Here is a 54,868-nt window from a genome sequence, read left to right as displayed (position 1 = left end):
GCTCACTGGATCTGGGGCGGCGGCTGGCTGGCAGGCCACGGCAAGCAGGACTTCGCAGGCTCTACCGTAGTTCACTTGACCGGTGCTACTGCAGCTCTCGTTGCAACCATTATGCTGAAGCCTCGTATCGGGAAATACAATAAGGATAAGACTCCGAACTTGATTCCAGGCCATAACCAAGTATTATCCGTACTCGGCGTGATCATTCTTTGGATCGGCTGGTTCGGCTTCAACCCGGGCTCCACACTGAGCGCTATGGGCGACGGCTTCTTCGGATACATCGCTATGACAACAAATATGGCTGCTGCCGCAGGCGGTATTGCAGCAATCATTATCGCATGGATTTATTTCGGCAAAGCGGATATCCCAAGCATGCTGAACGGTGTATTGGCAGCCTTGGTAGCCATTACAGCTTCTTGCGCCTTCGTTTCCGTTAGAGATGCAATCATCATCGGCGCCGTTGCCGGTATTCTTACCTTCTTTACAGCACAATGGTTTGAAAAGGCGGGAATTGACGATCCGATCTTCGCTTTCTCCGTACACGGTATTGCAGGGATCTGGGGAACTCTTGCCAACGGTTTGTTCGCTTCTCCGGAGCTCGTTGAAAAGGTAGGCGTAGGTCAGCCGGGCTTGTTCTACGGCGGCGGACTTCATCAGCTTGGCGTGCAAGCGCTTGGTATTGTGTCCTGCTTCGCCTTCGTTGTTGTCGCTTCCTTCATTATCCTGTATATTCTCAAAGTAACGATGGGTCTTCGCGTAACGGAGGAAGAGGAAATTATCGGTCTCGACTTGTCCGAGCACGGTACTTACGGATATCCGGAGCAAATGAAAAAAGCGGCTCAAGGTAACGCGAGCCACTCGATATAAAAGCAACAACATTTTTCGCAAAAGGGGATGCCGCTATGGAACTTCTCTCATTAGAACCCATTCGCCTTCTGCTGTCCGAGGCATCCGGCATAGGGGAGCTTAGGACAGAGCGCGATCGGTTGCATGAGGAGTTTCAGCGGCATCTCCTCTCTATGTCTCCGCTAACCTGGAACCGGCTTTTAAACGAAGTTCACGATTTGATCATTGGACGTGTAGTCGTTCTCGCGGAAGCTCAGATGAAAGAGGCCGGCCGGTCGGCTCCGCTGCCTTATGCTTTCCTGCTCTTTGGCAGCGGCGGTCGCGGGGAGCAAACCTTATGGAGCGATCAAGACAACGGGCTCATTTACGATGATCCTGTTGATGAAGCGCAAGCTTTCGAGGCTGAGCAATATTTTACCGAGCTGTCGATTCGGATCACGGAAGGCCTGGAGCAGGCAGGCTATCCTCCCTGCAGCGGAGGTGTCATATGCACGAACGATAAATGGCGAAAACCCCTTAGCGGCTATCGGGCGATGTTTCGCGAATGGCTGCAAGAGCCTAACTGGGAAAATATCCGGTATTTGCTGATCGGCGCCGATATGCGAACGCTGTACGGGGAGCCGATGCTGGGAAACAGCGTGCTGGATGATCTTTATCGTGAGGTTGCCGGTAAGCCTGCCTTGCTTGAGCATATGCTGCACAACACGCTGCATCACAAGGTGTCGCTTGGTTTATTCGGGCAGCTGATTAAAGAACGTTACGGGGAAGACGCCGGCGGAGTGGATATCAAGTATGGTGCTTACATTCCCATTGTGAACGGCATCCGGCTGCTCGGTATCGAAGCGGGTCTGCGGGCTTCGGGCACGGAGGAGCGGATCAAGGGATTGATGGCGAGCGGCTTCGTTGAGGAGGAGATCGGTCAAGACTGGCTGGAGGCTTGGTCGATCGCACTCCAGCTGAGATCGCTGACACCGTATCAGGTGGAGGACGGTCATTATACGACACGCGGCAAGCTGACGTCAGAGCAGCTGACCAAGGAGAGAGTAGCTGCTTTGAAGCTGTGTCTTCGCATCGGAGCGGAGCTGCAAAAGTATGTCAAAAAAAGCGTTCATAATGAGATAGACAAAGGTTAGGTGAGCGAAATGAAGGACATGAGGCCTGCAGGGAGAATGTGGCATTTGTATAAAATGGGAGGGATCACTCCTGCCATAACATCCATGTTTGATGTGCAAAGTGCTCAGCAAATGGCATTCATTCGTTCCGTAATGAAGGAGCAGCGGCGCAATTCTCTTTACGACATTTCATTGGATACGGTAGAACTGGTGGTTTTCGATCTGGAGACCACCGGTTTTTCGCCGTATAACGGCGATGAAATTATATCCTTCGGGGCTGTAGCCGTGGAGGGAGACACCATTCTGGAAGGGGAAGCCTTTTATAGTCTGGTGAATCCGAAGCGGGCCATACCGCGAGAGATTGAAGCGTTGACGGGGATAACGAACGAAATGGCCATGGATGCTCCGGATCTGTTGCAGGCACTGCGCGGCTTTCTGGAGTTTGTTCAAAAGAAGGTGTTGGTCGCCCACGGCTCCGGACACGATAAGCACTTTTTGAATTCCGCATTATGGCGCACATCCAAAACGAGCCTATCCCATCGATTGCTGGATACCATGATGGTTGCCAAGTGGCTTCATCCCAAGCTTCCAAGCTACGACCTGGATACTTTACTGAATATGTATGGTATTGAAATTTCCATGCGTCATCATGCATTGGAGGATTCCCGGATGACTGCCAAGCTCTGGGGCTGCTTCCTGAAGGAAATCAGAGAGAAAAATATTGCAACCTTGGGCGATCTGTACGCCCGCTTAAGCCATCACTAGAGTACCCCAAGCTATTACTTTGGAGGTGTTTTTTTTGTTTTATTTCACAGTAAAATCCAGTTCTTCATATTGGCCCCCCGATGTGTAGCGGTATCCCCGCATCGAGGGAGTGCCGGTTTCTTGGAGAGAAATAATCCAGTGGCTGGGCAAGGTATACCAGGGAGTACTGAGATCCATAGCAGAAGGGATTGGGGGTCCACTAGGATGCGAATGGACGATGCCTAGAAGCAATCGGTCGTCTCTTTGCTCTGACAGTGCAGCTATGACCTGAGCGGGCGCCATAACGAAGTGTGTCTCAGGGGTTCGGGCACAGTTGGTAACGGGCATGAATTCGTGAATCTTATACCGGATGTCCGAAGCCTCTCGCTTCGTACCAAAAACAAAGCCGCATGCTTCATGCGGCTTTTGCTGTATACAATAAGTCAAAATCCCGTTGATGACTTCGGGGCACATGCCCCATTTTTCGCGAATCGCCATTCGTTCACCTGTCCGAAATCATGTATATATCCACTATACAATAGCCGGAACGCTTTGACTAGGCTTCCTCCAAGGTGCCTTTCGGCCGGATCAGGAAGAAGACAAGTCCCAAGGTGATGACAGCCAGAACCGTAACCGTAATGAACACGATTCGATCGGAGATCTCCATCATCCAGCCGAACAGCGGAGGTCCGAACGCAACCCCGAGAAACCGTAAGCTGCTGTATAACGAGGTGATGATCCCGCGCTGATCTTTCTTGACGGATCCGGTGATCATGGTATTCAAGCAAGGGAGCAGCAATCCGGTTCCGATACTGCTTAAGGTAAGCAGCCCGATAAACAAATACAGATTATCGCGATTGATGAAAATACAAAGACCGAGCGATACGGACATTAAGAGCATCCCGATATTCATAAGCCAGCGCATCAACGTCCCATTCTTTTTGATGAGAGAACCGGTTGTGTAGGATGTGATGACCATACCGAGCAAGGGAATCGCGAGAACAAAGCCTTTTTTGACACCATCGATGTTAAAGGGAGGTGCCTCCAGAATATCGGACAAGTAGAATAGCACACCGAACAAAATAAACAAGGCAAGAGAACCGGCGAAAAAGGAGGTGATCAGCCAGCGGCCCTTTTCCTTCATCGTATTTCCAATCGTATGAATATACTCTTTAAGCTTCGGCGGAGCTTTCTCACGCTTCGGCTCCTTCAGTAAAAATATTACCGCCAGGATGGAAATGAGACAGAACACAGGGAAAGCAAAGAACGGCGCGTACCATACAATTAAAGCAAACAAGGAACCGAGGATCGGACTGATGACCTTACCCGTCCCGTTGGATGCTTCCGTAAGGCCGACCGCCTTACTTTCCGTTGCTCCCTTATACAAGTCGCCGGCCAGGGCCATAGCTATCGGGGCTGTCCCGGCAGCGCCGAAGCCCTGTATCGCTCTCGCGATAATAATGACTGTATACGAATTCCAGACGGCGCCGAAGCCTGCTAATACTCCCGCTGCGCCATAAATGATGAGCGAAGGAATGATGATAGCCTTGCGCGAGAACCGGTCCGATAAGTAGCCGGCAACGGGAATGACGAGCCCCGCTGTAACGGAAAATAGCGTAATCACGAGGCTGCTTTGAAATTGGCTGATGCCGAGCCGCTCCTGCATCTCGGGCAAAATCGGCACGAGCATCGAGTTCCCCAGCACAAGGACCAAAGGTACCGTCGCTATGGCGATAAACTCCCAGATCAGCCCTTTGGATTCGCCCTTTTTCTTAGACTCCCCTTGCTTCTTGGTTTTTGAAGGAGGGGATACTTCTTCTTCATCATCTGAGCGGTCGAAACCGATGATTAGCCGTTTTGCTTTTGTTTTTTCCATGCCGATCTCTTCTCCTCTACAGCTGGATGTAGTTCAGGTCAGTGATAATGTACCCATGTAGGAATGCTGTCATTCTTTCCGAGTTTTGGGAGACGCCGTGAAAGCTTTGGGCAAAAATCGGGGATACTGAGGGTAAAACGAACATCGGCGGGAGGAGCTAATGAAAAAGACAATACCCTTGATGTTGATTGCCGTTTTTCTGGCAACCATGGCCATCCTACAGACTGTAAAGCAGGATCACGCGCAAGTACAAATGACCGCGGCGAAGAAGCCGCCGGAAGTCGCGATTGCGAGACCTGTACCAAGCTTTGTATTGAAGGATTCACAAGGAAAGGAATTTCATGTAGGAGGACAACGCGATAAGCCCCTGATGGTAAACTTCTGGGCCTCCTGGTGCGGGCCGTGTCATGAAGAAGCTCCGAGTTTGCAGCAGATGTACGCCAAATATAGCGACCGGATCGATCTGTATGCGGTGAATGTGACCAAAGGGGATCGGGTGGAAAATGCGAAAAAATTCGCAAAGCAATATGGCTTTACGTTTCCGGTGCTGTTCGATATCCAGGGAAAAGCGGCCGACGATTATCGGCTGATGTTTGTTCCGACAAGCTTCCTTATTGATAAAAATGGCAACCTGGTAGAAGTCATTCACGTGCTCCCGCCGGAAGAGCTTGAAAAAAAAATTCAGCGTTTAATCGGAGCATAAGCTTCAAGCGGCATGCAAAAAAGCTCCGCATGGGCCATGGCCCATGCGGAGCTTCCATTTCTTAATGGTTTACCAGCCCGAGTCGCTCTCGGGCTTCTTCCTGCTGTTCGATTCGATGCTGCCCCATCAGAGCATATCGAAAACTGTCCGCCAGCGCATACCAGCTGGCCTCAATAATATTGTCCGAAACGCCAACCGTATTCCATGTGTACTTCTGGTCGGTGGATTCAATTAGTACGCGAACCTTCGCAGCTGTTGTATCCTTTTCATCCAAGACGCGCACCTTGTAGTCGGATAAGTACATATCCTGAATTCCCGGGTAATGCTGAATCAAGCACTTGCGCAGGGCATTGTCCAAAGCGTTGACCGGACCGTTCCCTTCGGCCGCGTTGTAGATGGTTTCGCCATGCACCTTAACCTTGACGATCGCTTCCGATACGACCGCTTGATTAGGGGAGGATTTACCGACCATAATCTTGAACGATTCGAGAGTGAAGACTTCTTCCAATTTGCCGTAGGCATCGCGGATGAGCAGCTCAAGGGAGGCGTCGGCGCCTTCGAATTGGTACCCTTGATGCTCCATGTCTTTGATCTGTTCGATCAGCTGCTTGGTTTGCGCATTGTTGATATCGAAGTCGAGCCCCAGCTCCTGTGCCTTGAAGACCAGGTTGCTTTGCCCTGCCAGCTCCGACACCAAGACGCGCTGCTTGTTCCCGACCAGCTCCGGAGTGATATGCTCATAAGTGCTGGAATGACGCAGGATAGCGGAAACATGAATGCCTCCCTTATGGGCGAATGCCGCAGCGCCGACGAAAGGCTGGTTTACCGGCATGTGCATGTTGGCCACCTCGCTAACGTAACGGGCTACGCTGGAGAGGCTTGCCAGCTGCTCCTCGGAAATGACATCGTATTTCAGCTTGAGTTGAAGGTTCGGGATAACGGAGCACAGATTGGCGTTGCCGCAGCGCTCGCCGTATCCGTTGATCGTTCCTTGTACCTGAGTAGCGCCGGCCATTACGGCAGCTAAACTGTTGGCTGCTCCGAGCTCGCAGTCGTTATGGGCGTGAATGCCGATTGGGGTTTTGACCGTCTGCTTCACTACGGTAACGATTTCCGTCACTTCGTGAGGGAGGGACCCTCCGTTTGTATCGCAAAGCACGATCCAGTCCGCACCGGCCTCCTCGGCTTTCTTAATCGTCTGCAGTGCATAGTCCGGGTTGTTCTTGTAGCCGTCAAAGAAATGCTCTCCGTCATAAATAACCTCAAGGCCTTTGCTCTTCAAGTATTTGACGGAGTCGTATATCATGGAAAGATTCTCTTCCAAGGTCGTTTGGATTGCCTTATGTACATGGAAATCCCACGACTTGCCGAAGATGGTGGCAACGGAAACGCCGACCTCGAGAATCCGGTTCAAATTCACATCGTCTTCGGGGAGTGTGTCCTTGCGGCGAGTGCTGCCGAAAGCCGTGATTTTCGCATGCTTTAAAGGTAAATCCTTCACGCGGTTGAAAAATTCAATGTCCTTGTTGTTGCTTCCGGGCCAGCCGCCTTCAATATAAGTAACGCCTAAAGCGTCCAGCTTCAGAGCGATTTTCAATTTATCTTCCACGGACAGGCTGATGCCTTCCCCTTGTGTGCCGTCACGCAAGGTTGTGTCAAAGATTTTAACCGTGCTTTTCATCTACCTTCCTCCTGACGTTTCCATTGCAAGCGCTAAGTATAATTTATAATTATAGCACAAAATTTACATGAAAGGGTATGTTTTTCGCAAAAATAGAAGAGGCGGTTTGCCTTGATTTCCTTACGGGGCCAAGTATAGACTAGATTTAGGAGGAAGGAAAGTCTCAATAGTAAGGTGCTGGTGTGACATGCATTTGAAAGGCTCCGATGTGGAGAGCAGCTATCCTGTCAAGGGTAGAGTAATCCTGCACATGGATATGAATGCGTTCTACTGCTCGGTGCATGAAGCCGTGGAGCCGGATAAATACCGCGGCAGGCCGATTGCCGTTTCGGGCAGTGTAGAGCAGCGCAGAGGCATTATAGTAACCTGTTCCTATGCCGCGAGAGCCGTTGGGGTAAAAACGGGCATGCAGGTAAGGGAAGCGTTGAAGCTTTGCCCCGAGCTGATGCTTATTGCTCCCGATTTCGAGCTGTACCGGCGGTTTTCCAAGCGCTTCATGCAAATAGCTTACGAATATACACCGATGATCGAAGCGATGTCCATCGATGAGTGCTACATGGATATAACGGGCTCCAAGCAATTCGGAACGCCGCTTGAGATTGCGGAACGGATTCAATCGCGCGTTCGAAATGAGCTTCAGCTGCCGTGCTCCATCGGCGTCGCGCCGAACAAGCTGCTGGCCAAGATGGCATCGGATATGAAGAAGCCGAACGGGCTTACGGTGCTCAGAAAGCGTGACGTCCCCGTACTGCTGTGGCCGCTGCCTTGCGCGCAGCTGTACGGGATCGGCAGGAAGACGGCCGAGAAGCTGAAGCGGCTGAACATTCATACATTGGGTCAGCTGGCGCAAACGGACGAGCGGCTTCTGTCGGAGCGCTTCGGGATCATGGGTCCTGTTTTGAAACGAGCTGCCAACGGAGAGGATGACTCCCCGGTTAACCCGGAGCAGGAGCAGAGCAAATCAATCGGCCATACGACCACATTGCCTACGAATTATACGCGGCGCGAGGACATTGCCCGTGTATTCCTCAATCTCGCCGATCAGGTCGGCCGGCGGCTCCGAAGGCAGGCACTCATGGCGAATACCGTGCAGATCACAATCCGCGATCCTGACATGAAGACGATCACACGCGCCGTGAAGCTGCCTAAGCCGTCGGAGAGCAGGGAGGATTTTTACCATACGGCTTGTAAGCTGTTCGAGCAGCATTGGCCCGATGGGAAGCCCGTACGTTTGCTGGGAGTGACGCTACAAAATTTATCGGCGAAGAAGGAGACGGCGCTTCAGCTCGATTTATTTGATTACGAGAAGGAGCCCGTGAAGGAAAAGCTAACCCAGGCGATGGACGCCATCCGCGATAAATTCGGGGAGGGAGCCATTCTAACGGCGGGGATGCTGGGAGACGATCCGTCGACCCTCATCCGCAATAAAAGGCTGAGAGGCACATCCCTGCAGATGGATCATTTGAAGGACAAGGGTTGGGAGGAAGAGCTATGACAACCGTCATCGGCTTCGGAGGCTATTCCGGCAGCGGGAAGACAACACTCATCACTCGTTTGGCGGAGTATTTCGAGCGAAATGGTCTTAGGGTGGCCGTAATTAAGCACGATGCACATGGGCATTATAAAGAAGTCGCGGGTACGGATTCGGCCGCATTTATTTCCTCCGGCGCATCAGCGGTGTTTGTTGTTTCCCCGGATCGGGTCGCTTCGTTTACGAAACCGGCCATTAGCCTGAAGAACGTATTGGAGCATGCGGAGCAGCATGCGGAATTGATCCTTGTCGAAGGCTTCAAGCAGGAGGGCCATCCGAAGCTGGCGATTTTCAGGGATGCGGAGCAAGCAAGCATCGTGCAGAAGCTGAGCCCGGGTCCGATCGCTTGGGTCACGCCTTGCCCCGGGGATGCCAAGACGGTACCGGAGGTTCCGGTATTTCATCCTGACGACATTACAGCCATCGCTAGATTTATTGAAAGTAGAATGCAGCTGAAAACCTAGCGGTTCAGCGGATTAAGTGTTGCTAATCAGCCCTATAACGATTGGTTATCAATAGCTTAGCTACTTTCTATTTGAACTTTGGAAGCTTTTATATTATATTTTAGGATGAGGTTAGACAATTAAGGGAGGATTTTTGAACATGGCGAAATATACTTGGGTAGAAAAAGAAACTTGCATCGCGTGCGGCGCTTGCGGCGCAACTGCACCTGATATCTACGATTACGACGATGAAGGTCTCGCTGAAGTAATCTATGACGGCGACGGCAACAAAGGTAACACAGAAATTCCTGAAGATCTTTACGATGATCTGCAAGATGCACAAGACGGCTGCCCTACTGATTCCATCAAGGTAGCAGACGCTCCTTTCAATAAGTAATAGTGACTAGTTCCATAGTCCCGATAAGGCTCGTTTCCGTGAAGGAAACGGGCTTTTTTCGTGTTGTTTTTACATTTTTTTTAACTTCTTTTCCTATTTCTATGGTAAGATATTAAGCAATAAGCACGAATGAGGGGGCTGTCATGAAGAAAGGGGTCAGCAAGTCTGGCGTCATTGTTTTAGGGAATGGATTCATTGTATTGATGTGTCTGGTAATGCTGCTGACGGGCTCCTTGAAGGTGCTATCGAATCAGGTATTCGATTTCAATATGTCGACGTCCATGAGTCAAGAGCCGCATGAGGATATCGTCGTTATAGGGATTGACTCCCAGTCGATCAAAGAAGTCGGGCCTTACCCATGGGACCGCTCGGTGTATGCCAAGCTGATCAGTCAGCTGGAGGCGGCGGGGGCGAAGGTGATCGCCTTCGATATCGAGCTGTACACCGAGAGCAAGCCGGAGAGCGATATGGCGCTTGCCGTCGAGCTGTCCAAGCACAGCAATATCGTTTTGCCGTCGCATGCCAATACGGAAGGGACATTCGACCGTTCCCTGAAGGTAAAGTCGGGAGAACTGTTATCGGTGGAAACGATTCAGCAGCCGATTCCCGCCTTCCGGCCTTATGTGAATAAAGCGCACATCAATGCGACATTTGATACCGATGGCGTGGTGCGCTCGAACTGGCTGCAGATCAATACGCCGGAAGGAGTATTTCCTTCAATGGCTCTTGCGGTCGCACAGCTGGCCGGCGCGGATGTCAGCAAATTTCTGGATTTGCCCTTGATCGACGAGCGGCCCAAATCGGAGATGATCATCCGATGGGATGCGAAGGAATTTGACTTCGAAACGATCCCCTTCGCCAAAGTATTGAACGGCAGCGTGCCTCCACAGACGTTCAAGGATCGGCTGGTGCTTGTGGGCTATACGGCTCCCGGCTCCGATGAAGGGATTACCCCGATCGAGAATCACATGCATCTGGTCTATGCTCACGCAAACATTTTGAATCAAATTCTCAAGAATCAAGTCATCACTCCGGTGAACGAGCTTCTTCCTCTTGGATTAGCGGCACTGATCATTCTTTTGTTCGGAATCTTCACCTGGCGGCTGAAGGCGATTGCCGGTGTGGTCCTGGTGTTCGTCGCAACCGTCATCTTGTTTGCCGGCCAATACGTCATCTTTGCTTACTCCGATCAATATGTGGATGTGATGTTCGCGGTTGTCAGCGGCATCGTCGCATACCTCGGCAATATCTCGATGAAAACATACTTCGAAACGAAGCAAAAAAATTACATAACGAAACAGTTCGGGCGGTACATCTCTCCTGATTTGGTTAAGGAAATTGCAACCAGCGAGCAAGAGATCCAGCTTGGCGGGATCAGCAAGGAGCTGACGGTGCTGTTCCTGGACGTACGGGGCTTTACGCCGCTTTCGGAGCGATTGAAGCCGGAGGAGGTCGTTGACTTTCTGAATATGATGTTCAACCTCATTACGGAGCGGGCGCTGGAGAACCACGGTACGATTGATAAGTTTATCGGGGATGCGGCGATGATTCTGTACAATGCGCCGCTGGATGTGCCGGATCATCCTTACTATGCGGTAAAGACCGCATATGAGATACAGAAGGGCATGGAAAAGGTACGTGCCGACGTTCAAGAGAAGTACGGCGTCACTATCAGCGTAGGGATCGGCATCAACACAGGGGATGTCGTTGTAGGCAACATCGGATCGTATCTGCGGGTAGACTATACGGCCATCGGCGATAACGTCAATACGGCAGCGCGGATCGAATCGAATACGCAGCCGAATCAGGTTCTCGTGTCGGAGGCCACATACGAGCTGACCAAAGAGTATTTCGAGTACAATTTCGCCGGCGAAAAGCTGATGAAGGGGAAAAGCGTGCCGTTGAAGCTGTTCGAGGTATTGGGTGTGAAAGGGGCCCCTGCTTCGGCCCAAACCAAAGGAGATCAAGCTTCCTGACATAGCCGGTTATTGACGTGAAATTATATTTCGAAATTGTGAAAAGTTTCATTGAATCTTGGAATGACAAAAATTAGAATAGAACTAGAATGTGCAAGTTTGTCGATTTTTTTGGAATATGGAATGGGAGAGGAGTATCATCGTGGGGAGAACGAAGCTTAGGTTACAAGATTTCAGAGCTTTTCTATCATTATTTACAGCAGCCACCCTGTTTTTATCTACATTAATCACTGTTTTTGCTCCGGCAGCTTATGCCAAGTCGGTACGCGCGGCGGTTGTCACTGAGGTTACCGGGGATGTGCAGGTGAAAAAGGCAGGGGGTTCTAAGTCCTATTCCGTCTATACGGATATGACCTTGAACCAAGGGGACATGATCATTACGGGATCATCCTCATCTGTGGCTCTCAAGGTCGTTGACATGGCGGATGAAGTAACGATCGGCGAAGATTCCGAAGTATACATATCGGAGCTGACTACAGATGGCGGAGGTAAGGTGTCCAAGCTGAAGGCTTGGTCCGGCTCGGTCTGGGCCAAGGTCAAATCGCTTGTCAGCTCTGAGGATGAATTCGAGGTTCAAACCCCGACAGCGGTCATGGGGGTTCGAGGCACGCACTTCCTCACCATTATTAATAAGAAAACCGGCGAAACGACAATGGTTGTAGCGGCGGGTGTAGTTCAGGCCAAAACCGTAACGGCGCAGGAGGGCGAAGAACTCAAAACGTCCCTTCAGGAGGCCAAGCAGGTGCTTGTCTATCCTGCTCAACAGATTAATCTTACGAAACGCGATGAGGTACAGGATTTAAAAACAAAGGTCGAATTCATCAATGTGGACCAGCTCGTTAAGCAAGCTCCGCCGAAGGTGCTGGAAGCGATCATCAAGAATAAGGCGGAGATCGACCAAGAGAACAAGGAGTTTCTCGAGAAGCAGAAGCAGCAGCTGCAGCAAGGTGCAATCAAGCCGGCTGACAGCACGCTGTTCATTAAGGATCTGGATGAATTGAACAAGGTGGCCAAAAACCTTGATAATATCGTCGGCAACATTGCGAAGGATGCCATTGATGCTAAGAAGATTGAACAGAAAACGATCGATGAAGCGAACAAGAAAATTGAAGATCCTTTGAAAAAAATTGATTTATCCAAGATAGAGAAGCTTGATAAAACGGCCGGACAAGACCCTGAGGCAGAAAGATTGAGAAAGGCCCAGGAGGCCGCAGCGGCGGAAGAACTATTGAAGCGCCAGCAGGAAGAAGAGCGTAAGCTTCTGGAAAACCAGCAGCGTCTGTCTGCGTTGTTGAAACAAATTGAAGAAGCGAAGCGAAAGCAGGACGAGGAGAACAAGAAGGCGCTTGAGGATCAGAAGAAGCAAGCGTTGCAAGATTATACTTCTGAGCAGTCCGGAGGAAAGACCGGGACACAAACGGGCGGACAGACAGGCGGCCAAACGGGAGGTCAGTCCGGAAGCGATTCAGGCGGCTCCGACGGCGGCACAAATTCCGGCGGCACAACACCCGCAGCTCCGACGGTAACTTCTACCCTCACAACAACGGCGAATCCGGTCGTTCTGAAGTTCAAAGCTGAGGCGGATGCAGTGGTACAGGTATACTACGGCACAAATCTTCTTGGTCAGGTGAATGGTTTAGGCGCGGCGACAGAGGTATCCCTGCAGTTGTCTCTCCAGGCGGGAATGTATAGCGGACTCACAGCTAAAGCGGTTCGCTCGGGCTTGTCCAGCAGCTCGGTGAACATTCCGACCTTCGAGGTGATACCGAACGTAAAGCTGACCAACAGCGGAAACAGCAAGGTTGCCATTACGCTGGAGAACTTTAACGGTTTGAAAAGCTTATATGCGGTAGAAGCACATCTGCTGTATGACAATAACGCCTTTACATATACGGGCACCGCGAATAATGAATGGTCCGATCAGCCGGATACGGTGTTCAACGGCGCACAAACAGCTGAAACGGTACGTCAGGTTAAAGGGAGCGCTCAGAGTGAGCTGATCTACGCGGGTACGCAATTCATGAGCTCTACCAGCACGGTGGAACCTCAGAACATCGCGGTGCCTAAGGAAGGCATGCTGCTTGCCGATATTACCTTGACCCCGGTTAGCGGTGCCAATAATTCTGGCATGGTGAAGCTGATCTATGTCAAGGTCGTAGATAAGGCCGGTAATGAAGTGTTTATTTATCAGCCTGCTGAGGGTAGCGAGCAATCCGTTACCGTAATGAAGTAAGGTGCAAGCAAGTGAAAGGAGAACATATGAAAAATTCAAAAAGATTGTTGGCGGTTCTCGTTGCTGCTTCCGCATTGTTCGGCAGCTCCTCGGCCTACGGGGCATCCCTGGAGAAAGATGCGGTCATCGGCAGCAACGATCAGATATTGACGAATGTTAACACTATGGCGGGACTTGGGGGCTTCGGCGATTATAACGGAGCGCGGCTTACAGCCACGTTCCGTTCCCCGGCCGGCTTGGGACTGCTTCCGGACGGTACTATTTTGTTTGCCGATTCCCGCAATCACAAGATCAAACAGCTGAAGGACGGGAAGGTTAGCGACTTCGCTGGAATTTACGTCCACAAGGATGCCAAAGGCTTCCCTGAAGGCGGCATGCTTGACGAGAAGAAGGATCTGTCGCTCTTCAACGAGCCCAAGGGAATCGCTGTAGATGCCAACGGGAATATCTATGTAGCGGATGCCGGCAATCATGCCGTTCGTAAAATCGACGCATCCGGCAAAGTGACGACGGTAGCGGGTACGGGTGTGCTTGGCCATAAGGATGGGGCAGGCAAGGAAGCTCAGCTTTACTATCCGACCGATGTGGCTGTTGCTGCGGACGGAACGATCTACGTGGCGGATTCCCTCAATCATGTCATTCGTAGCATCACGCCTGCAGGACAGGTCAAGACGCTGAATGCCTTATCCACTCGACTTATAGAAGTATCTCCGGGGCAGGTAGTTCCGGCCGGCGATTATTCGGATGGAAGTCTGGCAACCGCTAAGTTTAACGAACCGACCTCTTTGGTTTTGGATGCCAAAGGCAATCTCTATGTGAGTGACACAGGCAATCAAAGAATCCGTTACATTGATCTGGTGCAAGGCAAGGTTAGCACGGTAGCGGGAAGCAGCGTCAACGAAGCGAAATCAGGCCTTTATGAGAAAAAAGAGCTGTTTGCACCAGGCGACTATGCTGACGGTGAGGCGCTTAAAGCTTTGTTCAACGCTCCTCAAGGCCTAGCCCTGACGGCCGAAGGCGGATTGTTGATTGCCGATTCCGGCAACAATGCAGTTCGTTATCTGGCGAATGGTAAAGTCACTACACTTGCCGGTGCTTCCAATCTGCTGTCCGGGGAATTGGACGGCATTGACCGCGGCGCCGGGTTCCATAAGCCGACGGATGTGGCCGTACTGGCTGACGGAAGCGTTGTCGTGGCAGATTCATTTAACAATAAGCTTCGCAGCGTAAGCCTTTATCAGCTTCCTGCCGGGCTGCCGAAGGATGACAGCGTGAAGGTCGTTCTTGGCTCCCAATGGGTCCAGTTCGATGCGCAGCCGGAAATTTCGGAAGGACGTACCATGGTTCCTGTTCGCCTCATTACGGAAGCGCTCGGTTATAAGGTTACGTTCAATGATGATACCCGTGCAGTGCAGCTTTCCAAGGATGGCCAGACCATCGAGCTTTATGTAGGGAAAACCGGGATCAAGCGCATGGAAGAAGGAAAAGAGGCCGTGCAGAAGGCAACGGACGTAGAACCGTACATCAAAGAGGACCGTACCTATGTTCCGATTCGATTCTTTGCGGAAGAGATCGGCTTGGATGTACAGTGGCATAATGACACGCGAACGGCCATTATCCGCGAAAAAACAACGATCAAGCCATAAAGCAGCAATCGAAAAGGCCTGGCTGTAGGAGCTTATGTCTGCCGCTCTTCACAGATTAGGTCTTTTCGGCTATGATAAGAAAAACTATGCTGCAGGACGGGAGGTGAACACGTGACGGATATCGCACCTTATTTGAAACGAATAGAAGAGCTGGAACGAACGAATAGGGAGCTGCTATTGCTGTTGGAATCCGCGACTGAGCTGAACCGGGGAACCTCGGAAGAGGATCATCCTTTCTCCATGAGTGTGATTCACTCTTTGGTTCTGGCGCTAGACTCCAGGGATCCCTATACAGCTGGACACTCGTCACGTGTTGCCCTATACTCCTTATGGATCGCCCGTAAGCTCGGGGTATCCGAAGAGGAATGCAAGCATTTTCACAGAGCGGCGCTCATGCATGATATCGGCAAGATCGGTGTACCGGATCGCATTCTTCTGAAGTCAGACAGCTTAAACCAGGAGGAGTTTCAAGTCATGATCTCCCATACGACGATCGGTGCGAGAATTCTCTCTCGAGTGGAACCGGAGGAGCGGATGATCCAGGCTACACAGGTAGCCAAATACCATCACGAGAAGATGGATGGCTCGGGCTATCCCGAGGGGCTGAAAGGGACAGCAATCCCTTTCTACGCACGTATTGTAGCTGTCGCGGACGCTTTCGATGCGATGACGACCGATAGGCCGTATGCTAAAGGCAGAAGCTACAAGGAAGGCGTGGACGAGATTATCCGCTGTCGAGGCACTCATTTTGATCCCATGGTGGTGGATGCGTTCCAAAGTGTCATGCTGGAGAAAAATTACTTCATGAACGAGAAGGATCGGCACCTTCTGGATATGATTGAGGAGCAAAAGCATCTTTTGCCTTAGTGAGGTGCACCCCCTATAATAGACATTGGAAAAACCCCTGGTTAATCCGATGAATTATAGGGGGTGCATTTTTTCATGGCGATTAAAGGACAAAAGTTCAAATCATACTCAGATGAAATGAAAAAAGAGGCGGTTCGCCTACACGTTGAGGAGAAATGGAGCTACCGGCAGATCACCGAGCACTTCGGAATCCAAGACAAGGATAGAGTCAAGAGGTGGATGCGTAAATTTAGAGAGGCTGGAGAGTTTGGGCTGTTGGATCAACGAGGACGGCGAGAGGAATACATAGATCAGGATCGTCACATGAAGCAGCTTAAGCGGGAGAATGAAGTCCTAAAAAAGTGTTTGAAAATCTGGAAGCAGGAGGTGTGCAAGGAAAGTATCGCATCATTGAATCGGCCGCAGAGCAATATCCAATAACGGAACTCTGCAGCATATTGGGCGTATCCAGAAGTGGATATTATCGCTTTCTGAGCAAACAAGGTGTGGACAAAGACCAAGAGACGAAAGAACGAATCAAGGCCATTTATGAGCAGCGAAATGGAACCTATGGATACCGGAGGATTGTGATGGAGCTGGAACGACAATTTGATGAGAAGGCCAACCACAAGAGGGTGCTTCGGTTGATGCAAGTGCTAGGATTAAAGGCAGTCATCCGAAGAAGACGCAACTATCGTAGTACATACCAGGCGGCGGAAGCTGCCGGCCGGGTTGCAGAGAACTTGCTGCAGCGTGACTTTAAGGCAGACAAGCCAAATCAGAAGTGGGTAACGGATGTGACACAGTATCGTGTTGGGGATGAGAGGCTATACTTGTCGGCCATCAAGGACTTGTGCAGCAACGATATCGTTGCATATCACATAAGCAAGCGTAACGACAATGAATTGGTCCTAGAAACGTTTAAAGCCGCGTTCGAAACGCAAAAAGACGTGACTGATAAGATAGCCGGATTGATCGTTCACAGCGACCAAGGCTTCCAGTACACGTCTCATGCTTACCATGACATGCTGCCTACGGTTGGCGCCCAAATCAGCATGTCCCGACGCGGCAATTGTTTAGACAACGCCGCCATGGAGAGCTTCTTCTCGCATCTCAAAGCGGAAGCGCTCTATCCCTATGATATCCGTTCTTTGGACGAGGCACAACGGAGAATAGAGGAATTTATACATTTTTATAATCATGAGAGAATACAGAAAAAACTAAACAAGCTGACACCGTTGGAGTTCCGGCGCCAGCTTGCATCCTAGGGCTTTTTTTAATGTCTACAAAATTGGGGCTAGACCATTAGGGCAGAGGGTGCTTTTTTTTGTATGCCAGGCCCTAGCTGGAGGACGTTATATTGCCGAAACAGCCGAGGAACTGGCAGAATAGCGGACAGAGCTTGGCATTCACGAGGAATAACGACCTTGGGGGAGTTATATTATCGAAAAGGCCGGGAGTTGGCAGAATAGCGTCCTCCGAGGACGTTAATGGCCATGGAATGCGGACACAGCCGGGTATTTACAAGGAATAACGACCTTGGGGGACGTTATATTGTCGAAATAGCCGGGGAGCTGGCATAATAGCGTCCTCCAAGGACGTTAATGGCCATGGAATGACGGACAAAACCGGGCATTCACGAGGAATAACGACCCGATGTCATTATTAACTAAATGTGTAATTCATCCGATATTATATGGGAGAAGGTGGCAGAAAGGAAGGCTGCTGTGAAGACGAAAACTACGGACGAGAAACTCGAGCAATTTTTTCGGGAAGATCCGTTATACTTAAAAAAATACGTGAAAGAGCATCCCGAGAATAAAATGGCCTGGTATTTGCTCGGGCGTGAATATGAAGCCCAAGGGAAGCAAGGAAAGGCTTTGTACTGCTATTCCCAGGCTGGGGAAATTTATGAGGCGTTCGAGAATCAAAGGGTGGAGCTGCCGGCAGAGGAGCTGAAGCCACTGGAGCAATGGAGGGCAGAACAGAAGCGCCGGGCAAGGCGCTCTCGGCTGCGTCTGTGGATGACGGTACTGGCCTCACTCATGCTCGCCCTCTATATTCCGCCGATCAAGCCTGAGATTGCGGTCGAGTCGCTGCCGCTTCCTGCGAATGTGACGGTGCAGCAGGCTCAGCAAACCCAGGTTTATTATTTGACCGGCGACAAGTCCAAAATCAGGGTGGCAGCTGCCCTGCAAAACATGCTGCTGCAGGAACGAATACAACGACTAGGTATTCTGGTGCGGGGGGCCCCTTTAGGGAACAGTGATTGGATCAGCTGGTCTCAAAAGCCGGAACCGCTTCTTTCCGTAGAAGCCGGGGCAACCGGGGCGCAGCAGCAAATCAGCTACTACGACCAAGAAAGCTGTCAATGCGAGCCGGGGGACAGCAGCATGGCAGCCGGCATTCTTCCTGTATGGCAGTTACAGCAGGAGCAAGAGCTTGTTGTACGATCCGCCGTTATCGCCTATCAGGACCGGAACGGAAGCATTCCTGAGGAGCTTTCCCAAGTGAGTCAGCCCTATCCTAATAATATGCTGCCGGGGGTATCCGAGGCCATGCAGACATGGTATGCCCGGGAGAAGGAAAAGCTGTCGGCGGAAATCTTACAGCAGGGGAAGCCGGCAGTAAGCCCAAAGGAGTCTCAGGGAAATAACCCGTCACCGAGCGGCGAATTGACGAAGCCATTCACCGAACCGCTGCGAATCATAGTAGATAAGAAGACATACCGGCTCGCGGTAGTAAGCGGAAAGATCGTACTGCGCAGCTATCCCGTGGGACTTGGCGGAGCCCGCACACCGGAAGGGGAATTCACCATATCGGAGAAGGTGCGTAACCCGAACGGCAAATCGAATGGGGAATTCGGCAGCCGAGGGATGACCTTGTCGGATACGCTGTATGCGATCCACGGCACGAACAAACCTGCCAGCATCGGCAAGGATCAATCCCTTGGATGCGTGCGGATGCTGAAGGAGGACGTCGAGGAGCTTTTCGATATGGTGCCTCTTGGCACCAGTGTAACGATCGGAAGCGGACTCCTGCCGTCTGAGGTAAGCCGCAGCCCGCAGCCTTGGCGGCTCCCTCAGCTGACGGAGGAGTCGAATCCGGGGAAAGTATACAAGTGGCTGAACTAAGAGTTAAGAATGAGGAGAACGGTCATTAGTACAATGATACCGGCGAACACGGAACCGACCCAGATCGCTAATTTTTTGTTCGGTCCATCCTTCTGTCTGCGCTGCAGGACGGGAGGTTTCTTTTTTTGCATTGTAGTCAGCCCTTCCATTTCAGGAGTTTGTGCATATTTTATCATATTGTAAACGTTTTAGGCAGATGGGAAATCCAGCTTGTCCTCTTTATTTTTCGTTCATAAAACGCTAAACTGTCAAAGAGAGATGTTGACCGTTCGGTTATTTTGTTGAAACAAGGGAGAGGACGACGTAAATGCTGTATAAAACGCTTGGCAAACCGATATTTTTTCGAATGGATCCGGAAAAGGCACATCATATGGTGATTGACGGACTGCATACCGCGGGTAATATTCCTGGGGGGCGGAAGCTGCTCAGCCTGATGTACGGTGTTCCGGCTTATCCGGAGCTGGAATCGAAGCTGTGGGGGATTACATTCGCGAACCCCGTCGGCCTCGCAGCCGGGCTCGATAAGAATGCCAAAGCGGTGCCGGGCTTCTCCAATATCGGCTTCGGCTTCATGGAGGTCGGGACGGTAACGCCGAAGCCGCAAGTAGGTAATGAGCTTCCGAGGTTGTTCCGTTTGCCGGAGGATGAAGCGTTGATCAATCGAATGGGCTTCAATAATGTCGGGATTGAGGGAATGAAGCGGAACCTGCGTAATCAAGGCAGCCGAACGATCCCGCTGGCTATCAATATCGGCAAGAACAAAACGACCCCGAATGAGCAAGCGGAGGATGACTACCGTAAATGTATTCAGGGCTTGTATGGCTACGGCGATTTCTTCGTAGTGAACATAAGCTCTCCGAATACTCCGGACCTGCGAAGCCTGCAGCATGGCGACGACTTATCCCGTCTGCTGGCGGCCGTCAAGGACGAGATCGGCAAGCAGCATGCCATGTTCGGCGGCAAGGAGAAGCCGGTGCTGGTGAAGATCGCTCCGGACCTGGAGGCTCATGAAGTTGAGTACATGGTAGAAACGATCGTACGCAGCGGCGTATCCGGCGTTATTGCGTCCAATACAACCATCGCTCGCGACGGCTTGCGGCATGGAAACCGGAAGGAGACCGGAGGGCTTAGCGGAAGGCCGCTCACCAGCCGCTCAACGGAGCTGATTCGCACCATATACAAATCCACCGGAGGGAAGCTGCCGATTATCGGATCGGGCGGCATTTTCTCTGCGGAAGACGCATATGAAAAAATACGGGCCGGGGCCAGTCTGGTCGAGGTGTATACGGCGCTTATTTACGAGGGTCCGGGTCTGCTTCGTCAAATCAACCGAGGGCTTCGCGATTTGCTTCGAAAGGACGGCTTCAAGAACGTCTCCGAAGCAATCGGGTCAGGACATCAAGGGAAGTAAGATGGGAGGAAGACGGATGGACGGACGTGACTGGAAGAAGTTTTTACTGCCATATGAGCAGGCGGTAGAGGAATTGAAGGTCAAATTCAAGACATTGCGTCAGGAGCTTAAGAGCAGAGAAGAGTACTCGCCAATCGAATTCGTCACCGGTCGGGTGAAGCGCATCTCGAGTGTGCTGGATAAGGCTAAACGTTTGAATGTACCGATGGAGTGTCTGGAGACGGGAATTGAGGACATTGCCGGCATCCGCATCATGTGTCAGTTTGTCGAGGACATTGAGCGCATGCGGGATTTGATTGCCCGCCGTGAGGATATGACCGTTCAATACGAGAAGGATTACATTACGAATTTTAAGCCCAGCGGGTACCGCAGCTATCATATTATTGTCGAGTATCCCGTTCAAACGGCTCTTGGGGTGAAACGGGTGCTGGCGGAAATACAGCTTCGGACGCTGGCTATGAACTTTTGGGCGACCATTGAGCATTCGCTTAATTATAAATACCGGGAAAGCCTGCCTGAGCAGGTGGTGTCCCGGCTAAGCAAAGCCGCAGAGGCTGCGTATAAGCTGGATCAGGAAATGAGCAGCATCCGGGAAGAGATTATGGAAGCCCAGAAGCTGTTCGAGGATAAATCGAATATTGTTTCAAGAGTGCTGAACGGGATTCAGGAGCTTTATTTTTATCACCGGGTAAGAGAGGCGGCCCAGTATCAGCTGCGCTTTAACGAGCTGTGGGAGACCGACGATGTGTGGCATCTGAAGGAGCTTTCGCATCAGATCGATGAGGCGGTTTCCAGGGCGAAGAAAGGCTCTTACACGTAAAAGGAGCGGAAATGAGATGCGGTCGTACGACCCGTTATATGTACAGTTCGTTTACTATTTCAACGTTCCGCGGGATTATTTCGAGTGTCACGAGGTAATGGAGGAGCTCTGGCTCGAGGAAGGGCGAGATCCGTTATATCAAGGCCTGCTGCAGGTGGCAGTGGGCCTTTACCATTACCGGAACGGAAATCTTGGCGGTGCCGTTAAGCTGTTCACAGCCGCTGTGGAGAAGCTGCAAGGACAGGGAGAGATCACTCTCGGGATCGATCTCGGCAAGCTGGTGGAGGAGAGCCGGGAGTATCTTGATAAGCTGCATCGGGCGGAGACGGAGCCGTTCGCTTTTTATGATTTGGATATCCGTATTGTGGATGCAGAGCTGGAAGCACTGGTGGAGGAGCTGCGTTTGTCGCCCCCCACACCGGGGGAAGAAGAGCACTAAGCGTCAATCTGCTGCAGGAAGGAGGCGTGGAGAAGGTTGATTCGAGTCGAGCAATTGTCTAAGCATTTCGAGGTGCACGAGAGAGAGCCGGGCTTCGCAGCATCCCTGCGGAGCTTGTTTCATCGGAAATACCGCACGGTCAAGGCAGTGGAGAACATTAGCTTCCATATCCCCGAAGGGCAAATCGTCGGTTTCCTTGGACCGAACGGGGCAGGCAAAACGACGACGATGAAGATGCTGACCGGACTCCTGCATCCTACCTCGGGAACGATTAAGGTAGCGGGCTACGTGCCTTGGGAGCATAAGAACGCCTTCAAACGGCGAATCAGTCTTGTGATGGGTCAAAAGAGTCAACTGATCTGGGATGTTCCTGCGGCGGAAAGCTTCCTGGTCAATAAAGCGATTTATGAAATTCCGGATGCGGAGTACAAGCAAACCTTGGAGCAGCTAACCTCGATGCTGGAGCTTGAGGACGTGATCAAGAAGCCGGTACGGCAGCTTTCGCTGGGCGAACGGATGAAATGCGAGCTGGCCGCATCGCTTCTGCATAAGCCCGATATTTTATTCCTGGACGAGCCGACGATCGGTCTGGACGTGAAAATGCAAGAGGCCATGCGGCGGTTCGTACAGCAGTATAATCAGGCTTACAAGGCAACGATTTTGTTAACGAGTCATTATATGGGAGACGTCACGGCGCTCTGTGAGAGAGTGATGGTGATCGGTCGCGGGCAATTGCTGTATGATGGCGGAATGACAGAGCTCATCGACCGGTACTCGAGAAAGAAGCGGGTCATCCTGCAGCTGAGCCCGGAGCTGGCAAGCGAAGAGCTGAAGCGACGGATGGAGCAAGCCATTCTCGAGCTGGAGCTATCGGCGGAAGCAGCTCTTGCGGAGTTTCCCAAGGTGATCCTGGAGGTACCTAGAGAACAAGTATCGTCTGTTTCCGCAGCGCTTCTCGGACGATTCCCAGTCATAGATCTTACGATTGAGGAGCCTTCCATGGAGTCCATCATTGGGCGGGCTTACACCGCTGAAGCAGAGGACAGCTCTGTACGGGTGAGGCCATCATGAACTCGTGGCATGCTTTCAGGGAAAAATACAGGATGCTGCTTCAAGTAGAATGGTCTGTCATGCTGGCGTATCGAAGCGAGAGCGTCATCTGGATGATCGGATCCTTCATTCAGCCGCTAGTAAGCTTATCCGTTTGGCTCTCGATCAATAACAGCGGAGCAGGCACTGGGCTAAGCGCTAAGGATTACATCGTGTACTTCCTCGGCGTGCTCGTGGTGGAACGGCTAACGAGATCCTGGGATGTATGGGAGCTTGACAGCGAAATCCGACAGGGCACTTTATCTGCGAAGCTGCTGCGCCCCTTTCATCCGATTCATTGGAGCATAGCTCAAAATTTGGTATATAAATCGTTCTTTGCGTTTCTGCTGATTCCGGCTTGGATTGTGCTGTGCTTGGTATGGCCGATGGCGAGGCCTCCGGCTGATGCCGCCTCTCTCGTTCTTACTTTAGCCGCTGTGCTTTGTTCGTCAGTCATGTGTATTCTAATCGGTTATTTGTTCGGCATGCTGGCATTCTGGACGAATCGCGCCACTTCGATCTATATGCTGTACGAGGGGATTCATCTGTTTCTGGCCGGAAGAATTGCGCCGTTGTCCCTGTTTCCGGCGGAGGTTGCGAGAATCGCCTCCTGGCTGCCGTTTTACAGTACCGTCGGCTTCCCTGTGGACCTGCTGACGGGAAGGCTGGCCGGACAGTACGAGCTCATCTGGCGCGGCTTTGCCGTTCAAGCCTTATGGATGCTGATCCTTGGGCTGTTATTTCGGTGGCTGTGGCAGAGGGGCCTGCGAAAGTATAGTGCCGCGGGAGGATAAAACAAGTGAACAAATATTTGCGATGCTTGCGTGAATTTTTCCGGGCATGTCTTGTGGAGGAGTTTGAATATCGGGCGAACTTCGCAGCCAATATAATGACTACGCTTTTCTGGCTGCTCGTAGCCGTATTGACCTTGCAAATTTACTTTTTCCGAACGGATACGGTGGGGGGCTGGTCCTATTACGAGGTGCTTGCCCTCCTTGGCGTCTTTACGGCGATCCGCGGCTTTATCGAGTTCTTCCTGCAGCCGAATATGACCCGGCTGGTGAGCCATGTACGAACCGGAACGTTAGATTATGTGCTTACCAAACCAATCGACAGCCAGTTCTATGTCAGCTTCCGTCATTTGGTTTTCTGGCGCCTGTCGGATGTGGCTCTCGGCTTCGGCATGCTCATCTACTCCCTATGGAAGCTGGGGATGGTACCGAGCGTCACCGAGGTTCTGCTGTTTATCGTTGTGTTTGTATCCTCGCTGCTTGTCGTTTACTCGCTGTGGATGGCCATGATGACGGTATCGTTCTGGGCGGTGAAGGTGGATAATCTCAGCTTCCTGTTCACTTCCTTCTTCGAAACGGCGCGGTTTCCCGTTTCCGTCTACGGCGGCGTGCTTCGATTTGTGCTGACGTATGTTTTTCCCGTAGCTTTCATTACGACCTTTCCTTCGGCTGCATTGGTAGGAAGGCTGAGTTATACGGAGGGAATCATCAGCGTGCTCGCTGCCGTAGTATGCCTTGCGGCATCAAGGTGGTTTTGGCGGCATGCGCTCATGTCTTATACGAGTGCCAGCAGCTAGTGTCACGAAGGGTTGATCCGTCCCTAGCCGAAGCCGATCTCGTAACGGTCCGGATCTTTCATTGAAAACTCCTTCCAAGAGCCCCAGTCATGCCGGCTGATTCGGGGCTCTTTGCTATTTTTATCTAAGTCAACAAGCTACGATGGTGTCAACGGTAAAAAAAAGAGTCCGGCATCCTGGGTGCCAGACTCGGTAAAGCCGTATTATTTTTTGTTATACTTCTCAAGAAATTGCTTGTAGGTCTCCGGGGTATGGCCCGCTTCCCCATTGGAAGCCACGCCGCCTACCAGCCGCTCCACTTCTTTGCCGCCCTTATAGTATACAAGGGTTGGCGTGTACTCGATTTTATATTGGTTCCAGCCCTGCTTAAACTCTTCCAGGTTGTATTGCTTTAAATCGATATTCATATCCTTCGCCATCGGCGCTAGAATAGGAGTCGTTCTTTTGCAGTGTGGACATGTGGATGCGTAGAAATAAATAAAGAAGTCCTCTTTATTATCGACCTTCTGCTTCAGCTGCTCCGGTAAAATCAGGTTCTGGTAATTCGGATCGTCCAGCAGCTTAACGGTCTCCACGTTCAGTTTATCCGGCGAAATTCCGTAAGGATTGTCCGCATATTTGGCATTCTTCGCCTGATTCGATTGCTGGTTTACGATGAATAGTGCCCCGAACAAAACAACGACAATAGATAAATAAATGGCTAGCTTCTTCACTTATGCCCCTCTTTCCTTATCAATGAATAGTCACTAACAAAATATTCGATATGATGGCTTATCATTCCTTCCTCTCATCTTACATGATTTTTGAAGGTTTTTCGACAGTTTGTTTTCTGTGACGAAGAAGGGCTGTTGCGGTCATTTGGGAGAAGAAGTACAATGGGGAGAATGCGGCGTACCGCCGGGCTAAACCATAACAAACAAGCGAGTTGATCCGGATGGGGGCTTATGTGCCCAAGGTGTTTTTGGATAAAATGAGCCGGCTGCTGGAGCAGGATATGCCGGCATTTCTGGCCTCCTATGAGGCCGAGCGACTGTTCGGATTAAGGGTGAACCTGCTCAAGCTGACTGCGGAGCAATTCCTGAAGCTGACCAGCCTTCAGCTAAAGCCGATCCCGTGGGTGGAGAACGGGTTTTACTATAATGAAGCGGGACGCCCGGGCAAGCACCCGCATTATCATGCAGGCTTATATTACATACAAGAGCCAAGCGCTATGGCGCCGGTGGAGCTGCTGGATGTTCATCCGCAGCAGCGGGTGCTCGATCTGTGCGCCGCTCCCGGAGGCAAATCGACGCAAATCGCAGGCAAGCTTCAAGGAACAGGAGTACTGGTAGTTAACGATATCCACCCGGACCGAGTGAAGGCGCTGGTGAAAAATCTTGAGCTGAGCGGGGTCCGCAATGCAGTTGTGCTGAATGAACAGCCGGACAAGCTGCAATCGGCCTTCGAGGGGTATTTCGACCGGATTCTGATCGATGCCCCTTGCTCCGGAGAGGGGATGTTCCGCAAGGAAGAGGAGATGGCGAAGGCGTGGGAGCCCGGCTGGGTGGAGCGCTACGCGGCCATGCAGCGGGATCTGCTCCGGCAGGCGGCACGCATGCTGATTCCGGGCGGGAGGATGGTTTACTCTACGTGCACGTTTTCCCCTGAGGAGAACGAAGCGATGATCGCCGAGTTTCTGGACGGGCACCCGGACTTTGCCGTGCTGCCGGTGGAAGACAGGGATTACGGCTGGAGCCCGGGGCGGCCGGACTGGGTGGACGGCCGCCTGGAGCGCCGGGACGAAGTCGCCGGCACCGTGCGCCTGTGGCCGCACCGCCTGGAGGGCGAAGGCCACTACGCGGCGGTGCTGGTTCGCCGCGGCGAAGCGGCGCCTGCGGGAGCGCGCGAGAGCGCCGGCGGTCGCGAGTCGCGGGCGGTCGGTCCGCGAGAGCGCGAGCCCGCGCGGCGAGCGGCCGCGCGCCGCAAGGGCGACCCCGGTCGCCGGGCGCGGCACACGCCCGCCTGCGCGCGGCGCCGTCAGCGCGCGGAGCCGCTGGAGGCGTTCCGCCGCTTCGCGGCGGAGAGCCTGGCGGCCGAGCGCGCGTGGCCGCCGTTCAGCGCGGCGACCACCTGTACGCCGCGCCGCCGGAGCCGATGCCGGATCTCGCCGGCATCCGGGTGATCCGCCCAGGGTGGTACCTGGGCGAAGCAAGCCGGCTGCGCTTCGAGCCGTCCCATGCCTTAGCCCTCGGGCTAAGGCGGGAGGACGCGCTGCGCAGCGTGAGCTTCACGGCCGCCGACGAGCGGGCCGTGCGGTATTTGAAGGGCGAGACGCTGCATCTCGCCCCGGAGGAGCTGCACGTCGCAGCGCCGGACGTGCCGGCCAAGGGCTACTGCCTCGTCTGTATCGACGGCTTTCCCGTCGGCTGGGCCAAATGGCAGGACGGGCTCCTCAAGAACGAATATCCCCCAGGCTGGAGGTGGACCTGACATGAAAACTACGATGCGGCTGGACAAGCTGCTGGCCCATGCAGGCTTCGGGACGCGAAGCGAAATCAAGCTCCTCGTGAAGCGGGGGGCGGTGACCGTGAATGATAAGAAGGTGAAGGACAGCGGGCAGCAGGTGAACCCGGAGCTGGATCAGATCACGGTGGACGGAGAGCCGGTGAGGTACCGGGAGTTCGTCTACCTGATGCTGAACAAGCCGCAAGGTGTCGTATCGGCTACGGAGGATAACCGGGACCGGACGGTGATCGATCTGCTGGATGAGCAGTATGCGCATTTTGAGTTGTTCCCCGTTGGACGCCTGGATAAGGACACGGAAGGACTGCTCCTGCTGACCAATGACGGGAAGCTGTCTCACAATTTGCTTTCTCCCCGCAAGCATGTTCCGAAAACGTACTACGCCGACGTGCAAGGGGAAGTAACGGAGGAGGATCAGGCGGCTTTCCGCGAGGGGGTCACCTTGGACGACGGCTACCGGACGATGCCCGCCGAGCTTCGCATCCTGGAAGCGGGGGATCCGGCTCGCTCGGTGCCTTCCCGGATCGAGCTGACGATTATGGAAGGGAAGTTTCACCAAGTGAAACGGATGTTCGAAAGCGTAGGCAAAAAGGTGCTTTTTCTCAAACGGCTTTCTATGGGGCCGCTTGAGCTTGATCCTGAGCTGCCGACAGGGAGCTGCAGGGAGCTCACGGAGGAGGAAGTCCGGAAGCTTCAAGCGCACGGAGGAGAATCGTAGCAGGAAGATGAGTAACGGGAGAGGGGGAGTAACAAGTGAAGTATCGCATCATAGCCTTGGACATCGACGGAACGCTGTTGAATGATCAATATGAAGTAACGGAAGCGACTATAAGGTCCATCGAGCGGATTCATCGCGCGGGTACACAGATTGTGCTGTGCACCGGCCGCAGTCCCGAGAACAGCATCCCCATAATGAACAAGCTGGGGCTGGAGGGAGTGCTGATTACGCATAACGGTGCTGTGACCGTGCAAACCCCGGGGTTTCAGGTGCTGCACCAGTTCAGCTTCCCTATCGGCAAAGTAGAGCCATTGATCCGGTTTTGCCGCGAGCAGGAGGTGCATTTCGATGTGAATGACGCAGAGCATCTCTATGTAGAACGTGCCGGTGAAGAGGAAGCGGCAATGTACGAGAAATATATGGTGCGGCCGGTAGTGACGGCCGATGTGCTTCAGCTTCGGCAGCCTATGGTGAAGCTGACTGTCTTCGGCTCGGAGGAACGGATGGATGAAGTCGAGCGCCAGTGGCTGGAATCGGGGCTGCCCGAGGGCTTAGTCATGATCCGCAGCGGCGTTCATTTTATCGATGTCATGCTGGAGGGTGTCTCCAAGGGGACCGCCTTAGAAAAGCTGGCGGAGCAGCTTCAGGTCGGAAGGGAAGCTATTCTGGCCATGGGCAATTATTATAATGATATCGATATGATTGAATTTGCCGGGCTGGGAGTAGCTATGGACAATTCGCCGGATGCGGTTAAGGAAGCGGCGGATCTTGTCGCTCCGTCCAATAATGAGGATGGGGTATCCCGGATATTGCAGGATTTCTGCGTATAGCCCGCCGAAAAGCCAAGAAAGGCTTGAACCCCTAAGGGCTCAAGCCTTTTTGCCGTCCTCCATTAAACACCGAATACGCCGGAGCGCAGGATAATCACGAGCAGGATGTACAGGACAAGAATAGCACCTACAGAAGTGTAAAATCCGCCGACATGACTCATTGTAATTCCTCCTCTTTATTCTGTAAGATTCACCGGTCCGGCATTTCCCGTTGCTTAACCGGTTCTGATATATCCTATGTCATTTGCCTCTGCCCGGTCTGGACGAATGCCCGTGTACGCATAGATTTTGGGCGGTTAGGGATATCCTAACGCAGTAGGGATTCCAACCATTCTCTCCCTATTGGAGGCGACGCTGCATGACAGATGTGATGCTGAGACCGGATTTGAAAACAGCCGGCGGCGAAGTAAGCGATGTTCTATTCAAAAATCGGTATGTTGGTACATTGACGCTCGTGTATCGGGAGCAAGGACGCATCTCCGGCTCACTCCAATTGGAGAAAGAGGTCTTGTCCGAAGAGGATACGGAGCAAGTGTATGACTTCGTCCACCTTCATGTCCAGGCGCTCCTTCATGCTCTAGGGGCGCGAGATTGCGAAGTGATGGTGACGTACAGCACCTTCGACCACGTGATCGCCGCGGAGCGTCATGACGAGATGCTCGACGAGGAGACGCTGCTGGCCCCCGACGATGCGGATTACGACTATGACTGGGTCGATAACGATAACCGGTATGAGGACGAGCCTCCGGCTTCACGCGATGAGTACTCCATGGAGTATGAGCTCGTCATCGTAGGAGAATCCCGTAATGCCGTCGAGTATCATGTATATGATCAAGAGCAGAATTGGGTAGCGGAGGCGTTCGTGCGCATTCTTGGTTCGGATGTAACGGGCGCCGTACACTGGATGCTGGAGCCGGAAGAAGAGGATATCGACACGGTTACGGATCTCATCGTCCATGACTTCGACTCGGAGGAGATCGACACCTTTGTGCTGGATATGATTTACGATGACAAGGTGCTGGAAACCATCGAGCTGACCCACGAGGAGCTGCTGGATGAGGCGGAGGAAGAGGCTTTGTTCCTGCTGGAGCCGGTCGACGAGGTTGTACTCGAGGATGATCTTGAGGAAGTGGACGTACTGCGGGCGGAAATCCATGCGGAGGACTATTCCGTTGTGCTTGCCAGAGACGACGGAGATGTGCTGACGTATGAAATATACCAGCAATCCCGCGGCGGGCTGCCGATCGGCACCGCAACGGTGGATATTAGCCAGAAGCAGTTGACCGGCTTTATCGATTTCCGCGATCCGGGAACGACGGACGACCGTGAATACATCGCCACGATCCTGATGCAGGAGCTGGACAAAGAAAAGGATTACGACACCATCAATCTGAGCATGATGCACCGTAACCGGCTGATTGAAGAAATGATGTTCGAGAGCGAGCAGGTTCACTAATCCATTAAGAAGGGACTGTCGGCGCGATGGACAAAGCAACCCAAGAGGGCATGAAAAATCTCGATGTGACGATGACGGCGGCAGATCTGGTGAAAAACGCCTCATCCCAAGAGAATGCTGAATTTAGCGAGAAGGAACAGAAAATCAAGAAGTCGAAGCGCTAAACAAAGAAACCGGTACCCGTAAGGGCGCCGGTTTCTTTGTATGTGCTGCTGCTTCTGTCCGCGATGAATCAATAAAGGACTTTCAAGGCGTTAATCCAAGAAAATCAGGTCAATCTAATTCCATAGCGGATTTTCGGGGACTTATTGTGAGCTCTGAGTGAACTTTTACGGTTATTGCTACCTACTGGCTATAAATAGCGCCCTGACAAACCGTTATGTCTAAGCCTTCTTGGTTTTTCAACGAAATAAATCCCTCAAAATCCGTTAAACCACAATCGGACATGCTGACAGCTGCCTATCGGGATCAGCTCATTCGGCGCAAGCCCTTCGGATAATGATTTTTCACCTGGGTCCCTGTTTGCTTTCCCCAGCCGAGCGGTACATCATCGACGGCGACGATGATCCAGCCTTGTCCCTGCTTACCGCTCTCGAGCTGCTCTCCCCGCAGGTACTGCGTCGTCTCAGGAGAGCTTTCCCGCAAGGGCAGAACCTGCTTGGCGAGGCTGGAGGCGGAATGAAGACTGAGCGCTAGTGCATGTGCAGGCTCAATGCGATCCTTCTTCACCTCGGCCAAATGCAGTCCGGGCCTCAGCACCTTAAGTCCCTTCAAAGAAGCAGCCCCGAAGCCGCTGCCGGCCGGCGCAGGCAGCCAGTACAGCTGATCGCCGAACAGCAGCGGCTCGCCTGCCGCAAGGGAGAATTCCTTACTTAAGCAGGCTTCCGCGAAAGCCTGAAACAGCTTCATGGCCGCTTCCTCCGGCCGCGCAGCCCCTCGTTTCCCCCGAGCAGGACGTTCCTTTCCTTCATCGGCAGGGATCACTTCCGGCGGTTCACCCGCAAGCCGCAATACGGCAACGAAATGCCCCTCGCCCCGGTGAACATGAGGCCATATTCGTTCGGTCCGCTCCAGCACCAGCTGCGGAAATTGCTTAAGGAGAGCCTCGATGACCTGCTCGTTCTCCTGCTCATTAAACGTACAGGTGGAGTAGCCGAGCCTCCCGCCGGGCTTGAGCATGGTTATTGCAGCAGGTAAAATGTCCAGCTGCCGTGCGGCGCACATCGCGACATGCTCCGGCGACCATTCTTGTATCGCCTCCGGGTCCTTACGAAACATGCCTTCCCCTGAGCAGGGCGCGTCGACCATGATCCGGTCGAAGAACGAAGGGAAGCGCTCAGCCAGCTGGTCAGGGGCGGCATTCACAACAACCGCATTCGCAATGCCCATCCGTTCGATATTTTCCGCTAAGCTTTTTGCACGGACGGGATGGATCTCATTAGCGATTAACAGCCCCTCGCCGCGCAGCTTGCCGCCGATCTGCGTTGATTTGCCTCCGGGGGCGCCAGCCAGATCCAGCACAAGCTCGCCGGGCTGAGGGCTCAGCAGCTCTACCGCCGACATGGCGGACGGCTCTTGAATATAATACAGCCCGCCGGCATGATAAGGGTGCTTGCCGGGTCGGCTCTCCTCCTCGTAATAATAGCCGTTCTCGCACCAGGGCACCGGCTCGAGTCCGAACCGTTCCTTCATTAGCTCCACTGCCGCTTCAGCAGATTTTAACGGGTTCAGCCGAAGCCCCTGCGTTCTGGGATGCCCATATGTCGCCAGAAACGCGTCCGACTCCCCGCCGAGAAGCCTTCGCATTTGTTCCTGATATGCCTGCGGCAGCGTAATCTGCGTAACCTCATTCGTACTGTGCAAGACTTGTCCGACTCCTTTAGCTTCCTCATCTAATGTTATAAATGATATTATACTCAATAGATGTTATTGTGAGAAGCGAGAGCGCCGTGCTATAATGGTGTGTGTTTTTTGGGGGAGAGGTGAATGACAATGAGCTATGAAATTCCTAGGAAGGTGCAAGCCTTAGGCGTTGATATACAGAAAAACCAGCTGAGATACCACGACCGCGATGTGCTGGTATCCAAGGAATTTACCTTCGACAGCGCGCATCATCTTCATTGCTACGAAGGGAAGTGCCAAAGCCTGCACGGACATACGTACAAGCTGCAGGTTGTGATGAGAGGCAAGGTGGATGAGCGGGGCATCACCATCGATTTTGCCGATATCAAGAGGATTGCCAAAGAGCGGGTCATCGACCGGCTGGACCATCGATATTTGAACGAGGTACTGCCGCCGATGAATACCACCGCCGAGAATATGGTGGTTTGGATGTACGAGCAGCTGGAGGCGGCTCTGAAGGACGAGGGGCTGTTTCCCGCCATCCGCCTGGAGGAGGTACGGCTGTGGGAAACTCCTACGAGCTACGCAGCCGTAACGGCATCCATGATGGGAGAGGGATAAGCATGGTGAATCCGCTCAGCATCAAGCTGCCGATGGTAGAGATTTTCGAGACGGTGGAGGGGGAAGGCACGCGGGCCGGCTTCCCGACCATTTTCGTCCGTTTGTTCGGCTGTAATCTTCGCTGTACCTGGTGCGATACCAAATACAGCTACCCGCCCGGGGAAGCGGAGATGGTGCTGACGATCGGGGAGATCGTAGAGGAAGTAAGGAAGTACCGGTCCACGCATGTGTGCCTGACCGGCGGAGAGCCGCTTCTGTACGGAGATCGTTCGGCCGCTTTAATCGAGGCGCTCGTTGCGACGGGGAAGCTGACCGACCTTCACATCGAGACGAATGGCGCGGTCGACCTGGCGTCCTTCCTCGAGAAAATTCAACATCCAATCGTTCGCTATATTATGGACTTTAAGCTCCCGGATTCAGGAGAGATGGAGCAGATGCTCCTCTCCAATCTGCCCTTGCTGCGGCCGCAGGACGAGCTGAAATTCGTCATCGGCAGCGAACGCGATTTCTTCACGGCCAAGGAGCTGCTGGAAAAGCATCCGACCAAGGCGCTGCCGCTCTTTAGTCCCGTATGGGAAACGATGCCGCCGGAAAAGCTGGTGAGGCTCATGCTGGAGCACAGCTTGACCCATGTAAAGCTTAATATGCAGCTGCATAAGATCATCTGGGACCCGGCAGCTAGAGGGGTCTAAGGAAAGCGAAAGCCTGATCTCCGAAGGGGTTCCCCTTTCAGGAATCAGGCTTTTTTCCTTTTTGCTTCTCCCGCCAGAACAGTGCCGTCAGCATCCGCTCGATCCACTCTTTATCTTCCTCGGATAAATCCATCCCGTCAAAGCTCAGATCATTTTCCTGCAAAAATCGCCTCAGATTCACACGTGGCTTCGTATAGCCTTCCTTAGACTCCGGTGTGCCCGGCTCCAGATAGCCCGCCGCCTTCATCAGCTCCGTATAGGGGATATGCAGCCCTTCCGAAAGCTTCATCAATACCTCGGGCGAGGGCACGCCTCGATTGCCGTTCTCCAGCTGGGAGATGTAGGCTGCGGAAACGCCGGAGCGGTCCGCCAGCTCGCGGATCGTAAAGCCCTTTTCCTTCCTCAGGTCCCGAAGCTGCTCGTAAAAGTACATCCGTACCACCCGTCATAGAAGTATAGTATCATCCATGTTCAAGGCCTTTGGTAAATTTAGGATAACGATAATATAATAGCAGTAAACTATCGTAATCGCAATGTGAATTGTCAAATACAAATGTAAACAAAAATGGTTGCACTAGTAAAATGAGATTGCTATAATCATGGTAGATGTTGGGAAGGGTGGGAGCGGGATGGTGAAAATTAGGGCCAAAACGAACGCCATAATACGGGCACGCATCGCCAAGGGGATGACACAGCGTGATTTGGCCGTACAGACAGGGCTAAGCTATGCTTATATCAGCTTGCTGGAGCGATCGGTGAAGCCCGTCGGCCCGGGTACCGCCAAGAAAATCAGTGATCTGCTGGAGCAACCGATGGATGAGCTGTTTCTTATCGAATAGCGCGGGTCGCGGTACAAAGAAGCGGACTTTCATACGCATCCGCTGCATGAAGTCCGCTTTGCCGTTGTCGATCCCCATTTTTACTTTTACGCGGAAAATAAAATGACCTTGTTCTTGCCGGTCGTTTTGGCCTGATACATGGCCTCATCGGCTTCCTTGATCAGCTGCTCCGTCGAGACACCCTTATGGTAAGCGGCTAGTCCCATGCTCACCGTTACGATCGTTTCCGACTCCACTCGTGCCCGTATTCGTTCCGCAAGCTCTCCCGCGTCCACTTCAACGTCAGTTACAAGCACAACCATCTCCTCACCGCCGTACCTTCCGCAAACGCCGATCTCCTCCGCTTCCTCCCGGATAATCTGGGCTACCTGCTTCAACACCTGATCGCCCATAGCGTGCCCCTTCGTGTCATTGAGCTTTTTGAAGTTGTCGATATCGCTGAACAGGACGGACACCGGTATTTTCTGAAGAACATATTGGCTGACCCGTTTATAAAAGTATTTGCGGTTATACAGCTTGGTCAATCCGTCGGTAATCGACGAATTGTAGATGGCCTGCATGATTTCGATGACCCTTTCCACAATGAACAGGAACAGCACAATGTAGAAGAATACCGGCACCACAAGCTCGAGCAGCGTAAGCCCGGCCTGCGTGCCTCCGAACAAATATACATTCGCGACATGAATCATATGAGCGGCAAAATAAATCGTCAGCATCATCTGAAATTTCCCGTTCTGGCCGATGCGCGGGTTGACCAGCATGAAGCTGAGGAAGATGAGCAGAAACAAATACAGCTCCGGACCGAGCGTCCGGATCAGGCTCAGCTGTGCTCCGCTGCCCTCAAGCCACACGGGTACATACCAGTACGTCATGGAAATGGCAATCGTGGAGGAGAGAAACAGCCCGAAAATGATGAAATCCCGTTTGCGCGTAGCGTTATACAGCTGATAGATGCCGATATTGATCATGGCGAAGGACAGCAGCTTCAAGAGCAGCTCTATGTAGATGCCGGTTTCGCCGGACTCCGTGCTGAAGGCTTGCCCGAGCAGCTGCCCGTACTGGATCAGTACGAGGCAGAGCGCCAGCGCAATGGAGAAGTAGCCGATTTTCCTGCGGGATACAAGCAGCCGAAACGAGACCAGCAGGCTCATCAGCAAAATGGAGATCATCATGCAGCGGATCATCACCGCTCCGAGCGGACCGAATATTATAGTACTGAGAGTAACATCAGTAAGCGTCATCAAATGGAAAAAGCCTCCGTCCTCGGGGTGTGTTACTCTATCATTATAGCAAACATATATTCGTTTGGTGAAGTCTGATCTTGTCGGAATACAGTGAAACTGATAGGATGATAGAGTGGCGGCAGTTGTCATTTTTTTGTCCGCAAAACATCCGGGAGGGTATCATGCAAATACTTCAGGCACTATTTTTTCCGCCGGAGCAGCCGGGCGGAGTTTCATCCATGGTTCCTTTTATGCTGGATCGATTTAATAAACGAGGCTGGGAGATGGAGCTGTTCTCGCTTCCGAAGCGAATCCGCGGCAAGGGGACGGAGGAGGTCGCCTTCGCCACATTCGATTGGACGATTTATGCGGGTCATCCGATAGTAGATAAATATATTCAAACCTATAAGGATTACGTATGGTGGACGAAGATGCGGATCAAGAAGCGGTACGATCTCATCCATGCCCATCATCCGATCGCTGCGCTCGTCATGAAGCAGCTGTTACCGGATACGCCGGTGCTCATGACGATTCACTCCAGCTATGAACGGGAGCTAATGCTGAACGGAAAAATTCAAGAGGGCGGCCCGGAGCATTTGTTCCTTACCTCCATTTATCGGGAGCTGGAGGACCGGCTGGATCAGCTGTTTACGGTTTCCAACTCCTTTAAGCAATATTTGTCGGATTATGTACAGGAGCCGGAGCGGATCGGGGTCATTCCCAACGGCTTTGACGAGAAACGCTTCCGCCCCGTGCATCATGAGAATCAGGTGCCGCAGCTGATTACGGTATGCCGTCTGGTCCCGGCGAAGGGCCTGGACATTCTGCTGAAGGCTTGCTCCGAGCTGAAGCGACGCGGTCACACCTTCGTGCTGCACCTGATCGGTGACGGACCGATGCGGCCGAACCTGGAGGAGCTTGCGCAGGAGCTCGGCATTTATGAAGATACGATTTTCTACGGATACATGCTGCATCCGGAAGACTTTATGCCGTTCTTCGATGTTTTCGTGCTTCCGTCGCGGGCGGAAGCCTTCGGATCGGTTTTCGCCGAAGCGTCGCTGTGCGGCCTTGCGGTGGTCGGGACCGATGTGGGCGGGATCGCCGAGCAGATCGAGCACGGAACTAACGGTTTGCTGGTGCCGGTAGACGATGTCCAGGCGCTGGCGACCGCCCTGGAGAAGGTGATCGGCGACCCGATCTACAGATACAATATGGCTAGAGTCGCACTGGACCGGGCGCTGAAGTCTTATTCTATGACGACGGTCGTTCAGCAGCTGCGCAATGTGTACCGTACGTACCGTAAGAAATCATAGGTTGGGCGAGGGATGAGCATGCTTCGATTCATACATGCGGCGGATCTGCATCTCGACAGCCCGTTCCGGGGCTTGACGGGGCTGCCGGAGAAGCTCAGGGAGCGGGTGAAGGCTTCGACCTTCCTCGCTCTCGAGCGTTTGGTCGAGTTGGCCGTACGGGAGCAGGCGGATGCCGTGCTCATCAGCGGCGATGTATACGACCTGAAGGACCGCTCGCTGAAGGCGCAATTTCAATTTCAACAGGCAATGCAGACGCTGGCGGGGCATGGGATACCCGCCTTTTTGATTCACGGAAATCACGATCCGCTGCTGGAGGGACATGCCGCAAGGCTGGATTGGCCGTCTACGGTCAAGGTTTTCGGCTGCGAGCAAGTGGAAAGTGTCGTGCTGCGGAACCGGGCGGGGGAAGCGGTAGCCCGCATTTCGGGCATTTCCTTCGGAAAGGCTGCCGTGACGGAGAATCTGTCCCTGGGCTTTCGCCGCTATGAGGACGGCTTATACCATATCGGGCTTCTTCATACCAACGTGGACGGGGATGCCGCGCATGACAATTATGCGCCTTGCCGGCGCTCGGAGCTGGCAGGCAGCGGGCTGGACTATTGGGCCCTAGGGCACATACATACTCGAGCGGTGCTTCAGGAACGGCCTTGGATCGTATATCCGGGCAATCCCCAAGGCAGACATATCCGCGAAACGGGAGCGCGCGGCTGTTATCTCGTGGAAGTGGACCGTGCCGGGGAGACGAGACTGAGGTTTGAGGCGCTGGATGACGTTCGCTGGCTGGAAAGCGTGATCGATGCCGGAGCAGCGGCAACGGAGCAGGATATAAAGGATCTGCTGGAGATAAGTCTGGAGGGGCTTCGGGAGGAAGCCGGTGAGCGGGCTGTCTTGGTTCGCCTAGTACTTGAAGGCCGCGGACCGGTCAAGGAAATGCTTCGACGCGGTGGTGCCCTTGGAGAGCTGACGGCCTATCTCAGGGGGCGCTGTCTTCAGCTGCAAAGCGATATGTGGATCGTATCGGTGGAGGACCGGACGCATAGTCCGGTGGATCAAGAGCGCTTGCGGGGTGAACCGGGCTTCCTCGGGGATTTGCTGCGGCTTGCGGAGGAGCTGCACAAGGACCCGGACGGCCTCTCCGGCTTCGCGCAGGAGGCGCTCGAGCCGCTGTTGACGCAGCAGACGCTTCGGTCTTTGCTGGCTTCGGTAAATCCGGAGGAGCTGTCTGTGTGGCTGCAGGAGGCGGAGGAGCTGGCCGTAGAGCTGCTGCAGGCGGACGGATCGGGGGGTACCGGATAAGCATAGTGCCGGTGGACGATTCGATATACGAAGAGCACCGCGGTAAGGAACGGAGGAGCATAGTTGAAAATCGAACGCATGGAAATTCAGGGCTTCGGCGCTCTCCGGGAGCGGGAGCTTCGGACGGATTCTCAGGTTACGCTCATCTACGGCCGCAATGAGGCGGGCAAGAGCACGCTGACCGGCTTTATCCGCGCGATGCTGTTCGGCTTCCCGGCCAGGGGCTCGGCCACCCGTTATACCCCCTCGTTCGGCGGTATGCACGGCGGTGCGCTTGCGCTGGTTGACGAGGAGGGGCAGCGCATCCGGGTCGAACGCTGGGACGGGGCATCCGGCGGCGGTCGCGGCCGGGGTCCGGCGTCAGGGACGGTTCGCGTCATCTATGAGGACGGACGGATCGGAGGCGAACGGGAGCTGGCGGAGCTGGTCCGGGGCATGAGCGCGGAGCTGTATCGCAGCTTGTTCGCCTTCGGCCTGACGGAGCTGCAGGAGCTCCGTACGCTGCATAGCGATGAGGTGAGCGCTTATTTGTACAGTGCGGGGCTTGGCGTGGGCAGCTCTTCCATTCGCCAAGCGGAGAAGAAGCTGGCGTCCGAGCTGGAGCAGCTGTATAAGCCCCGGGGCCGGATGCCGGCGATGAACCGGTCGCTGGAAGGGCTGGAGCAGGCGCAAAGGGAGCTTCGCCAGAGTATGAGCTTATCGGAGCAATACGACAGGCTTCGAGAGGCTGCGTCGCAGCTGGAGGAGCAGATTGTCCGAAGTGAAGCGGAGCTCTGCTTAAAGCAGCATGAGCTGGATTGGCTGAAGAAATGCCTGAAGGCAAGGCCGCTATGGCTGCGGCTGCGCGATGCGGAGGAAGAGCTTGCCGGACTGAAGGCCGTAACGGAGCTGCCGGAGGATGCGGTGCGCCGGATGGAGTCGCTCCAGGGCGAGCTGGCACAGTTGACGGCCGAGCAGGATAAGCTGCAGCGGTTAGCCGCCGAGAAGACTCGCCTTATGGAGGAGCTTGAAACGGAGCGGGATGGGACGATGCTTGCGGAGCTGCCGAGGCTGGAAGCGCTGCTGGAGGAGCGGCCGGTCTATGAGGAGACGAAACGGCAGCTGGCCGAGGCGGAAGCGGAGCTCAGGGTCGGCGAGCAGGAGCTGGAGTGCTTGCTTCGGCTCGTTAGTCCCGAATGGCAGGAGGCGGATGCCGCCTCCTTGGATTCCTTCGTACTGCTGAGGGAGCAGGCTCTGGAGCTGCGCGAGGCTCAGCGCGCCTGGCAGCAGGAGGAACGGCAGCTGCAGCGCGATCAGGAGCGTCTTCAGGATGAGCTGGAGCTGCGCGGTGACGCTTCCGGTTCGGATTCGGACGAGGCGGCGGATTGGGAGCAGCTGCTTCACCAGGTCCGTTCGGTGAGAAGACGGTATCATCAATGGAAGGAGGCACAGCTGGAGCTGCGTTACGCCGAGGAGGCGGGGGGCATTGAAGCGGGCTTGTCCGGCTCTTCGCGGGCCGTGGTGTATGTCCTGGCGATGGCTGTGCCAGCGGCGGTGGCCTTCGTCGGCGAGCCGGGGCTTGCCGCTGCGCTGCTGGTGCTGCTGCTCGGCGGCAGCCTCCTGCTGACGCGCCGCCGTCACCGCGCCGGCGGTCCGCCTCGGCTTGCAGAGCTGCGCGCCCGGCTGGAGCCGCTCGAGGCGCAACGGCGGGAGCTCGCCCAGGCCGGCCGCGGCGTGCCCGGCGAGCAGGCGCGCCGCGCGGAAGCGGCAGGCGCCCCCTTCGGCGCCGCCGCTTGGGCGCCGCGCGGGCGGCGCGAGCCGCGGGACAGCGCCGGCTGGCCGCGCCGCCCGAGCGCATCGAGCCGTGGCTCGACGCGCTGGAGGCGCACGGCTCGCCGCCGGCGCGGCCGCACGCCGGCCGCCGCGCCGCCGCCGAGCGGCTCGCCGAGCTGCGCGCGCGCGAGGCGGCGCTGGCCGTGCGCCGCGAGCGGCACGCCAGCGCCGGCGCCGCGCTGGCGGAGCGCCGCGGCCGCGTGGTCGCGCGGGCGCGGCGGTCGCCTGCGGCGGCCAGCGCCGAGGCGGCGCCGGAGCCGCTGCGGCTGGCGGAGCAGGCGCGCAGCGGCGGCCGCAGCGGCGCCGCCGTCAGCGGGCGCGCCTGGCCGCGGCGCGAGCAGGCCGCGCGCTTCGAGGCGGCCGTGGCGGCGGCTCGGCGCGGACGCGCGCGGCGGCCCCGGCGTGGCGCGCGGGAGCGCCGGCAGGCCGTGCGGCCGCCAGCTGGAGCTGCGGCGGCGCAGCGAGGAGGCGGCGCTGGAGCGGGCCGCCGCGCTGGAGCAGCTCGCGCTGCTGGAGGCGCAGCAGGCCCGCGTCGCCGCGCGGCTCGCGGAGCTGTTCGCCGAGGCCGGCGCGGACGGCGAGGAGGCGCTGCGCCATGCGGAGCGGCAGACGAAGCGGCGGGAGCAGCTGCAGGCCGAGCGCCGGCAGACGCTGCTGGCGATCCGGGCATGGTTCACGGACGAGCAGCTGAGCCGGCTCGAGGAGGAGATGGCCGTCTCCGATGAAGCCGAGCTTCAGCGGCGAGGCGGCGAGGCTGCCGAAGAGGCATCGCGCCTGTCGCAGCGGCTGGAGGAGCTGAGGGAGCTGCGGGGCCGCAGGAAATACGAGATGGAGCGGCTGGAGGACGGTGCCGATCATGCCGACAAGCTGCAGCGGGTGGAGGAACGAAGGTCGGAGCTGATGGAGCAAGTAAAGCGCTACGCGGTCCACGCCATGAGTGCCGCGCTGATCTCGAAGGCAAAGCGGCTGTATGAGCAGGACAAGCAGCCCTCGGTCATGCAGAGGGCGTCGGGGTATTTCGAACGAATGACGGGCGGACGATTCACGAGAATTGTGGCGCCGCTAGGAGAGCAGACGGTGCTGGCCGAAAGGGCGGGAGGAGCCTTGGTGGAAACCGCCCGGCTCAGCCGGGGAACGGCGGAGCAGATGTACCTGTGCATTCGTCTGGCACTGGCGGACGAGTATGCCGCCAGCGGGCTCAAGCTGCCGCTGGTGATGGACGATATTTTCGTCAATTTCGACGAGGAACGTCTGGAGCACAGCCTCCGCTTATTGCAAGAGCTGGCGGAACGGCACCAGCTATTGCTCTTCACCTGCCATGAGCATGTGCGTGACCGGTTTGTGCGCTTCTTCCCTAGGGAGACGGTTATCGAGCTGTGAATATCTATATAGGAAACAGGCCTGACGATGAAAAAAGGAAGCTTCCGCTCCTTCTTCCTTCGGCAGGCCTGTTTTTGTTGCTTTCCTTAGGGGGGCAAAGCTGTTACAATGCAGAGATTTGTGCGAATCGGCAGCAAAGCTTGCCGCCTCGATGCCCGTGGCCCTGGAATTGTGCTATAGAGCAGCTTTGTCAGCCCGATGGCGACGAAACTCCAGGAACCAGTCTTTACATGCTGCACAATCGCACAAATCGAGCTTATTTCGCTTGGAATAATGGAAAAAAGCTGCCTATTTGCAGAATTGGCGCTCAATCGCCAGTCCAACCTGGCGCAATCCGTCCGCGCGCAAAAGTACCATACATATCAGGCCGCAAGCCTAAGCAGCACCATACCCAGAATCGCGCAGCTGAGGCCCGCCACCTCCAGGCGAGTAAACTTCTCCTTCAACACGAGCCGGGCGTACAGCAGCACCATCACCACGTTCATCGCAAGAACGGCCGATACGAGACCGGTGATACCGAGACGAAAGGCCGGCAAGGCGAACATCATCCCGCAGATGTTGGTAATCCCCACGAGCATTCCCCACAGGAACGACTTGCGGGAAGGCCACATGACCGGGATTGTCGTCTTGACGCTTTCACTCTCGGCAGAAGAAGCTGCGGCCACCTCGGAGGCTCCTGCCGCAAGCTCGATCCGCGCTTTGCGGCTGCGGTCCAGCCACCAGGAAAGACCGAACAGCAGCGAGCCCGTTGCGTACATCGTTACGAGCGCGGGGAACGTAGAGGCCCCCGCCAGCGTTGCTTGCTTGGAAGTCAGGTCCGTCAGAGCGAAGAACAGCATCGTAAGCAGGCCCCATTGCGCTCCCTTCAGGTTGCGAAGCGACAAGTCATTGGAGTACCTCAGCATAATGATTCCCGCCACGATCAGCAGGAAGGTGGACAGCTGCACCGAATTGAGCGTTTCCCCCCAGAACAAGTAAGCCAGCACAACCACGACAACAGGAGGGAGAGCGGTAAAAATCGCAATCAGCGAAGCCCTGGCCACGGCAAAGCCCTTGTACATGGAAGCGTTGGCTACATAGGAGAAGAGCCCCATCAGTACACCCAGCCAAGCTTCTACCGTCCAAGGCTGCCTTACAACCATCCCGGCCGCCAGAGCGATCAGCATCCCGGAGACATACACACCAAGCAGCATGACGTTCCGGTCAATCGGCCGTTTGGACGTCCATTGGTACAAGATACCGCGAAGCCCGAAGCTCAGGGCGGAGGCGGCAGCGAAGACAAACCACATGTTGTAAGTACCTCCCGTATATTACTCTTCGTAGATCATTTTAACGGTCATACCGCCGTCGATGACGAGATTTTGACCTGTAATAAAGCCCGCGTGTTCTCCGCATAAATACAGACAAGCCCCGGCAATATCGTCAGGACGGCCGACCCTGCCTGCAGGATGCTGCTGACGGTCCCGCTCCGAATGGACAGGAACCTCGGCCTTCGAGGCTTTCTGCCAGTCTCTTGTCTCAATCCAGCCCGGGCTGATGGCGTTCACTCGGATACCATAGGGGCCAAGACTTACCGCCATGGCGTGGGTCAGTGCCAGAATCCCGCCCTTGGAGGCGGAGTAGGCTTCCGTATTCGCCTCCGACATCAAGGCTCGGGTGGAAGCGATGTTGATGATAACGCCGGAGCGCTGTGTCTTCATGGCGGCTGCAGCCTTCTGAGAGCAGACGAAGGTTCCGCGAAGGTTTACGCCCAGCACCCGGTCCCAGTCAGCCAAGGAAAGCTCCAGCATCGGACCGTTCCGGCTGATACCGGCATTATTGACCAGAACATCGATCCGACCCCAATCATGGAGGGTCGCATCCAGCCATTGATGCGCCTCCGACTCGCTGCCGACATCCGTTCTAACGAACATCCCTTCACCGCCCGAACGCCGAATTTGTTCCACGCATTCGCGTCCGGCTTCCTCATCCGTATCGGCTAAGGATACGGCATAGCCCGCCTGCGCCATTTTGAGCGCAACCGCCTTGCCAATCCCCTGTGCACCTCCGGTAATCGCCGCTACTTTTTGCATCTCTAGTTTCCCTCCCGTAACCCATTGCTTTTCATAGAGTATATCGAATACTATAAGGTGAATACAAGTGACCAAGGAGGGACCGGTTTGGCTGAGCATGACCCTAAGCGCACCTTTACGTACCGGGACGGCTGGAGGCGCTCCAAGATCTCTTCCCATACGGATAACGAACCGGCAGTACCTCATGCCGACCCCGGCTGGAGACGAATTTCCTGGATGTTTCGCCCGGCTCCGTTTCTGAACGGCAGCTTGTTGAAATATGCATGGTACGTTTTACCGGTACTCATGTTTTTATTGTTCCAATGGATGGTATGGATCCTTGCCCGTTTAACCTGATATTTTTATTCTAGAGGTGACCTGAATATGCCTACTGCGCTTGCCATCGTCGGCGCTCTGCTCGGTTTGCTCGTGACCGGGATTGCCGTATGGACGGCCTGGCTCCTGCATAAAGCTCCGGTGAAGCCGGAAGCACAACAAGCAAAAGGAGAGTCCGCTGACTCCCCCTTGCCCAAGCAAGCCCACATGTTTCTTCAGTGGACGGTTTTCGATTACGCCGTCTTGACTCTCTTTCTATTAGGCACACTGCTGCTGGGTATGAACCTGCTGCAGGCACTGCAGGATGCAGCCAGCTTTCCGCCATATCACATCCCGTATTTACTGTGCGGGGTTATTTTCAGCTTCCTAGGGATGCTGATGATCGTTCTCCGTTTGGCAATGACGATGTCACTAGCTCGGGGTAACCGTCCGGCGCCTGTACCAGATGAGCATCACCAGCCAGCCCATACTGAACATGCCGAATAGCGGGTATAAGGTGGAGAGCAGCGACTTGAAGCCGATCTGACTCACCATGTAGCTAAGAAGCAGAATCAGCAGTATCGAGGTGCTGCTTGACAGCTTGGTCCGCTGTTCGATCTGCAGAGACAATCCGTATACATCCGCCAGAAACGTCGTGAAGATTTCGCTGTAGATGACGAAAACGAATAACAGCTGCAAGCTCGATCCCATACGAAGCACGACTTCCCCGAGCGGAATTTGGTAGGACGCGATGCCCGGCATGTGAGAGGACAAAATAAAATGTCCGGCGAAGAGCATCAGACCGATGCTGAGGCCTCCCCATATGCCTCCCCAAAGGATGACGGAGCGGTCTTTCATCTTAGCTCCCAGCGGAACCAGGACAGCCTGTGCCATCGAAAGGTTAAAGGCGGAATACAGCAGCGGAGCGAACCAGACCCGCAGAAGCGGGTAGTCGCTTTCGAGATGCAGCCAGTTGTCCGCGCCGGGCGTGTCCATCGTTAAACCGACCAAAATGGCTGTGAGCACAATCATCACGGGCACTACGATCGTATTGATCGCCATGATCCCATCCATGCCCTTCATCAGAAGCAGGTACGTAAGTACTAAGGTAAATACTAAACCGAATTGGTAGGACATCTGCAGCTGCTCGGAAAAAACGGAGCCGGCTCCGGCCAGCATGACCGTGCTGACCCCGAACAGTACGATCAGCATGAAATGGCTGACCCAGACGCCCAGCCTTTCCCCGAAAAGCAGGCGGTTCATGTCCTCATAGGAGGTGGCCCCAAGCTCGGCCGACAGCTGCATAACCTTCGTGCCGAGCCAAATAAAGAGGAAGGTGACGATGGCGATGGTCAATGAGGCCATCCAGCCATACCTTGTAAAAAACTGTAAAATCTCCTGACCCGTAGCAAAGCCTGCTCCAACAATTGTGCCGATATAGGTGAAGCTGACCTGCAGGATGCTGCCCCATTTTTTCATAGAATCGTCGTACGTCTCCCTTCGCACAGCTTGTATACTATCAGCGTATGAGATTCGGACAACCGTCATGACATATTGCTTGGGAAAATGTCAGGTTTCTGTTACAATGAGGAGGGCTTGTCTTTCCTGCGGGGGGATAGGCGCATATTTCAACTGGAGTGTGTCAAGTGGATTACCTTCTGCAGCTTATCGAGCATTATGGTTATATTGCCTTATATTGCCTTTTGGCGCTTGGAATTGTCGGCATTCCCGTTCCCGACGAAATATTGATGACAACAGTCGGCTCTTTAACAACGGGTGAGGATCCCTTGTTATCTTACAGCACTTCATTTCTAGTGTGCTACGCAGGAACGATGACCGGCATGCTGGTCAGCTATACGCTGGGCAAGCGGGTCGGCAAGCCGTTTCTGTACCGGTTTGGCAAATGGGTGAAGCTTACTCCGCAGCGGCTGCTTATCGCAGAGGGATGGTTTCAGAAATACGGACTGTGGGCTGTAGCCTTTGGGTATTACGTGCCGGGCTTTCGTCATTTCACCTGTTACTTGGCGGGCGTAAGCAACGTGAAGCTTTGGCGTTATCTTTTGTTTGCCGGCAGCGGAGCGTTCGTATGGGTGCTTACCTTTTTGTCCTTGGGCCATTTTATCGGAATTAATGCACCGATCGTGCTTGACGTCATTCATCAATATATGGGCGTTAGTATTCCTATTATTCTTCTGGTTATCGGTATTATCGGCTATCTGCTGTGGCGTAGACACAAAAAACGGACCTACTTTAAACTGTAAAAAAACAAAGCCTTGGCGGCCCGCTTAGAGGGGAACCAAGGCTTTTTCCTATTCGGCAAACAATTTAATGGAATTGACGGTCTGCGTTTTGGGGTCCAAGTCCAGCTTAAGAATTGCACCCGAGGCTTTGTAAGTAATGACGAGTCCGGTGGTTGAATGCGGCTTGCCAAGCGCTTCCTGTACCTCGCTTACCGTCCCGCCGAGCCGCAGTCCCCCGAGTCCGGGATCAAGCTCTTTGCTTCTCACATCGATAAACTCGACCTTCTTCTCCGTAGAGAAGCCGATCAGGAAGTCCTTGTAATCATATACGGTTATCGGGTCGGCCTCTTCATCCATGACGAACTGCTCCTTCGGCTTGCCGAATTTCTCTTCCACGGCGGCGGAGGAGGTTTTCAAAGTAAGGCCGAGCAGGGTAGGCTTCGCTTGGGTGTAAGGCTCGCTAATGTCGATTTTCGGTTTGCTTGGTTTGGGAGCTTCTCCGGTTACGCCTTGCTCCGTTTTGGCCGGCGTTTCGGTGCTCGCCAGCGTTACTTTATCATGAGGCTGCTCGGCTGTTGCTTCCGGCTCCTTCGTTTCGGGCAGCGTACTTGCATTCGGTGTCGGAATCGGCAGTGCAGGCTCCGTTACCGCTTGCGGCGGCTTCTCTACCGAAAGAACGGGCTGCTTCTCCATACACCCCGTCAAGAGAGTGGAGCTCATCCATAATACGGATGTCAAACCGATCCAGGCTTTGTGTATGGTCATCCCGATCTTCCTTTCCGTTTCAACATTCACTGGGTTAACCTTATCCATCATACTCTGTCAGGTACCACTTCACAAAGGTCAAATAGGGGCAAATCCAGCCAAAAACTGTGAAAATGCGGCATTTTCATTTTCAAGATGCTTCGTTCGCGCCGCCAGACCATGTTTCATTGTTTCTATATAGAATAGACGGTATTTTTCCAAGAAAGTTTCATTTTTTGAAAGAAAAAATAGACAACACTTGAAACACGCTTTGCCGTTATGATAAGTTTACGACAAAGGTTTGCAGATGGAGGCTGGATAGATGGATTTGTTGAAGAAAAAAATTCAAGAGGTTGGCGTCGTGGTATCAAGCGAAGTGATCAAGCTGGATGCGATCCTGAATCATGCGGTGGATCCGGTGCTTACGACAGCGATGGGCAAGGAATTCGCCAGACTGTTTCGGGAGGAGCGGGTGACGAAAATTTTGACGATTGAATCGTCGGGTATTCCGATTGCGTTCGCAGCTGCTCAGGAGCTGGGCGTTCCCTTGGTTTTCGCGCGCCGGAAGAAGACGCTGAATACGGACACCGAAACGTACTGCGAACGAGTACCTTCGTTCACGAAGGGCTTTGTTACTGATATTATGGTTGCGAAGGAATTCCTGAATGAGACGGACCGAGTGCTGCTCATCGACGATTTTATTGCCAACGGCGATGCCGCGCGCGGATTAATCCGCATCATTCGTCGATCCGGGGCTGCCCTGGTAGGGGTAGGCATTGCAGTGGAAAAATCATTCCAAGCCGGCGGACGAACCATCCGGGAATCCGGCGTGAGGGTGGAATCGCTCGCTAAAATCGCCTCGCTGGAAGGCGGCCAAATCAGTTTTGAATAATTGGCACCCATGGGGGCCTAGCAACATTTGTATTGCTTATTTCCGAACGCAAAGCCTTCCCACCCTGCTGTTTTTCCTATATAATTGTACTCAAGCAACCGGGGTAAGCAAGGATTTCATTACTCGGCGATCATGGAGGAGGGCATTACAATGGGGAAAGAGATACCGGCGGATTTTTTCACGACCAAATTAATGGAGGCCAAAGTTCATTTCGAACGTGCCCTTGATTGTAAGCATACAGAGTTTGATGACCTGTATCCCTATATGATTGAGCATCCCCAATTTTTTTGGTATAAGCGCTACGTTGCATGGTCGGAGCTGTTAACCGTTGTCAAGCTTTGCAAAGAGCTGGACATTGCGTGGGAGGATCAATTCTCTACGCAGCAGATCGAGTACATTAACCGTCGTGTGATGTCAAGCAAGGTACTGGATTACTGGTTTGAAACGAATGACTCTCGCGAGCACGTCGGATAAACCGCACTTATATAATGAAACCTGTAGACTGTCGCCGATAGGCGAAGACTACAGGTTTTTCTTTTTGCCTATACCCAGCGTTCATTGCTTCCGCTCTCGTCGAAATCTTTGCCGAAGGCTGTACCGCCGAGCACATTCATGCTCTCAATATGCTTGCGCGTCTCCGGAGTTCCCAGCTCGTGGAGCTTCCGATAGATAGCGGTCAGATTGAAGTCGTAGAAATCGTTCTCCTTGTCCTGATGATATTCCCTGTAAGGGATGTGGGAGCGGAAGGCTGTAGCTTGCTGCGCTTCAGATGCCTCCTCGAACAATTCCTGCAGCTGGTCGATCTCCTCCTCTGTAGCTTCGATCTCAAATTCGTAATTGCCGATCATGTCCTCCGGCTCTAGAATTTCTCCGCTTCCTACGGCAATATAGTAGGTTTTCTTATCCATTCGGGGCTCACTCCCAGTCCTGTAGTCCATTCGGTTTTATTGTATCCCGAATTTGGTGTATTCTTAACATAGGCGCTATAAACAAGTTTATCCAAAGGAGGAGACCTATCGATGTTGACCGATGAACAGCTGGATGCATTCCGTGTGGCAGGGACGCTGGTTCGTGTGATAAGAGATGCCGATCCGGCTAATGATGTGAAGGGGTATGTCGTCGCTTGGGATGATCAATCCATGCTGATCCGAAGGCCCAATCGCCGGGTGCTGAAGCTGGATCGCTCCTATTACGTGCAGCCTTTTGCCGAGCCGAGAGCGGAGCTGTGGACGCCACAGGGAGAATGAATCGGTATTCCCTGGGACATCCTACTTTGTAACTGATGGTATGGGAGGAATGGCTGTGAGCTATGGATTGCCGAGTGACTGTATTGAGCTGAGCGATCATTATGTGCTGAAGGTGCAGGCCACAGCTGACGGGGCATATGAAGGACAGGTCATTATGCTGAATCCCGCTCGTCCCGGAACGGGGACGCATTTGTTTCAAGTGCAGGCAGAGCCGGACGTCTCGTCGTTAACTTCGGCAGCCCAGCAGGGACTGCGTGCGTTGCGCGAGGGCTGATTTTAACGCTGCCGCCGAAGCTTTTACATACAATTAACATAGGGGCTGAAACTCGTTGACATTTCGATTGTAAACTGTGATTAACACAGACCGGGAGTGTGAGTCATGATGACGACGAGGTATGACGAAGTGGAAGTACATATTTATCAGCTGAATAATTATCGCAGGGACCACTGGGGAGTGTATTCGGGAGAGCCGGTTACGGACCCGGCAAGATTTCACTTGGCGCACACCTCCAAAAGGCTGCAGCGGCCAGGCTGCTCAGCTCATGAAGTGCTGGAGGCATTGTGGGCGGATATCCATACCTGGTCACGATTTCACGCGGACATTGCGCTGCAATATGTGGGGGTTGACTTGCTCGCGAGTGACGTTGTGGTCGTGAGAAATGTAGCCTATCTGCGGAAAGCCGAGGGCTGGCAGAGGCTGGATTGGGATGAGTTCCTTGCCCGGACAAGCCCATCGAAAGATCGCTTGATTATGGTAGGCTAGCAGTTTGGGGAGGTCCTGCGGGACCTTTTTTTTCGTTAGCGGCCCTGAAGCAAAGCGGAAAGAAGCACCAGCAGACCGAGCGTAGCCAGCATACCGATGCCGATAAAGGCGAGTCCGCCGACGATCAGGAGCAGCCCCGGAAAGACCAAGCAGATCACGATGGTCAGCCCGACGATCCCGAAGAGCGTCCTTAAGGTTAGCTTGCATAAATTCCATAGCAGCAAGGCCAGCAGTACCCCGCCGGCTAGTTGAACGACAGCCATCCGAATTCCCCCTTCGTTCTAAGATATGCTTCCATTCGCTTAGCAAGAACAACTTTGGCATAGGATAAGCACCTTCCGCATATGCTGTATTCCATACTTTGTCTCATTAGAGAGAGGAGGCCGACCTTATGGTAAGGGAAGGTTCCGCTTTGAAGGGAACGGTATACGGCATCTTGTTTACCATCCCATTCTGGGCTTTGATTGTTTGGGGTGTGTGGAGCTGGCTGCACTAGCCATATTTTTTATGAAAAAGGGTTTGACTTCGATCTGAAACGGTGATATTATACTTCTTGTCCCCTTGAAAGGGTCGCAGGTGTAAATGAGAATATGCGGTCATGGCGGAATTGGCAGACGCGCTAGATTCAGGTTCTAGTGGTAGCAATACCGTGGAGGTTCGAGTCCTCTTGACCGCATTCCTTTCTTACTTATTTCAGCGAATACCTTGCATGGCGCACATACGCGGTCGTGGCGGAATTGGCAGACGCGCTAGATTCAGGTTCTAGTGGTGTAACAGCCGTGGAGGTTCGAGTCCTCTCGACCGCATCCGATTTGCAACGATCAACCACTTGCTATCATTAGATATCAAGTGGTTTTTTCATTTCATACGAGAGGAAGACCGGAGTAATCATGAGAATACGAATGGCAAGCTTAGAGGACGTCCCGGCGATCCTGGATATTTATAATGAAGCCGTATTGCATACCGTAGCCACTTTCGATACCGTACCCAGAACGTTAGAGCAGCAGCTGGAGTGGTTCGGCAAGCATGGTGCGATGTATCCTGTGCTTGTCGCCGAGCGGGAGGGAGCTGTGATCGGCTGGGCTTCGTTAAACCAATATTCGGACCGCCTGGCCTATGCGAGAACGGCGGAGCTGTCGCTTTACATCATGGAGGGCCAACGGGGAAAGGGCACCGGACGAGCGCTGCTGGGCGCGGTGCTGGAAGCCGGTAAAGCCGGCGGGCTGCATACCGTCTTATCCCGCATCGTGGAGGGCAATGATACCAGCATCCATTTGCACCGTGCCTTTGGCTTCGATCTGGTGGGTACCATGCGCCAAGTGGGCTTCAAATTCGACCGCTTGCTGGATGTCGTATTGATGCAGAAGATGCTTTGAATAAGAATAGCCTGAGGCGGCCGCCTCAGGCTATTCTTATTCCCTGGCTTAGTGAAAATCGACATCGATCCGCTGGCGATTCGTCGGCTTAGCCTTCGGCATCCGGATTTCGAGGATCCCGTTGCGGTAAGAGGCGGTTGCGCCTTCCGTCTGTACTTCGACCGGCAGGCTGACCGAGCGGTGGAAGCGGCCTGTATAGCGTTCGGTACGGTGCATCTGCTCTTCCTTGATCTCGTTTGAGCGGCTGATTTGGCCGGAGATGGTAAGCATGCCGCGCTCCATCTGGATGTCTACGTCCTCCTTGCGTTCCAGACCGGCGATTTCGCAATGCGCGACTACCTCATTGTCGGTCTGATACACGTCCATTCTCGGGGCACCGAATTCCTGCTGGAAGCCGAAGGTCGACGGAAAGCCTCCTCCGAGCATCCGGTCCAGGTCTCGGCGCCATTGCTCTACTTGACGGAACGGTTCGAATGGAAGTAAAGGCATCGCAGGTTCCTCCTGTTCTGGATGAGTAATAGGTAAGGCTGTTACAGGTTAGATATGTCGCAAACGGCAGGGAATTATCCATGCAAAGTTTGGCTGTGCCGTCAGAAGGAGTCAGGCTATCGCCTTGACTCGTTTTTCACGTAACGTTATAATGTAAGTTATGCTAGAACTGGCAACGGAAGCTTACGGGGCACCCCTGATGGGGTGCTTTTTTACCTAGACTGCAGCCGAGTTCTTTACCGGTATCGGATGAAAGGGGAACCTTATATGGATGTAAAACAATTGCTTGCCGACCAGCTGGCGGCTCAAGTCCCGAGCTTGAGCGTAGCGGAGCTGGCCGATCTGATCGAATACCCGCCTAACCCTCAAATGGGGGATCTTTCTCTTCCTTGCTTCAAGCTGAGCAAGCAGCTTCGCAAGTCGCCGCAGGTCATTGCCGAGGAGCTTAAGTCGAGCTTCCAGGCGCATCCTGCATTTGGCGAAGCGCAAGCCGTCGCTGGCTACTTCAACATCTTCCTGGATCGCAGCTGGTTCGCAGCGGAGGTGCTGAAGGAGGTACTGGAGAAGCGGGAGCGGTACGGCTCGCAAAATATCGGACAAGGACGGAACGTGGTTATCGACTTCTCCTCGCCGAACATTGCGAAGACATTTCACATCGGACATTTGCGTTCTACGGTGATCGGCAATGCGTTATATAAAATTTTTGAGTTTCTGGGCTATAACTCGGTCGGCGTGAATCACCTCGGCGATTGGGGAACCCAATTCGGCAAGCTGATCGTCGCTTACAAGATGTTCGGAGATAAAGCAGCCGTCGAGGCCGAAGGAATTTCGGAGCTGCAGCGCATTTACGTGAAGTTTCACGATGAGGCGGATGCGCGGCCGGAGCTGGAGGACGAAGCCAGAGCCTGGTTCGTGAAGCTGGAGCAGGGCGATCAGGAGGCGCAGGAGCTGTGGCGCTGGTTCGTGGACATCAGCTTGAAGGAATTCGAGAAGATGTACGACCTGCTGGGTGTGAAGTTTGATTCCTATCGAGGCGAAAGCTTCTATGTTGACAAGGTGCCTGCAGTCATTGAAGAACTGACGGAGAAGAAGCTGCTTGAAGAAGATGAGGGAGCGACGATCGTACGCTTGGATGCATTCGATATGCCTCCTGTGCTGATCTTCAAGAAGGACGGCAGCACGCTGTACCATACCCGCGATATCGCTGCCGCTTTGTTCCGCAAGAAAGAATACGATTTCGAAAAGTGCGTTTATGTAACGGATGCAGGTCAAAGCCTGCACTTCAAGCAATGGTTCAAGGTCATCGAGCTGATGGGCTACGAATGGGCTTCGCAGCTTCAGCACGTGCCGTTCGGCAAGGTGAGTCTGGAGGGCGCGAAGCTGTCCACGCGTAAAGGGAACGTCATTCACCTTGAGGAACTGCTCGGCAAAGCGATTGAGAAGACCCGCGAAATCATCGAGCAGAAAAATCCGTCCATGCCGAACAAGGATGAAGTGGCCCGCAAGGTCGGCGTCGGGGCGATCATCTTTAACGATCTGAGCAACAACCGAATCAAGGATATCGTATTCTCATGGGAGGAAGCCTTGAATTTCGAGGGCGAAACAGGGCCTTATGTCCAGTATACCCATGCGAGAGCAAGCCGTGTGCTGCGCAAATCGAATGATGACGTCTCGGATGCGTTCGATCTGACTGCGGATCAGCTGCATACGGAGCATCTTCACAACCCTGAGGCTCAGGCTGTGCTTAAGGAGCTGTACCTGTTTAAAGAGCGGGTAGAGCAGGCTATGCATAAGCTGGAGCCGTCGATCGTCAGCCGATACTTGGTCGATCTGGCGCAGCGCTTTAATCATTTTTATCATGAGTGTCCGATTCTTAAGGTGGAGGATGCTTCGCTGCGCGCGGCACGCTTGGCTATTGTCAAGGCGGTTCAAATCACCCTGCGCAACGGTCTGGCCTTGATCGGTCTGGACGCACCGGAAGAAGTCTAATGATACACAGCCGTACCTGCTTGTCTGCCGCTCTGCGGCGCAAGCAGGTTTTTTTGTTTGCGTGGAAGTGGAATGGGCCATAATGGGAAAGGGAGGTGCTTAGTCATGGCAAAAAGCGATGAACTGGTCAAATATGTCACGCAGCGGGTCGTTCAATATATCGAAATGCCGAAGGAGGTTCGCAAACAGGTGCGGGCCAGTCAGCGTGAGGGACGCGAGCACTGGGAAACCCGGTGGTTCGGGATGCTTCCGCTGGCGCTGCGTATGTGGACAAAGCCTTTGAGGCATCGGCTGGCGAGGGACAAGCAGGATGAATAAGGCGGAAAATAAAAAAGGAAAAGCTTCTCAGCTCCTTTCGGAGGGATTGGGAAGCTTTTCTATATAGGGAAAAGGAGGAGAAAAACCTAAGGGAAGAAATAACCTGCGGCATCCATCGCTTCAAACGGCAGGAACCGTTCGTCATCCTGATGAACCCGCATATACCGGCTGCTGTCGGACCATTCCTGGAAGCCGGTAACGGCAAGCGGAACGGTAATCCGTCCGTCAAACAGCTCCGCTGCGAAGGTGAGCCTCCGCTGACTTACCAGGTCAGCTTTCAGTTCCTGATAAGGATGATGTACCTGCCCGCCCGTTTCGCCCGGCTCCACTACCCACGGCAGCTTCGCGTAAGGATCAAACGGTGCGGTCGTACCTGTTTCTATTATTGTATGCGCAGGCTCCGGTTTTGTGAACGCATTCATGGAGCCGGACAACATCGATTCTTGGAGAACGTCTTTGGTCAGAGGCAGCAGCTCGCCGGTCTTGGCGTCGATGTACAGCGGCTCGCCGGAGTTGCCTTCTAATGTCAGCTCCCATACCGCCTGCAGCGGACTGACATACCATCTAACTAAGGAGGAAGGGATAAGTTCCTGCTGCATCAAGGTTTGATACAGCGTTTGAAAGCTGAAGAGCGGATATTCGCCGTTGCCGTATTCCGTTAACTGATACGTACCCTCTTGCGCGGCGTGAACGATCATATAGCCGATTTCTTGGCCGTTCGATTTAACCAGAATGACCCAGCCATGGGAGCCCGGACCTAGCGGGTAGCTTGTCCACGTAGCTTCCTGCCAAGACTCGAAGCCCTTCTGTGCGGCAAGCTGCTGAAAGAACCGATTCACCGCTTCATTCAGCGAGGGGGCTACGGGCAGCTGCTCATTTGGCGGGAGCGCCTTTTGGACGGCTTGCTGTATGGCCTGCTGCTGCGAAGACACGGAAGGCACCGCCTCGGGCACAGCCGAGGAAGTGAGCGGCCACACTGCCAGGAGGCTTGTCCCCAGCAGCAAAACAGCCAGCCGTATCGCTTGAAATTTCATCATAGTTCACCTGCTTGCGTTTGGATTTGGTGGGTAAAGGCCCTGGCCCTATGCGCTTGCCGGCGAGAATATGCCTTTATTGTAAATCATATGCCGGTAAAAAGTTTGTTAGAACTTGTAGGCGGCTCCAAAAAAGTTTTCCCTATATTGTGCGTTTGTTCGCACATTTCGCTAGGAGATGGCTCCATTCGCAGCCGGGAAATGAAACAAACCGCAGTTGATGACGGAAATATGGATCCGCGGCTGGTACTGCCATTCGATCTCTTGCTCGCGGCCTTGATATTGGGCTTCGATTTCCGGCCTTTGTTCTTCCTCTGCAGCCTGCAGCAACGGCTCATAGTAGGCTCGGATCCGATCCAGCTCGTCTTGAA

61 protein-coding genes and 2 tRNA genes (2 of these 63 running past the window's edge) are annotated in these 54,868 nt (G+C 53.9%); 45 read left to right on the top strand and 18 right to left on the bottom strand.

What is annotated here, in order from left to right; all coding sequences use genetic code 11:
* The 3 genes in view from RAC89_RS04570 to RAC89_RS04560 are tightly spaced (at most 35 nt apart) and all read left to right on the top strand, a layout consistent with a single transcriptional unit that may run on beyond the window.
* Positions 1-867: the 3' portion of an ammonium transporter gene (locus RAC89_RS04570; RefSeq protein WP_306612071.1), read on the top strand. 528 nt of this gene lie to the left of the window's left edge; only the last 867 of its 1,395 coding nucleotides appear in the window; its start codon lies off the left edge, out of view; the stop codon is at positions 865-867.
* 35 nt (positions 868-902) lie between these two features.
* Complete coding sequence (locus RAC89_RS04565) at positions 903-1,979, top strand: DUF294 nucleotidyltransferase-like domain-containing protein (RefSeq protein ID WP_306612070.1); 1,077 nt, start codon at positions 903-905, stop codon at positions 1,977-1,979.
* Positions 1,980-1,988: 9 nt separating this feature from the next.
* Positions 1,989-2,723, top strand: coding sequence for an exonuclease domain-containing protein (locus RAC89_RS04560; RefSeq protein ID WP_306616044.1), 735 nt, complete (start codon positions 1,989-1,991; stop codon positions 2,721-2,723).
* Positions 2,724-2,762: 39 nt separating this feature from the next.
* Here RAC89_RS04560 and RAC89_RS31635 read toward each other — a convergent pair whose 3' ends face one another.
* Both RAC89_RS31635 and RAC89_RS04555 read right to left on the bottom strand, forming a co-directional pair.
* Positions 2,763-3,176, bottom strand: a complete 414-nt coding sequence (locus RAC89_RS31635; RefSeq protein ID WP_373430003.1) for a M67 family metallopeptidase — start codon at positions 3,174-3,176, stop codon at positions 2,763-2,765.
* A gap of 82 nt (positions 3,177-3,258) precedes the next feature.
* Positions 3,259-4,578: an MFS transporter gene (locus RAC89_RS04555; protein ID WP_306612069.1), complete on the bottom strand. Its 1,320-nt coding sequence runs from the start codon at positions 4,576-4,578 to the stop codon at positions 3,259-3,261.
* Positions 4,579-4,738: 160 nt separating this feature from the next.
* On the opposite strand from RAC89_RS04555, the gene RAC89_RS04550 reads away from it, so the two are divergent.
* Positions 4,739-5,281, top strand: a complete 543-nt coding sequence (locus RAC89_RS04550; RefSeq protein ID WP_306612068.1) for a TlpA family protein disulfide reductase — start codon at positions 4,739-4,741, stop codon at positions 5,279-5,281.
* Between the two features lie 61 nt (positions 5,282-5,342).
* Here RAC89_RS04550 and cimA read toward each other — a convergent pair whose 3' ends face one another.
* Entirely contained in the window at positions 5,343-6,962 is a 1,620-nt protein-coding gene (gene cimA / locus RAC89_RS04545) for a citramalate synthase (RefSeq protein WP_306612066.1), read from the bottom strand.
* Positions 6,963-7,149: 187 nt separating this feature from the next.
* Between cimA and RAC89_RS04540 the strand changes: the two genes are divergently transcribed.
* From RAC89_RS04540 to RAC89_RS04495, 10 genes are all read left to right on the top strand, one after another.
* A complete protein-coding gene (locus RAC89_RS04540) occupies positions 7,150-8,457 on the top strand; it encodes a DNA polymerase IV (RefSeq protein WP_306612064.1) in 1,308 nt (435 codons plus the stop codon).
* Positions 8,454-8,957: a molybdopterin-guanine dinucleotide biosynthesis protein B gene (gene mobB, locus RAC89_RS04535; RefSeq protein ID WP_306612063.1), complete on the top strand. Its 504-nt coding sequence runs from the start codon at positions 8,454-8,456 to the stop codon at positions 8,955-8,957. The genes RAC89_RS04540 and mobB overlap by 4 nt, the downstream gene beginning before the upstream one ends.
* Positions 8,958-9,096: 139 nt before the next feature.
* On the top strand, positions 9,097-9,333 hold the full coding sequence (locus RAC89_RS04530) for a ferredoxin (RefSeq protein WP_284640907.1): 237 nt from the start codon (positions 9,097-9,099) through the stop codon (positions 9,331-9,333).
* A gap of 143 nt (positions 9,334-9,476) precedes the next feature.
* Positions 9,477-11,309: a CHASE2 domain-containing protein gene (locus tag RAC89_RS04525; RefSeq protein WP_306612062.1), complete on the top strand. Its 1,833-nt coding sequence runs from the start codon at positions 9,477-9,479 to the stop codon at positions 11,307-11,309.
* 142 nt (positions 11,310-11,451) lie between these two features.
* The gene (locus RAC89_RS04520; protein ID WP_306612060.1) at positions 11,452-13,542 is read left to right on the top strand and encodes a FecR family protein; all 2,091 of its coding nucleotides are present in this window, start codon (positions 11,452-11,454) and stop codon (positions 13,540-13,542) included.
* Positions 13,543-13,568: 26 nt separating this feature from the next.
* Positions 13,569-15,188: a stalk domain-containing protein gene (locus RAC89_RS04515; RefSeq protein ID WP_306612059.1), complete on the top strand. Its 1,620-nt coding sequence runs from the start codon at positions 13,569-13,571 to the stop codon at positions 15,186-15,188.
* A 111-nt stretch (positions 15,189-15,299) separates the two neighbouring features.
* Positions 15,300-16,055, top strand: coding sequence for an HD-GYP domain-containing protein (locus RAC89_RS04510; protein WP_306612057.1), 756 nt, complete (start codon positions 15,300-15,302; stop codon positions 16,053-16,055).
* 75 nt (positions 16,056-16,130) lie between these two features.
* Positions 16,131-16,475 (top strand): helix-turn-helix domain-containing protein, encoded by a 345-nt coding sequence (locus RAC89_RS04505; RefSeq protein ID WP_306611401.1) that lies wholly within the window; start codon positions 16,131-16,133, stop codon positions 16,473-16,475.
* Positions 16,397-17,302, top strand: coding sequence for an IS3 family transposase (locus tag RAC89_RS04500; RefSeq protein WP_306612056.1), 906 nt, complete (start codon positions 16,397-16,399; stop codon positions 17,300-17,302). The genes RAC89_RS04505 and RAC89_RS04500 overlap by 79 nt, the downstream gene beginning before the upstream one ends.
* 459 nt (positions 17,303-17,761) lie before the next feature.
* A complete protein-coding gene (locus RAC89_RS04495; RefSeq protein WP_306612054.1) occupies positions 17,762-19,168 on the top strand; it encodes a L,D-transpeptidase family protein in 1,407 nt (468 codons plus the stop codon).
* On the opposite strand, the gene RAC89_RS04490 is transcribed toward RAC89_RS04495, so the two are convergent.
* Entirely contained in the window at positions 19,165-19,299 is a 135-nt protein-coding gene (locus tag RAC89_RS04490) for a hypothetical protein (RefSeq protein ID WP_284640901.1), read from the bottom strand. The genes RAC89_RS04495 and RAC89_RS04490 overlap by 4 nt on opposite strands.
* A 176-nt stretch (positions 19,300-19,475) precedes the next feature.
* Between RAC89_RS04490 and RAC89_RS04485 the strand changes: the two genes are divergently transcribed.
* The 6 genes from RAC89_RS04485 to RAC89_RS04460 are packed head-to-tail and all read left to right on the top strand — an operon-like array spanning position 19,476 to position 24,515.
* The gene (locus RAC89_RS04485; protein WP_306612053.1) at positions 19,476-20,579 is read left to right on the top strand and encodes a quinone-dependent dihydroorotate dehydrogenase; all 1,104 of its coding nucleotides are present in this window, start codon (positions 19,476-19,478) and stop codon (positions 20,577-20,579) included.
* A gap of 16 nt (positions 20,580-20,595) precedes the next feature.
* Positions 20,596-21,399, top strand: coding sequence for a GTP diphosphokinase (gene yjbM / locus RAC89_RS04480; RefSeq protein ID WP_284640899.1), 804 nt, complete (start codon positions 20,596-20,598; stop codon positions 21,397-21,399).
* A gap of 16 nt (positions 21,400-21,415) precedes the next feature.
* A complete protein-coding gene (locus tag RAC89_RS04475; protein WP_306612051.1) occupies positions 21,416-21,838 on the top strand; it encodes a DUF309 domain-containing protein in 423 nt (140 codons plus the stop codon).
* A 36-nt stretch (positions 21,839-21,874) separates the two neighbouring features.
* Complete coding sequence (locus RAC89_RS04470; RefSeq protein WP_306612050.1) at positions 21,875-22,909, top strand: ABC transporter ATP-binding protein; 1,035 nt, start codon at positions 21,875-21,877, stop codon at positions 22,907-22,909.
* A complete protein-coding gene (locus RAC89_RS04465; RefSeq protein ID WP_306612049.1) occupies positions 22,906-23,721 on the top strand; it encodes an ABC transporter permease in 816 nt (271 codons plus the stop codon). The genes RAC89_RS04470 and RAC89_RS04465 overlap by 4 nt, the downstream gene beginning before the upstream one ends.
* Positions 23,722-23,726: 5 nt before the next feature.
* The gene (locus RAC89_RS04460) at positions 23,727-24,515 is read left to right on the top strand and encodes an ABC transporter permease (protein ID WP_306612048.1); all 789 of its coding nucleotides are present in this window, start codon (positions 23,727-23,729) and stop codon (positions 24,513-24,515) included.
* Between the two features lie 203 nt (positions 24,516-24,718).
* On the opposite strand, the gene RAC89_RS04455 is transcribed toward RAC89_RS04460, so the two are convergent.
* A complete protein-coding gene (locus RAC89_RS04455; protein ID WP_284640889.1) occupies positions 24,719-25,228 on the bottom strand; it encodes a thioredoxin family protein in 510 nt (169 codons plus the stop codon).
* A 242-nt stretch (positions 25,229-25,470) separates the two neighbouring features.
* Between RAC89_RS04455 and RAC89_RS04450 the strand changes: the two genes are divergently transcribed.
* From RAC89_RS04450 to RAC89_RS04435, 4 genes are read left to right on the top strand one after another with little or no spacing between them, the layout of a single operon-like run.
* Complete coding sequence (locus tag RAC89_RS04450; RefSeq protein ID WP_306612046.1) at positions 25,471-26,676, top strand: RsmB/NOP family class I SAM-dependent RNA methyltransferase; 1,206 nt, start codon at positions 25,471-25,473, stop codon at positions 26,674-26,676.
* Positions 26,649-26,984, top strand: coding sequence for an RsmF rRNA methyltransferase first C-terminal domain-containing protein (locus RAC89_RS04445; protein WP_306612045.1), 336 nt, complete (start codon positions 26,649-26,651; stop codon positions 26,982-26,984). Before RAC89_RS04450 ends, RAC89_RS04445 begins: the two co-directional genes overlap by 28 nt.
* Before the next feature lies 1 nt (position 26,985).
* Positions 26,986-27,735: a pseudouridine synthase gene (locus RAC89_RS04440; protein ID WP_306612044.1), complete on the top strand. Its 750-nt coding sequence runs from the start codon at positions 26,986-26,988 to the stop codon at positions 27,733-27,735.
* A gap of 35 nt (positions 27,736-27,770) precedes the next feature.
* On the top strand, positions 27,771-28,565 hold the full coding sequence (locus RAC89_RS04435; protein ID WP_306612043.1) for a Cof-type HAD-IIB family hydrolase: 795 nt from the start codon (positions 27,771-27,773) through the stop codon (positions 28,563-28,565).
* Positions 28,566-28,627: 62 nt separating this feature from the next.
* On the opposite strand, the gene RAC89_RS04430 is transcribed toward RAC89_RS04435, so the two are convergent.
* Entirely contained in the window at positions 28,628-28,726 is a 99-nt protein-coding gene (locus RAC89_RS04430) for a YjcZ family sporulation protein (RefSeq protein WP_284640882.1), read from the bottom strand.
* 197 nt (positions 28,727-28,923) lie between these two features.
* Here RAC89_RS04430 and RAC89_RS04425 point away from each other — a divergent pair, with 197 nt between their 5' ends.
* Both RAC89_RS04425 and RAC89_RS04420 read left to right on the top strand, forming a co-directional pair.
* Positions 28,924-30,021, top strand: coding sequence for a hypothetical protein (locus tag RAC89_RS04425; RefSeq protein WP_306612041.1), 1,098 nt, complete (start codon positions 28,924-28,926; stop codon positions 30,019-30,021).
* A gap of 26 nt (positions 30,022-30,047) precedes the next feature.
* The gene (locus tag RAC89_RS04420) at positions 30,048-30,185 is read left to right on the top strand and encodes a hypothetical protein (protein WP_306612040.1); all 138 of its coding nucleotides are present in this window, start codon (positions 30,048-30,050) and stop codon (positions 30,183-30,185) included.
* Positions 30,186-30,489: 304 nt separating this feature from the next.
* Here the strand turns inward: RAC89_RS04420 and RAC89_RS04415 are convergent, their stop codons facing one another.
* Entirely contained in the window at positions 30,490-31,884 is a 1,395-nt protein-coding gene (locus RAC89_RS04415; RefSeq protein ID WP_306612038.1) for an RsmF rRNA methyltransferase first C-terminal domain-containing protein, read from the bottom strand.
* A 129-nt stretch (positions 31,885-32,013) separates the two neighbouring features.
* On the opposite strand from RAC89_RS04415, the gene queD reads away from it, so the two are divergent.
* Both queD and RAC89_RS04405 read left to right on the top strand, forming a co-directional pair.
* Positions 32,014-32,484 carry a 6-carboxytetrahydropterin synthase QueD gene (gene queD / locus RAC89_RS04410; RefSeq protein WP_306616043.1) on the top strand — a complete coding sequence of 157 codons (471 nt, stop codon included), beginning with the start codon at positions 32,014-32,016 and terminating at the stop codon, positions 32,482-32,484.
* Between the two features lie 2 nt (positions 32,485-32,486).
* Complete coding sequence (locus RAC89_RS04405; RefSeq protein WP_306616042.1) at positions 32,487-33,176, top strand: 7-carboxy-7-deazaguanine synthase QueE; 690 nt, start codon at positions 32,487-32,489, stop codon at positions 33,174-33,176.
* A 37-nt stretch (positions 33,177-33,213) separates the two neighbouring features.
* Here the strand turns inward: RAC89_RS04405 and RAC89_RS04400 are convergent, their stop codons facing one another.
* Complete coding sequence (locus tag RAC89_RS04400; RefSeq protein WP_306612037.1) at positions 33,214-33,609, bottom strand: helix-turn-helix domain-containing protein; 396 nt, start codon at positions 33,607-33,609, stop codon at positions 33,214-33,216.
* 196 nt (positions 33,610-33,805) lie between these two features.
* On the opposite strand from RAC89_RS04400, the gene RAC89_RS04395 reads away from it, so the two are divergent.
* Positions 33,806-34,015 (top strand): helix-turn-helix domain-containing protein, encoded by a 210-nt coding sequence (locus tag RAC89_RS04395; RefSeq protein ID WP_306612035.1) that lies wholly within the window; start codon positions 33,806-33,808, stop codon positions 34,013-34,015.
* Positions 34,016-34,101: 86 nt separating this feature from the next.
* Here RAC89_RS04395 and RAC89_RS04390 read toward each other — a convergent pair whose 3' ends face one another.
* Entirely contained in the window at positions 34,102-35,256 is a 1,155-nt protein-coding gene (locus RAC89_RS04390) for a GGDEF domain-containing protein (RefSeq protein ID WP_306616041.1), read from the bottom strand.
* Positions 35,257-35,420: 164 nt separating this feature from the next.
* On the opposite strand from RAC89_RS04390, the gene RAC89_RS04385 reads away from it, so the two are divergent.
* The 3 genes from RAC89_RS04385 to RAC89_RS04375 all read left to right on the top strand — a co-directional run bounded on the left by RAC89_RS04385 (position 35,421) and on the right by RAC89_RS04375 (position 41,039).
* Positions 35,421-36,551, top strand: a complete 1,131-nt coding sequence (locus RAC89_RS04385; RefSeq protein ID WP_306612034.1) for a glycosyltransferase family 4 protein — start codon at positions 35,421-35,423, stop codon at positions 36,549-36,551.
* An 18-nt stretch (positions 36,552-36,569) separates the two neighbouring features.
* Positions 36,570-37,847 (top strand): metallophosphoesterase family protein, encoded by a 1,278-nt coding sequence (locus RAC89_RS04380; protein WP_306612033.1) that lies wholly within the window; start codon positions 36,570-36,572, stop codon positions 37,845-37,847.
* Between the two features lie 63 nt (positions 37,848-37,910).
* Entirely contained in the window at positions 37,911-41,039 is a 3,129-nt protein-coding gene (locus tag RAC89_RS04375; RefSeq protein WP_306612031.1) for an AAA family ATPase, read from the top strand.
* 362 nt (positions 41,040-41,401) lie between these two features.
* Here the strand turns inward: RAC89_RS04375 and RAC89_RS04370 are convergent, their stop codons facing one another.
* Positions 41,402-42,328 carry an EamA family transporter gene (locus tag RAC89_RS04370; RefSeq protein WP_306612029.1) on the bottom strand — a complete coding sequence of 309 codons (927 nt, stop codon included), beginning with the start codon at positions 42,326-42,328 and terminating at the stop codon, positions 41,402-41,404.
* Between the two features lie 21 nt (positions 42,329-42,349).
* Complete coding sequence (locus RAC89_RS04365) at positions 42,350-43,111, bottom strand: glucose 1-dehydrogenase (protein WP_306612028.1); 762 nt, start codon at positions 43,109-43,111, stop codon at positions 42,350-42,352.
* 87 nt (positions 43,112-43,198) lie between these two features.
* Here RAC89_RS04365 and RAC89_RS04360 point away from each other — a divergent pair, with 87 nt between their 5' ends.
* Both RAC89_RS04360 and RAC89_RS04355 read left to right on the top strand, forming a co-directional pair.
* The gene (locus tag RAC89_RS04360; RefSeq protein WP_306612027.1) at positions 43,199-43,447 is read left to right on the top strand and encodes a hypothetical protein; all 249 of its coding nucleotides are present in this window, start codon (positions 43,199-43,201) and stop codon (positions 43,445-43,447) included.
* A 27-nt stretch (positions 43,448-43,474) separates the two neighbouring features.
* Positions 43,475-43,912, top strand: a complete 438-nt coding sequence (locus RAC89_RS04355) for a hypothetical protein (protein WP_284640857.1) — start codon at positions 43,475-43,477, stop codon at positions 43,910-43,912.
* Here the strand turns inward: RAC89_RS04355 and RAC89_RS04350 are convergent.
* Positions 43,838-44,884, bottom strand: a complete 1,047-nt coding sequence (locus RAC89_RS04350) for a YkvI family membrane protein (RefSeq protein ID WP_306612025.1) — start codon at positions 44,882-44,884, stop codon at positions 43,838-43,840. The two genes, RAC89_RS04355 and RAC89_RS04350, sit on opposite strands and share 75 nt — an antisense overlap.
* Positions 44,885-45,051: 167 nt before the next feature.
* On the opposite strand from RAC89_RS04350, the gene RAC89_RS04345 reads away from it, so the two are divergent.
* Positions 45,052-45,666 carry a DedA family protein gene (locus RAC89_RS04345; RefSeq protein WP_284640853.1) on the top strand — a complete coding sequence of 205 codons (615 nt, stop codon included), beginning with the start codon at positions 45,052-45,054 and terminating at the stop codon, positions 45,664-45,666.
* 48 nt (positions 45,667-45,714) lie between these two features.
* Here RAC89_RS04345 and RAC89_RS04340 read toward each other — a convergent pair whose 3' ends face one another.
* On the bottom strand, positions 45,715-46,410 hold the full coding sequence (locus RAC89_RS04340; RefSeq protein WP_306612024.1) for a DUF4309 domain-containing protein: 696 nt from the start codon (positions 46,408-46,410) through the stop codon (positions 45,715-45,717).
* Between the two features lie 301 nt (positions 46,411-46,711).
* On the opposite strand from RAC89_RS04340, the gene RAC89_RS04335 reads away from it, so the two are divergent.
* On the top strand, positions 46,712-47,281 hold the full coding sequence (locus RAC89_RS04335; protein ID WP_306612023.1) for a xanthine phosphoribosyltransferase: 570 nt from the start codon (positions 46,712-46,714) through the stop codon (positions 47,279-47,281).
* Positions 47,282-47,431: 150 nt separating this feature from the next.
* On the top strand, positions 47,432-47,755 hold the full coding sequence (locus RAC89_RS04330) for a hypothetical protein (RefSeq protein WP_284640847.1): 324 nt from the start codon (positions 47,432-47,434) through the stop codon (positions 47,753-47,755).
* Between the two features lie 68 nt (positions 47,756-47,823).
* Here the strand turns inward: RAC89_RS04330 and RAC89_RS04325 are convergent, their stop codons facing one another.
* Positions 47,824-48,189 carry a hypothetical protein gene (locus RAC89_RS04325; RefSeq protein ID WP_306612022.1) on the bottom strand — a complete coding sequence of 122 codons (366 nt, stop codon included), beginning with the start codon at positions 48,187-48,189 and terminating at the stop codon, positions 47,824-47,826.
* Between the two features lie 111 nt (positions 48,190-48,300).
* Here RAC89_RS04325 and RAC89_RS04320 point away from each other — a divergent pair, with 111 nt between their 5' ends.
* From RAC89_RS04320 to RAC89_RS04310, 3 genes are all read left to right on the top strand, one after another.
* Complete coding sequence (locus RAC89_RS04320) at positions 48,301-48,528, top strand: hypothetical protein (RefSeq protein WP_306612021.1); 228 nt, start codon at positions 48,301-48,303, stop codon at positions 48,526-48,528.
* Positions 48,529-48,583: 55 nt separating this feature from the next.
* Positions 48,584-48,802, top strand: coding sequence for a hypothetical protein (locus RAC89_RS04315; RefSeq protein ID WP_306612020.1), 219 nt, complete (start codon positions 48,584-48,586; stop codon positions 48,800-48,802).
* Positions 48,803-48,907: 105 nt separating this feature from the next.
* Complete coding sequence (locus tag RAC89_RS04310; protein ID WP_306612019.1) at positions 48,908-49,291, top strand: hypothetical protein; 384 nt, start codon at positions 48,908-48,910, stop codon at positions 49,289-49,291.
* 35 nt (positions 49,292-49,326) lie between these two features.
* Here the strand turns inward: RAC89_RS04310 and RAC89_RS04305 are convergent, their stop codons facing one another.
* On the bottom strand, positions 49,327-49,554 hold the full coding sequence (locus tag RAC89_RS04305) for a hypothetical protein (protein ID WP_284640839.1): 228 nt from the start codon (positions 49,552-49,554) through the stop codon (positions 49,327-49,329).
* A 329-nt stretch (positions 49,555-49,883) separates the two neighbouring features.
* Here RAC89_RS04305 and RAC89_RS04300 point away from each other — a divergent pair.
* The 3 genes from RAC89_RS04300 (at position 49,884) to RAC89_RS04290 (ending at position 50,667) form a co-directional block, all read left to right on the top strand.
* Positions 49,884-49,967, top strand: a tRNA-Leu gene (locus RAC89_RS04300).
* Between the two features lie 46 nt (positions 49,968-50,013).
* Positions 50,014-50,097 (top strand) — tRNA-Leu (locus tag RAC89_RS04295).
* 84 nt (positions 50,098-50,181) lie between these two features.
* Positions 50,182-50,667: a GNAT family N-acetyltransferase gene (locus tag RAC89_RS04290; RefSeq protein WP_306612018.1), complete on the top strand. Its 486-nt coding sequence runs from the start codon at positions 50,182-50,184 to the stop codon at positions 50,665-50,667.
* A gap of 48 nt (positions 50,668-50,715) precedes the next feature.
* Here the strand turns inward: RAC89_RS04290 and RAC89_RS04285 are convergent, their stop codons facing one another.
* Entirely contained in the window at positions 50,716-51,156 is a 441-nt protein-coding gene (locus RAC89_RS04285) for an Hsp20/alpha crystallin family protein (RefSeq protein ID WP_284640836.1), read from the bottom strand.
* A gap of 267 nt (positions 51,157-51,423) precedes the next feature.
* Between RAC89_RS04285 and argS the strand changes: the two genes are divergently transcribed.
* Positions 51,424-53,145 carry an arginine--tRNA ligase gene (argS, locus tag RAC89_RS04280; protein ID WP_306612016.1) on the top strand — a complete coding sequence of 574 codons (1,722 nt, stop codon included), beginning with the start codon at positions 51,424-51,426 and terminating at the stop codon, positions 53,143-53,145.
* A gap of 105 nt (positions 53,146-53,250) precedes the next feature.
* Positions 53,251-53,463 (top strand): YqzE family protein, encoded by a 213-nt coding sequence (locus RAC89_RS04275; protein ID WP_306612014.1) that lies wholly within the window; start codon positions 53,251-53,253, stop codon positions 53,461-53,463.
* 86 nt (positions 53,464-53,549) lie between these two features.
* Here the strand turns inward: RAC89_RS04275 and RAC89_RS04270 are convergent, their stop codons facing one another.
* A complete protein-coding gene (locus RAC89_RS04270; protein WP_306612013.1) occupies positions 53,550-54,500 on the bottom strand; it encodes a hypothetical protein in 951 nt (316 codons plus the stop codon).
* 168 nt (positions 54,501-54,668) lie between these two features.
* A protein-coding gene (locus tag RAC89_RS04265) for a YqhG family protein (RefSeq protein ID WP_306612011.1) crosses the window boundary here: on the bottom strand, positions 54,669-54,868 show its end. 862 nt of this gene lie beyond the right edge of the window; the window shows 200 of its 1,062 coding nt (coding positions 863-1,062); its start codon lies beyond the right edge, outside the window — the gene reads right to left on this strand; it ends in the stop codon at positions 54,669-54,671.

The sequence above is a fragment of the Paenibacillus sp. GD4 genome (genome assembly GCF_030846225.1).
Taxonomy (GTDB): Bacteria; Bacillota; Bacilli; order Paenibacillales; family NBRC-103111; genus Paenibacillus_G; species Paenibacillus_G silviterrae.
Note: the sequence above shows the minus strand (reverse complement) of the source record. Positions and strands in the feature narration are given on the sequence as shown.

Excerpts from the sequence above, each read along its gene's own strand:
- RAC89_RS04565 (WP_306612070.1), top strand. The coding sequence starts at position 903 with ATGGAACTTCTCTCATTAGAACCCATTCGCCTTCTGCTGTCCGAGGCA.
- RAC89_RS04560 (WP_306616044.1), top strand. The coding sequence starts at position 1,989 with ATGAAGGACATGAGGCCTGCAGGGAGAATGTGGCATTTGTATAAAATG.
- RAC89_RS31635 (WP_373430003.1), bottom strand. The coding sequence starts at position 3,176 with ATGTGCCCCGAAGTCATCAACGGGATTTTGACTTATTGTATACAGCAA.
- RAC89_RS04555 (WP_306612069.1), bottom strand. The coding sequence starts at position 4,578 with ATGGAAAAAACAAAAGCAAAACGGCTAATCATCGGTTTCGACCGCTCA.
- RAC89_RS04550 (WP_306612068.1), top strand. The coding sequence starts at position 4,739 with ATGAAAAAGACAATACCCTTGATGTTGATTGCCGTTTTTCTGGCAACC.
- cimA (WP_306612066.1), bottom strand. The coding sequence starts at position 6,962 with ATGAAAAGCACGGTTAAAATCTTTGACACAACCTTGCGTGACGGCACA.
- RAC89_RS04540 (WP_306612064.1), top strand. The coding sequence starts at position 7,150 with ATGCATTTGAAAGGCTCCGATGTGGAGAGCAGCTATCCTGTCAAGGGT.
- mobB (WP_306612063.1), top strand. The coding sequence starts at position 8,454 with ATGACAACCGTCATCGGCTTCGGAGGCTATTCCGGCAGCGGGAAGACA.
- RAC89_RS04530 (WP_284640907.1), top strand. The coding sequence starts at position 9,097 with ATGGCGAAATATACTTGGGTAGAAAAAGAAACTTGCATCGCGTGCGGC.
- RAC89_RS04525 (WP_306612062.1), top strand. The coding sequence starts at position 9,477 with ATGAAGAAAGGGGTCAGCAAGTCTGGCGTCATTGTTTTAGGGAATGGA.
- RAC89_RS04515 (WP_306612059.1), top strand. The coding sequence starts at position 13,569 with ATGAAAAATTCAAAAAGATTGTTGGCGGTTCTCGTTGCTGCTTCCGCA.
- RAC89_RS04505 (WP_306611401.1), top strand. The coding sequence starts at position 16,131 with ATGGCGATTAAAGGACAAAAGTTCAAATCATACTCAGATGAAATGAAA.
- RAC89_RS04490 (WP_284640901.1), bottom strand. The coding sequence starts at position 19,299 with ATGCAAAAAAAGAAACCTCCCGTCCTGCAGCGCAGACAGAAGGATGGA.
- RAC89_RS04485 (WP_306612053.1), top strand. The coding sequence starts at position 19,476 with ATGCTGTATAAAACGCTTGGCAAACCGATATTTTTTCGAATGGATCCG.
- yjbM (WP_284640899.1), top strand. The coding sequence starts at position 20,596 with ATGGACGGACGTGACTGGAAGAAGTTTTTACTGCCATATGAGCAGGCG.
- RAC89_RS04475 (WP_306612051.1), top strand. The coding sequence starts at position 21,416 with ATGCGGTCGTACGACCCGTTATATGTACAGTTCGTTTACTATTTCAAC.
- RAC89_RS04465 (WP_306612049.1), top strand. The coding sequence starts at position 22,906 with ATGAACTCGTGGCATGCTTTCAGGGAAAAATACAGGATGCTGCTTCAA.
- RAC89_RS04445 (WP_306612045.1), top strand. The coding sequence starts at position 26,649 with ATGCCGGATCTCGCCGGCATCCGGGTGATCCGCCCAGGGTGGTACCTG.
- RAC89_RS04440 (WP_306612044.1), top strand. The coding sequence starts at position 26,986 with ATGAAAACTACGATGCGGCTGGACAAGCTGCTGGCCCATGCAGGCTTC.
- RAC89_RS04430 (WP_284640882.1), bottom strand. The coding sequence starts at position 28,726 with ATGAGTCATGTCGGCGGATTTTACACTTCTGTAGGTGCTATTCTTGTC.
- RAC89_RS04425 (WP_306612041.1), top strand. The coding sequence starts at position 28,924 with ATGACAGATGTGATGCTGAGACCGGATTTGAAAACAGCCGGCGGCGAA.
- RAC89_RS04420 (WP_306612040.1), top strand. The coding sequence starts at position 30,048 with ATGGACAAAGCAACCCAAGAGGGCATGAAAAATCTCGATGTGACGATG.
- queD (WP_306616043.1), top strand. The coding sequence starts at position 32,014 with ATGAGCTATGAAATTCCTAGGAAGGTGCAAGCCTTAGGCGTTGATATA.
- RAC89_RS04405 (WP_306616042.1), top strand. The coding sequence starts at position 32,487 with ATGGTGAATCCGCTCAGCATCAAGCTGCCGATGGTAGAGATTTTCGAG.
- RAC89_RS04400 (WP_306612037.1), bottom strand. The coding sequence starts at position 33,609 with ATGTACTTTTACGAGCAGCTTCGGGACCTGAGGAAGGAAAAGGGCTTT.
- RAC89_RS04395 (WP_306612035.1), top strand. The coding sequence starts at position 33,806 with ATGGTGAAAATTAGGGCCAAAACGAACGCCATAATACGGGCACGCATC.
- RAC89_RS04390 (WP_306616041.1), bottom strand. The coding sequence starts at position 35,256 with ATGACGCTTACTGATGTTACTCTCAGTACTATAATATTCGGTCCGCTC.
- RAC89_RS04385 (WP_306612034.1), top strand. The coding sequence starts at position 35,421 with ATGCAAATACTTCAGGCACTATTTTTTCCGCCGGAGCAGCCGGGCGGA.
- RAC89_RS04380 (WP_306612033.1), top strand. The coding sequence starts at position 36,570 with ATGCTTCGATTCATACATGCGGCGGATCTGCATCTCGACAGCCCGTTC.
- RAC89_RS04370 (WP_306612029.1), bottom strand. The coding sequence starts at position 42,328 with ATGTGGTTTGTCTTCGCTGCCGCCTCCGCCCTGAGCTTCGGGCTTCGC.
- RAC89_RS04365 (WP_306612028.1), bottom strand. The coding sequence starts at position 43,111 with ATGCAAAAAGTAGCGGCGATTACCGGAGGTGCACAGGGGATTGGCAAG.
- RAC89_RS04355 (WP_284640857.1), top strand. The coding sequence starts at position 43,475 with ATGCCTACTGCGCTTGCCATCGTCGGCGCTCTGCTCGGTTTGCTCGTG.
- RAC89_RS04350 (WP_306612025.1), bottom strand. The coding sequence starts at position 44,884 with ATGAAAAAATGGGGCAGCATCCTGCAGGTCAGCTTCACCTATATCGGC.
- RAC89_RS04340 (WP_306612024.1), bottom strand. The coding sequence starts at position 46,410 with ATGACCATACACAAAGCCTGGATCGGTTTGACATCCGTATTATGGATG.
- RAC89_RS04335 (WP_306612023.1), top strand. The coding sequence starts at position 46,712 with ATGGATTTGTTGAAGAAAAAAATTCAAGAGGTTGGCGTCGTGGTATCA.
- RAC89_RS04330 (WP_284640847.1), top strand. The coding sequence starts at position 47,432 with ATGGGGAAAGAGATACCGGCGGATTTTTTCACGACCAAATTAATGGAG.
- RAC89_RS04325 (WP_306612022.1), bottom strand. The coding sequence starts at position 48,189 with ATGGATAAGAAAACCTACTATATTGCCGTAGGAAGCGGAGAAATTCTA.
- RAC89_RS04320 (WP_306612021.1), top strand. The coding sequence starts at position 48,301 with ATGTTGACCGATGAACAGCTGGATGCATTCCGTGTGGCAGGGACGCTG.
- RAC89_RS04310 (WP_306612019.1), top strand. The coding sequence starts at position 48,908 with ATGATGACGACGAGGTATGACGAAGTGGAAGTACATATTTATCAGCTG.
- RAC89_RS04305 (WP_284640839.1), bottom strand. The coding sequence starts at position 49,554 with ATGGCTGTCGTTCAACTAGCCGGCGGGGTACTGCTGGCCTTGCTGCTA.
- RAC89_RS04290 (WP_306612018.1), top strand. The coding sequence starts at position 50,182 with ATGAGAATACGAATGGCAAGCTTAGAGGACGTCCCGGCGATCCTGGAT.
- RAC89_RS04285 (WP_284640836.1), bottom strand. The coding sequence starts at position 51,156 with ATGCCTTTACTTCCATTCGAACCGTTCCGTCAAGTAGAGCAATGGCGC.
- argS (WP_306612016.1), top strand. The coding sequence starts at position 51,424 with ATGGATGTAAAACAATTGCTTGCCGACCAGCTGGCGGCTCAAGTCCCG.
- RAC89_RS04275 (WP_306612014.1), top strand. The coding sequence starts at position 53,251 with ATGGCAAAAAGCGATGAACTGGTCAAATATGTCACGCAGCGGGTCGTT.
- RAC89_RS04270 (WP_306612013.1), bottom strand. The coding sequence starts at position 54,500 with ATGATGAAATTTCAAGCGATACGGCTGGCTGTTTTGCTGCTGGGGACA.